Here is a 49582-nt window from a genome sequence, read left to right as displayed (position 1 = left end):
GGCGCCGAGCAGGCAGACGAACTCACCGGGGGCGACGGTCAGGTCGATGCCGTCGAGCACCGGGGCACCGCCCCGGAAGGTCTTGCCGACCCCGGCCAGGCGCACGGCGGAGGTGCCCGAGGCGGCGGTGTCGAGGGTGGCCGTGGCGGTCGTTTCGGCGATGGCGGCGGTCATGGCGGTCTCTCCCCTTGGGTTTTCCGGCGCTACTTCGTGGACAGCCCGGCGTCGGACACCGCGGCCAGGCCGTTCTTGGCCAGTTCGGTGTTCAGCAGCGTCAGGTCGAAAATGCCGTGCAGGTCGGTCGTCTTGAGCAGGCCCGTGGACACGGCGTGGTCCATCGAGGTCTGGAGCGAGGCGGCCAGCGGGTCGTCGGTCGCCGTCTGCTCACTGAAGGCGCGCTGGATCTCGGTGGCGGACAGGGCCTTGCCGGTGAGCGCCTTCAGCTGGTCGTTGACCAGCTTCTGGGCGTCGGCGGGATCGGCGGTGATCCACTGGTTGGCCGCGATCTGCCCGTCGATCAGGGCCTTGACGGTGTCCGGGTGCGCGTTCAGGAAGGTCGTGGACACCACCAGGTTGGTGGTGGCGAACTGCCCGTTCGGCCACAGGCTGCGCTCGTCGACGAGCACCTTCGCCCCGGCCTCCAACACCATCCGCGAGGCCCACGGCTCCGGCAGCCAGGCACCGTCGATGTGCCCGGCCTTGAACTGGTCCAGCGTCGCGGCGTTGTCCTGCGGATTCACCGACACATCACCGGTGCCGTCCGTGTTGGCGGTCAGGCCGTTCTGCTTGAGCCAGGCGCGCAGGGCGACGTCTTGCGTGTTGCCCTTCTGCGGCGTGGCCAGGGTCTTGCCCTTGAGGTCGGCCACGGTGTTGATCCCCGGCCGCACCACCAGCTCCGCACCGCCGCTGGTGGCGCCGGCGACGATCTTCAGCGCCTGGCCGTGCGACGTCACGAAGGCTGAGAGCGCCGAGGACGGTCCGACATAAGCCGCATCCAGCTGGCCGCCGAGCAGCGCGGTCATCTCCGCGGGGCCGGCGTTGTAGAGCTGTGTGGTGAGTTTGGTGGCGCCCAGGGCCTTGGCGAAGTCGCCGTGGGCGACCCCGACCACCGCGGAGGCGTGCGTGACGTTCGCGAAGTAGCCGAGCCGCAGTTCACCGGCCGCCGTGGACGTGGAGCCCGCGGCGGTCGAGGACGTGGCGGTCGAGGACGAGGCCGATCCGGACGAGTCGCCGGAGGCGGAGACGTACGCTGCGAGAACGATCACCAGCGAGACGACCATCCAGCCGGCCGCGACTGTGGCGGCGACGGCGGACAAAGCCCTTCGTATCACGCTGGCTCCAAGGACGGGGGACTGTCAGGGTCTTCGATGTCGGAACAGGGAGCAGCAGTGCCGCCCCGCGACCCGACATCGGATGTCACCTGTGAAGTTGTGGGTGAACAATGCGTACTCGATCACGAGAAGACTCCCAGCGGATCCCCTGACATTCCCGCGGTGAGCGTGTCGCCGCTGGCGGGGTCGATGAGCAGGAAGGATCCGGTCTCGCGGTCGGCGGCGTAGGGCTCCAGCAGGATCGGCGAGGCGGTGCGCAGGACCACGCGGCCGATGTCGTTGGCGTTCAGGGTGTGCGTGGCCGGGGCGTCGTCCCAGTCGAACTCGTCACCGCTGTCCGCCCCCGAGGCGGTCAGCGGGTCGGAGATGTCGAGCTTGGCGGAGATCTCCTTGACGATCGCCTTGACCGTGCGGGTCGTGTGCTTCAACAGCACCCGGTCGCCGACGGCCAGCGGCTTCTCCGACAGGTGGCACACGGTCGCGACCACGTCCTGCACGGCCGTCGGCGCGGCCCCGGCCGGGGCGATCAGGTCGCCGCGGGAGACGTCCAACTCGTCGGCCAACAGCAGGGTCGCGGCCTGGCCGGCGGTGGCCCGGTCGGCCGAGCGGCCCAGCAGGTCGATGCCGGCGATGGTCGAGCGCTGGCCCGAGGGCAGCACCACGATCGGGTCGCCCACTTCCAGGTGGCCGGAGGCGATGGTGCCGGCGTAGCCGCGGTAGTCGGCGGACTGGTGCCGGATCACGTACTGCACCGGGAACCGGCCGGCCGGACGCCGCTCGGCCTCCACCGGCACGTTCTCCAGGTACTCCAGCAGCGTCGGGCCCTCGAACCAGGCCAGATCCGCCGAGGGCTCCACCACGTTGTCGCCGCGCAGTGCCGACACCGGCAGTGCCGCGTAGTGCTCGATACCCAGGGCGGTGGCGTAGGCGGCGAAGTCGGACTCGATCTCGGCGAACCGGTCCTTGTCGAAGTCGACCAGGTCCATCTTGTTCACGGCCAGCAGCACCCGCGGCACCCGCAGCAGCGCCGAAACAGCAGTGTGCCGGCGGGTCTGCTCAGCCAGACCCTTGCGGGCATCCACCAGGATCACGGCGAGTTCAGCGGTCGAGGCGCCGGTGACCATGTTGCGGGTGTACTGCACATGCCCCGGCGTGTCGGCCAGGATGAACCGGCGACGCGGGGTGGCGAAATAGCGGTAGGCCACATCGATGGTGATGCCCTGCTCCCGCTCCGAGCGCAGGCCATCGGTGAGCAGCGCCAGGTCCGCCTGTTCCAGGCCACGGTCGCGCGACGTGCGCTCCACAGCCTCGAACTGGTCGGCCAGCACCGACTTGGTGTCGTAGAGGAGTCGCCCCACCAGGGTCGACTTGCCATCGTCCACTGATCCGGCAGTGGCCAGTCGCAGAAGTCCTGCGACCTGGGTGTCCTTCGCGGTCGGCGCGTCCAGCAGCACAGTCATGTCTAGAAGTACCCCTCTCGCTTACGGTCCTCCATGGCAGCCTCGGAAAGGCGGTCGTCCGCGCGGGAGGCCCCACGCTCGGTGATCCGGGAAGCGGTGATCTCCTCGATGACAGCGGCGACATCGGAGGCGTCGGAATCGACCGCCCCCGTGCACGACATGTCCCCGACGGTGCGGTAGCGCACCACCCGGGTCTGCAACGCCTCACCCTCGCGCGGGCCGCCCCAATCACCGGGGGACAGCCACATACCGCCGCGGGCGAACACCTGCCGCTCATGCGCGTAGTAGATCTCCGGCAGCTCGATCTCCTGCTCGTCGATGTACTGCCACACATCCAACTCGGTCCAGTTCGACAGCGGAAACACCCGCACATGCTCACCCGGGCGGTGCCGGCCGTTGTACAACCGCCACAACTCCGGACGCTGCCGCTTCGGATCCCACTGCCCGAAATCATCACGCAGCGAGAAGACCCGCTCTTTCGCGCGGGCCTTCTCCTCATCACGCCGACCGCCACCAAAGACGGCATCGAACTTGTGCGATTGGATCGCATCCACCAACGGCACCGTCTGCAACGGATTCCGCGTCCCATCCGGACGCTCCACCAAACGGCCGTCATCGATGTAGTCCTGCACATGCGCCACATACAGCCGCAACCCGTGCTCGGCCACCGTCCGATCCCGGGTAGCCAGAACCTCCGGGAAGTTGTGCCCGGTGTCCACATGCAACAGACCGAACGGCACTGGCGCCGGCGCGAACGCCTTCAACGCCAGATGCAACATGACGATCGAGTCCTTGCCGCCGGAGAACAACAACACCGGCCGCTCGAACTCCGCCGCCACCTCGCGAATGATGTGGACCGCCTCAGCCTCCAGCGTCCGCAGATGATCGTGCGCCGGGGCTGTCTCGTCGTGGGTCAAGGTACTCATATCAGGTGTGCAGTCCGCATTCGGTCTTGGTGTTGCCGGCCCAGCGCCCGGCCCGCGGGTCCTCGCCCGGCAGGGGCTTGCGCGTGCAGGGCTCGCAGCCGATGGAGGTGTAGCCCTCCATGAACAGGGGGTTGGTCAGCACGCCGTACTCGGCGATGTAGGCGTCCAGGTCGTCCTGGGTCCAGGCGGCCAGCGGCGAGAGCTTGACCATGTCGCGCTTGGCGTCGTAGCCGACCACCGGGATGTCCGCGCGGGTCGGGGACTCCTCGCGGCGCATGCCGTTGATCCAGGCCACGTAGGGCTTCAGCGCGCGCTCCAGCGGTTCGACCTTGCGCAGCGCGCAACACTTGTCGGGGTCGCGCTCGTACAGCCGGGGGCCGTACTCGGCGTCCTGCTCGGCGACCGTCCGCAGCGGCGTGATGTTCAGCAGCCGGACCGGGTAGACCTCGGCGACCGCGTCGCGGGTGCCGACGGTCTCGGCGAAGTGGTAGCCGGTGTCCAGGAACGCCACGTCGATGCCCGGTGCCGCGGCGGAGGCCAGGTGCACCAGGTGGGTGTCGGCCATCGACGAGGCGACGACCAGGCCCGCGCCGAAGGTGGCGTGGGCCCACTCGACGACCCGCGCGGCCGGGGCGTTCTCCAGTTCTGCGTTGGCCTGCTCGGCCAGCGCCCGCAGATCGGTCCCGGCGAAGGCGGTGGCCGCCTGGTCGACCGACGCGAGCTCGGTGTCCGCTGACATTTCGGGGCTTCCCCTTACAGTGGCGGGCAGCACGGGCGTGCCGGGAGTCCGACGCGCCGCGGGCCGCATCGTCGCGGCGTCACACGGACGGCGTGGGAGAAGCGCCGGCGGACCGTGGCCCTGGAAGATCTAGAACAACAGATCGGGGCGAGGTCTACTGGGCCGGCATACAGACCATGCTGGACAGCCGTCCGAAGTCGACGTGACGCCGACCGACGAGCGCGATTCCAGCACGAGACATGACTAGAGAGTCGCACGCGGTCCGCGGGTCGTCCACTGTCGTCCATGATGCGGACTGTGTGTCTCACGCCACTTCGCGGTGCTGAAATCGGCTTGTTCCGGCGGAGGATCGCGTTTTACGCTGCCGATACTCCGACAGGGAGCTCCTCAGCACGAACGCCGCAGAATGGGAGCCCTTCGCCTCGCGACGTCGAGGTCCTGGAGAGGGCGGCATCGATGCATCGTGCCCTCACGGAGGTTTTCCCATGGAAGTCGGAATCGGTCTGCCCATCAGCGCCCCCGAGCTGCTGCCCGATTGGGCCCGCGCCGCGGACACCGGACCGTTCACCACCCTCGGTCTGCTCGACCGTCTCGTCTATGACAACCCCGAGCCCCTGGTCGCCTTGAGCGTCCTGGCCGGGGTGACCAGTCGCGTCCGGCTTCAGACCGAGGTCCTGCTGGCGCCGCTGCGCGAACCGGTCCTGCTGGCCAAGCAGGCGGCCACGCTCGACCGGATCAGCGGCGGCCGGTTCGTCCTGGGCCTGGGCGTCGGCGGCCGGGAGGACGACCACGAGGCCGCGGGCACCGACCTGCGCACCCGGGGGCGTCTCCTGGACCGGCAGATGTCCGTCATGCGGCGCGTCTGGTCCGGAGCCGCCTACAGCCAGACCGTCGGTCCGATCGGTCCGCGGCCGTACCGGGCCGGCGGTCCCGAGGTGCTGTTCGGCGGTTTCCAGCCGGCCGCGCTGGCCCGCGTCGCCCGGTTCGGCGACGGGTTCCTCGCCGCCGCGCCGCCTTCCTGGATCGGACCGCTGATCGACACCGTCCGCCGATCCTGGGCCGAGGCCGGACGGTCGGGCGCACCGCGGATCGTCGCTCAAGCGAACGCGGCCCTCGGCCCGCAGGTTGTCGTCGACGACGCGCGCGCCGCCATGGCCGCGTACTACCGGTTCGCCGGGGAAAGAGCGGACCACATGGTTGCCGGGATGCTCACCACTGAGGCGGCGATCCGGCAAACCATCGCGCAATACGCCGATCTCGGCGTCGACGAGGTCATGCTCTACTGCTACGGCGCCGATCCGGCACAGGTCGAACGGCTCGCGGAAGCGTTCTGAGGTCAGAGCAGCCGCACGTTGTGCGTCGCTTCCTTCACGACATCCCCGAGGTGTCCGGTCAGGGCCTGCTTAGCGACGCTGAGCGTGAAGCCCTTAACGGTGGCCGCCGGAGTGTGCGCCGGTAGCGCCAACGCATAGGGATCGACCACCACGTCGACCACCACGGGGCCGCCACGGTGGTTCAACGCCTCCTTCAAGCCCTGCTCCAGGTCGGCGGGGTGCTCGATCCGGATCCCCTTGGCCCCGAGCGCCTCGCCGACCTTGGCGAAGTCGGGGTTCTGGAAGTCGACGCCCCACGGCTTCAGCCCGGCCTCCTGCATCTCGATCCAGACGAAGTCGAGCTTGCCGTTGTTCAGGATCACGTGGACGATCTCGGTCTTGCGCTGCACCTCCGTGAGGAGGTCGCCGAGGCCGAGCATCGTGAAGCCGCCGTCACCGCACAGCGCGATCGCCGCACGGTCCGGGAAGGCCATCTTGGCTCCGAACGCGTTCGGCGAGGCGCTGGCCATGGAGGCCCACGTGAGACTGCCGAACAGGTGGCGCTTCGGGCCGAAGTGCAGATAGTGCGCGGCCCATATGCACGCCGTACCGGTGTCGACGGTGAAGACCGCCTCCTCGGGGGCGAGCCGGTCCAGGGTGGCGGCCAGGTACTCCGGGCGGATCTGCTTGAGCGCCGGGCCCTGATCGACGTAGTGCTGCAACTGCTTGTCGAAGTCCTCGGTCTTCTTCTGGCACTTGTGCAGGAAGGCGGCATCAGACTTCTCCGACACCTTCGGCAGCAGCAGGTCCAGGGTGGCGCCGACGTCGCCGATCAGTCCGTGGGCCAGCGGTACGCGGCGGCCCAAGCGGCGGCCGTCGCGGTCCACCTGGACCACCTTCACATCCTTGTGCGGGAGGAACTGCGGAAAGGGGAAGTCCGTGCCCAGCATCAGGAGGACGTCGGCGTGGTTCACCGCCTCCCAACAGCCGCCGTAGCCGAGCAGCCCGGTCATGCCGACCGCGTGCGGGTTGTCGTACTCCAGCCACTGCTTGCCCTTGAAGCTGTAGCCGACGGGCGCCTTCAGCTTGTCCGCGAGAGCGAGGACCTGCTCTCGGGCGTTCTGGCAGCCTTCGCCACCGAAGATGGTGACCGTCTTGGCGGCGTTGATGATGTCCGCCAACTGCGCGACGTCCTCATCGGGCGCCGGACCGGCGGCAGTATTGGGCAACGCTATATGTCTCGGCACCTCCGGTGCGTCCGCCGCCGCTACGTCTCCCGGCAGGGAAATGACGGTCGGGCCCTGTTCGGCGAGCGCGGTGGTGATCGCGGAGGTGACGATCGGGCGCAATTGTTTGGGATCTATAAGGCGCCCCGTATATAGGGACGCCACGTTGAAGAACGTATAAGGGTTCAGTTCTTCCAGACCGTCTGTGTCCATGATGGAGGTCTCGACGTCGCCGGCGATCGCGATCACCGGGGCGCCCTCCTTGCGGGCGTCGAGCAGCCCGTTGATCAGGTGGCTCACTCCGGGGCCGGCGGTGCCGCACACCGCCACCGGCCGCCCCGACATCTTCGCCTCCGCGACCGCCGCGAACACGCCCCATTCCTCGTGCCGGACATGGACGAAGTCGATGTCGCCGGCGCGCCGCAGCGCGTCGATCGCCGGGTTCAGGGCGTCGCCCACGATCCCGTAGCAGCGGCGCACACCGGCGTCGGCGAGCATCTTCCACAGCACGTCCGCGACAGTAGGCATGCCGCCAGTCTCGGGGAGGGGGCCCGCACCCGGATCGCTAGAGTAAGCCGCGTGGGGGACCAGAAGACAGCGATGATCCCGATGCCGGACGTGCCCGCGACCACGGTGTGGGAGATCTCCCTCGCCGCCTATCTGCGGCGGCGTACGGATCTGCCGTCGATGGCGCTGAAGCCGCTGGGACTGCTCGACCGCTACGGCGAGGTGGCCGTCGGACCGGATCACGTGGCCTTCGACGGTGAGGACGTGCCCTGGGGCAAGGCCGTCCGGGTCGTCGTGCGCGACGTGGTCGAGGTGGTCTCCGACGCGGCCATGGCGCGCGAGGCGGAGAAGATCCGGCACATGCTGCCGCCGGTGCCGGGCCGCAAGTGGGTGGTGGACCACGCGATGGCGATGCTGGGGGAGTTCGCGGGGCCGCGTCTGACAAGGGCCCGCGGCGGCGACGTGGTCAGCGAGGTCGTGTACCGCGGCGCGCTCGGGCGGGAGAAGACGCTCCAGGCCGGGGTGTTCGCGGCGCTGGTGATGGCGACCTGGCCGGAGGTTCGGCACAGTCTGGTCGCCACCGCGCGGGTGCACGGGGTCGAGGTGTACGGCGAGGCGGCGCCGCAGCCGCTGCCGCAGCTGCTGCCGGCGTCGGCCGACGCGCCCACGCTCATCATCCCGGCGCAGGCGGAGCCGTCACGGGACGAGCAGCTGGCCGCCGAGGCCGTGCTGCCACCGGGGCCCGGCCTGTGGACTCCCGCCGAGCCCCAGCCCGAGGGCTGAGACCCGGCGGAAGCCGCACTGGGTCAGAACCGCGTCAGAACCACGTCAGAACCGGGTCAGAACCGCGTCACTTCACCGCCGCGTGCGTCAGCGCGCACACATTGGTGTCGTTGGACCAGCTGCCCTGGAACGTGTAGGTGCCGTTGGCGAACTTGATGTTGCCCGCGCCGCCGGTCACGCCCTTGAGCCAGGCGCACTCGTCGGCGTTCTCCTGCCCGTTGTAGGACGAGCCGGTGTTGTTGGTCCAGCCGCCGGCCGGGTTCTGGTCGGTGATGGTCTCGCTGTACTCGTGGCCCAGGGTCATGGTCCAGCCGTCCAGCGTGCCCTTGCTGCCGGAGTTCAGGAAGTTGACACCGCAGCCGGCGCCGGAGTCCATGTTGTAGGGCTGGTTGGAGAAGGCGAAGTCGCCGACGGTCGAGGCCACGGCGCCGCCGGTCAGCGTGGTGTCGCCGTTGTAGTCGTGCCACGCGCAGTACTGGCCCTGGTAGTGGTCAGGGTTGGTGCCGTGCGGAGACAGGATGACGTAGTAGGCGCCCCGGTTCGAGGCGGCGGTGGTGTTGCCGAAGTGCTTCGCCGCCTTCAACGCCTCCTCGCCGAGCTGGTGGCCGCTGGCGGCGGACGGGGACTTGGCCGAGTTGTCGTACCAGGCGCCGGCGAACACGCCGCCGGTCGGGTAGGGCACGTGCGCGGCGCCGGAGGGGCAGCTGGTCGCGCCGGTCTTGACCAGCGAGCCGTCGCAGTACTGGGTCATGGTCCCGGACCACGACTCACCGCCGGTGCCCACGCCCTTGAACAGCATCTGGGCGGTGGCAGCACCCTTCTGCGGGTCGTTGGAGAAGGTCAGGTTGCCGTTGGCGTCCTTGCTCTGCGTTCCCCACTGGCTGCCGTAGAAGATGACGTAGACCTTGGGGTGCTGGTCCATCACGCCGATGCCGTCGATGCCGCCGCCGTAGGACAGCGTCTCCGGGCCGGTGGCGGCCGCCGCGGTGGCCGTGTCGTGGGCGGCCTGCGCGCGGAACTGCGCGGCCCCGGCGACCGTGGGCATCACGCCGTGGCGCACGGGGGCCGGAGCGGCCTGCGCGGAGCCGGACGTGCCGAGCGCGGCGATCAACGCGGCACTGGCGCCGACAGCGGCGGCGGCCAGGCGCGCCTTGCCACGGGCGGAGGTGGGGGTGCGGAGCATGGGGTGGCTTCCTCTCGCTGGGACCTCGCCGGCCGGCCGGGTCGGCCGAGGCGGCGTGTGTGGTGCGCGGGCGCACGGGATCGGCACGCGGAGGTACCGCGCGCTGCACATGTCGTCCGTGGTGCGATGGGGCTTGTCAGCGCCCGATGAAACCCGGGGGCCAGGCCCCTGAGATCGTCTGCGAGGGGGAAACTAGCAACGAGGCCAACCCGGGTCAACGGGTCGGCCTCAATCGATTAAGCGCGAGTTCTCCGGCTGCTCACCGTGCGGTGAGCAGCCCGGACCCTTGCCCGGCCCTTGCCGGAACGCTCAGCGGTGCACGGCCTCGACCAGGTAGGCCAGCGGCACGTCCGGGTTCGACCGGCGCGCCACGCTGATCTTCTGCACGCCGGTCGGCAGCGGCCCGCCGAAGGGGTTGACGCGGTCGGCCGCGGCGTCGACGACCACGTCCTCGTAGATGTGCGACCAGCCCTGGCCGTGGGTGAAGATCGCGACCCGCACGGTCGCCGTGCCGAAGTCGGCGCCCAGGCTGAACCAGACGTCGCCCCAGCCGGCGCCGCCGTAGTTCGCCGGCGGCGGCAGCACCACCGTGACGGCTCCGTCGCCGGGCTCGATCACACCAGTGGCGAATGCGGGCATGTCGTCGTCCTCCGTACCGTTCGTCGAGGTCAGTTCCGCGACCAGGTCCGCGCTCGTGCCGCGGTAGGCGTTGTAGTCCAACGTCTGTCCGCCGTCGGAGGCCTGGTTCGTGAACTGGTAGATCAGGGGCGTCAGCCCGCCGTAGGGCTGCCAGCCGGCGGCCCCGTCCCCGGGATAGATGCTCCCCGGGCCTCCGGACCCGCCCGGGTATTGCGAAGAGACCAGGGAAACGCCCCGGTCGGTGAGCGCGGACAGGTCCGGCGAGCCGATCTGGGTCCACACCCAGCGGGGCAGGTAGACCAGACGCAGGTTGAGGCCGACTGCGTGGGCGGCGTCGACGTAGTCGAGGATCTGCGCCAGCGTCGGTGTGTACGAGCCGGCGGGCTCGGCGTCCAGCATGCCGGGAAGGAACTTGTCGCCCACGTTGGCCGCGGTGTGCGCGGCCTGCGCCGTGGTGCTCTCGCCGGACAGGAAGTGGTACCAGATGAACGGTCTGCCGAGCTGCGCGGCCTGGCCGCGCCAGGTCTGGTAGTCAGCGTCGGTGTAGTAGGTGCCCTCGGTCGTCTTGGCGATGACGAAGGCGGCGTCCGCGAGCCGGGACAAGCTCAGCCCGCTTTGGTACGACGATATGTCGGGCCCGAAAATGGTCACAGGCAGCTCCTTGTGGAGGCGTCACAGACCATTGTGATCTCTCGAAGAGGCTTTTGGGAGTCTTCTTGGAGGTATCTTTAGTGTTTATTTGTCAGGACCCGGATGCCGAATCCCGGGTCTGATCGGCCCGGGATGCCAGCAATCCCACGAACGCGATTTCGAACACGCGGCGGCACGAGCGGCACGACCACCGCCGGTGGCCGCCCTCCTCCGGGCGCAGATCCTCGTCCCCGCAGTAGGGGCAGTACGCCGGTGCCGCGCGCTCGCTCATGCCAGATCCGCTTCCGAGGCGCGGACCGTCCACTGCGCGAACGTCTCGTCCTCGTGCCGCTGCTCCTGGAAGCGGCGCGCCACGCGCTCGACGTAGTCCGGGAGCCCCGCGGCCGTCACCTTCAGACCGCGCACCTTGCGGCCGAACGCGCCGTCCCCGACGTCCTCCGGGTCCTTGGTCTGCGCACCGAGGTGCCCGCCGAGGTGTACCTGGTAGCCCTCGACCTGCTCGCCGTTCTCGTCCAGGACCAGCTGGCCCTTCAGGCCGATGTCGGCGACCTGGATGCGCGCGCAGGAGTTCGGGCAGCCGTTCAGGTTGATGGTCAGTGGCTGGTCGAAGTCCGGCAGCCGGCGCTCCAGCTCGTCGATCAGGTTCGAGGCGCTCTTCTTGGTCTCCACGATCGCCAGCTTGCAGAACTCGATGCCGGTGCAGGCCATCGTCGAGCGGCGGAAGACCGAGGGCCGGACCTGCAGGTCCAGCGCCTCCAGGTTGGTGACGAGCTCCTCGACGCGCTCTTCGGGCACGTCCAGGATCAGCAGCTTCTGCTCGGCGGTGGTGCGCACCCGGTCCGAGCCGGCCGCCTCGGCCAGGTCCGCGATCTTGGCCAGGGTGGCGCCGTCGACCCGGCCGACGCGCGGGGCGAAGCCGATGTAGCGCTTGCCGTCCTTCTGGACGTGCACGCCGATGTTGTCGCGGTCGTAGGCCGGGGCCGGCTCCGGCGCGGGCCCGTCGGGCAGCGTGCGCTTGAGGTACTCGGTCTCCAGCACCTCGCGGAACTTCGCCGCGCCCCAGTCCGCGACCAGGAACTTCAGGCGCGCGCGGCTGCGCAGCCGGCGGTAGCCGTAGTCCCGGAAGATGCCGCAGACGCCGGCCCAGACGTCGGGGACCTCCTCCAGGCGCACGAAGGCGTTGAGCCGCTTGGCGAAGTGCGGGTTCGTCGACAGGCCGCCGCCGACCCACAGGTCGAAGCCCGGGCCGAGCTCGGGGTGCACCACGCCGACGAAGGAGATGTCGTTGATCTCGTGCACCACGTCCTGCAGGCCGCTGATCGCGGTCTTGAACTTGCGCGGCAGGTTGGAGAACTCCGGGTTGCCGATGTAGCGCTGCGAGATCTCCTCGATCGCGGGCGTGGCGTCGATGACCTCGGCGGCCGAGATGCCGGCCACCGGCGAGCCGAGGATCACGCGCGGGACGTCGCCGCACGCCTCGGCGGTGCTCAGCCCGACGCCCTCCAGCGTCCGCCAGATCGCCGGGACGTCCTCGACGCGCACCCAGTGCAGCTGGATGTTCTGCCGGTCGGTGACGTCGGCGGTGCCGCGCGCGTACTTCTCGGAGACCTCGGCGACGGCCCGCAGCTGCGCCAGGCTCAGCCGGCCGCCGTCGATGCGCACCCGCAGCATGAAGTACTTGTCGTCCAGGTCCTCCGGCTCCAGGATGCCGGTCTTGCCGCCGTCGATGCCGGGGCGCCGCTGCGTGTACAGGCCCCACCAGCGGAACCGGCCGCGCAGGTCGCCGCCGTCGATCGAGTCGAACCCGCGGTAGGCGTAGATGTTCTCGATGCGGGCCCGGACGTTCAGGCCGTCGTCGTCCTTCTTGGTCTGCTCGTTGCCGTTGAGCGGCGTGAAGTAGCCCTTGGCCCACTGGCCTTCCCCACGCTGTTGGCGGGGACGGCTGACGCGGGCAGGCGTGGGCTCGGTGACGGTCATGTCGGGAGGTCCTTAAGGAAGGTTCGTACGGCCGGGAGGGAGGAGGCGCGGGAGTCGAACCGCCGAAGCGCGGGTCAGAGCGCGGTACAGGCCGTACAGACCATGCTGGACAGACGTCCGTAGTCGACGTGGCGTCGACTGACGAGGGCGATTCCGGCACGGGACATGTTCATCAGCCTGGCAGCGCATCCCGGACGCGTCCACTGTCGTCCGGGATGCGGACCCGCCGTCTCGCCATCGCCCGTGGCTAGACGTGCTTGCCCTTCTTGCGGGTGGTGAACGCCACAAAACCGGCCCCGACGGACAGCGCCGCGGCGGCCAGCCCGAGGAACGGCGCGAACCGGGCCCCGGTCGCCGCCAGGCCGTGCTCGCGCCGGGAGGCGGAGGGCGGGACGGAGGGACGCCCCGACGGCCGGCTCTCGCCGGGCGTCGTCGGCAGGGGCGCGGACGACGGCGGGGAGCTGCTTGGGGAGCTGCTGCTCGAGCTCGACGAGGAGGGGCTGCTGCTCGACGACGACGGCGAGGATGGTGAGGACGGCTCTGAGGTCGAGGTCGTGGTGGTCGGCTCGGTGGTGGTGGGAGCCGTGGTCGTCGGCTCGGTGCTGGTCGGCGCCGTCGTGGTGGGCTCTGTGCTCGGCGTCGTGCTGGTCGACGAGCTCGAGTTCGGCGACGACCCGCACTCCGGCAGCACCCCGTCGAACGGATACGCGTGGATCTCGGCCCCGGCGCTCGAGTTGGTCAGAACCAGGTTCCCGGCCACGTAGACCCGGCCGTTCTGTCCCGGTGCCGAGATGGTGACCGTCCCGCTCGGGTTCCCGCCGAGGATCGAGCCCTGGAACTGGGCCCCGCCCTTGATCTCGGCCGTGGTCGCGTTCGGGATGTTCCACATCAGCCGCGGGCGCAGGTCGGTGGTCGGGTCCCCGGCCAGGCCGCTGCCGGTGTTGGTGTTCACGGTCGGGGTGGTCCCGGTCATGTTGACGAGCACGGTGGCGCCGGCTGGGATCCCGGTGAAGACAATGTCGGCGGCCCGGTCCCCGCCGATGTCGCCGGGCACGTCGAAGACCTGCAGCAGGCTGGTGCCGTCGCCGGTGAAGGTCACCTGCGGCCCGTCCACCGTGACGCTGCCGGTCGCCGTCGCGGTGGCGGCGCACTCGGAGCGGTCCTCGATGTAGCCCCGCAGCGACGAGTACTGGCCGGTGGCGTCGGCGTCGTGGATCGACTCACCCGCCGGGACCACCTCCACCTGGCCGCTCAGCGTCCCGGCATAGCGCAGGTTGCCGTAGGCCGTGGTCTTGGAGTCGTTGCCGCCGACCTGCAGCCGGTTGCCGTCCACGATGTCCACGTTCCGGCCGACGGTCAGGAAGTCGGCCCCGTCCGGCGGCGGCACCCGCGAGCCGACCCCGACCTCGCCGGCGTTGAAGATCCCGCCGCCGTTCTTGTCCTCGCGGAAGTCCCTGAGCACCACGATCTTGCCCTCGGCCTCGGCGGCCCGACCGGTCACCGAGAAGTCGGCGCCGGCGAAGATGTTGATCGCGGCGTCGCGGCCGGCGAAGTCGCCGTTGTAGGGCGGCGGCCATGTCCCCGGGCACTGCGATCCCAGGCACGCGCCCAGCGGTGGCGCCAGCGGCGAGGTTCCGGTGACCGGTCCACGGCGCCCTGCGCCACGCTCATCGCCGCCAGCGCGGCGGCGGCCAGCCCGGCCCCGCCCGCTCCGAGGACCGCGGCCTTGCGCCGGTTCTTCGTGTCGGTTCCCTGATCCGTCGCCACCGCTGACTCCCGAGTGTGATCGGTCCATCACTTTCGGTGCCGATGGTAGGAGGTCCGCTCACTGAGATAGGGGACGCCGGGGGTGGGGGCGCGCCGACCCTCACGTGCATTGGTCGGATAAAGCGATCACTCAACATCGCCGGGCGGGCGCTGGTGCCGTACCACGACCGCCACGCCTGCGACGGTCGCGGCGCAGCCGGGTCTCAGTCCCCGAAAACGCGCCGGGTGTACTCGTTGGCGAACATCCGCTTCGGGTCCACCCGGTCGCGCACCCCGAGGAAGTCCTCGAAGCGCGGGTAGGTCTTGCCCAGGTACTCGGCGTCGCGGGTGTGCATCTTGCCCCAGTGCGGCCGGCCCTCGTGCGCGACGAGCACCTGCTCGACCGCCTTGAAGTACTCGTCGAACCGCGTGCCCTGGTACATGTGGCAGGCGATGTACGCGGTGTCGCGGCCGTGCGCCGTGGACAGCCACAGGTCGTCGCCCGGGACCACGCGCACCTCGATCGGGAAGTTCACGTTCCAGCTGGAGGCGTTGATCAGCTGGGTGACCTCGCGGAAGGCCGACACGAACGCGGTGCGGGGGACCGCGTACTCCATCTCCACGAACTTCACGCGCCGCGGCGAGGTGAACACCTTGTCCGAGCGGTCGGTGTAGCTGCGTGCCGACAGTGCCGAGCCGGAGACCTTCGAGACCGTCTTGGTCAGCCGCGGCGCGGTCCGTGCCAGCCGCTGCGCCGCGCCGAACACCGAGTTCGACAGCAACTCGTCGTCCACCCAGTGCCGGAAGCCGGACAGCGGTGCGGCCGGGCCCGCCGAGCGGTTGTTGCGCTTGATGTTGGTGCTGGTCGTGTAGGGGAACCAGTAGAACTCGAAGTGCTCGTTGTTGTCGGCCAGGTCGTCGAAGCCGTCGAGCACCGCGTCCAGCTTCATCGGCTCCTCGCGGGCCGTGAGCAGGAACGAGGGCTCCGTGCGGAACGTCACGGCGGTCACGTAGCCGATCGCCCCGACGCCCAGGCGCGCGGCCTGGAACAGCTCGGCGTTCTCGGTGGGGGAGCAGATCACGATCTCGCCGTTGGCCAGGACCAGCTCCAGGGCCGCCACCTGCGCGGCGATCGAGCCCGAGGCGCGGCCGGTGCCGTGCGTGCCGGTGCCGATCGCGCCGGCGACGGTCTGGACCTGGATGTCACCCATATTGGTGAGCGCCTGGCCGTTCTCCGCGAGCAGCGCGTTGAGCTGGTGCAGCGGCATGCCGGACTCGACCGTGACCAGGCCGGCCTCGCGGTCGATCTGCTTGAGCCGGGTCAGGCCGTCCGGCTTGACCAGGATCCCGTCGGTGACCGCGGCCGGGGTGAAGGAGTGGCCGGAGCCGACCGCCTTGACCGTCATCCCGTCGTCGTCGGCGGTGCGCAGGATCTCGACGACCTCGGAGGCGGTCCGCGGGGTGACCACCTTGGCCGCCTTCGCCGTCTGGTTGCCCGCCCAGTTGGACCACTCGTTCGCGCCCGCCACGCCTCACCCGATTCTTCCGCCGGCACGCCAGCCGTGAGCCGCGCCGTTCACTCGATCGCCGGATCCCCCGGACGTAGCCAACGCGAGCCGAGCACCGCAGTCAAGAGGGCGAGGGCGCTTCCTGCCACTGGGACCAGATATGCGGTGTGCGCCCCGGAACGGTCGATGAGCCAGCCCGACACCGCCGAACCCGCGGTGATCCCGACCGCGGCGCCGGTGGTCTCGATCACCATCCCCTCGGTCAGCCGCGCCGCCGGGACCAGGTACTCCACCAGGGCGACCAGGGTGATCAGGGTCGGGGAGATGGCGAACCCGGCCAGCAGCAGCACCAGCGCCAGCACGCCGATGTTCGGCGCCAGCGTCATCGGCGTCGCGGTCACCAGGACCAGGGCCAGCAGGATCTGGATCCGCCGGGCCAGGGGTGCGGACCAGTGCGTCGCGCCGAAGATCAGCCCGGCGACGAACGAGCCGCCGGCGTAGACCGCCAGCAGCAGCCCGGACCAGTCGCCGTGGCCGTGCTCCTCGGCGAAGGCGACGGTGACCACCTCGATCGACCCGAACATCACGCCGATCGCGATCGCGCACACCAGCACCACGCGCATGCCGGGGATGGCGATCGCCGGCGGTCCGGTGTGGTGTGCGGCCGGATGCGGCTTGGGCTGGCTGCGGTGCTGGAGCAGGAACGCCGCGGTCCCGGCCGCCAGGAACCCGGTGGCCAGGCCCACCCCGGCCTCGTGGTGCACCTGCAGGGTCAGGAAGGTGACCAGGATCGGGCCGATCATGAAGACGACCTCGTCCATCACCGCCTCGAAGGAGTAGGCGGTGTGCAGCGAGGGCGTACCGGTGTACGCCTTGGTCCAGCGGGCCCGCACCAGCGCCCCGACGTTCGGCAGGAAGGCCCCGGCCAGCGCCGCCGAGGCGAACCAGGTCCAGGTGGGCTCCTTGAAGCGGACGCAGAGCATCAGCGAGATCAGCGCGGTGGTGGAGACCACCAGCGACGGGAACCCGATCTCGGCCTGGCCCCGCCGGTCGATCAGCCGCGCCAGGAACGGGCCGCAGAACGCCTGCACCAGCGCCATCGTCCCGGCCACCACGCCGGCCAGCGCGTACTTCCCGGTCGACTCCTTGATCATCAAGATGATGCCCAGCCCGAGCATCGACATCGGCAGCCGGCCCACGAACGCGGCGGAGGAGAAGCCCTTCGACCCCGGCGCCTTGAAGATCGCGGCATAGTGCTTGGCCACCATACGGCGATGGTCACACTTGTGGGACTCCTGCGCCTGCTGGGGCACCCGCGAGAGTGGGACGCCCGGTCGCCATGAATTAATCGAAACGTTGCTCACGTTCGTCCCACATGTCGCGACTATCAGATCTTTAGGTGAGACTCTTGCTGGGGACGTGTTCGCCGCGTTCGCGGTCGACGTCCCGCATCCACTGTTTTGGGAGTCATGGATGATCGCTTCGAAGTCCCTGGGCGACCGCCTCGCGGACCACTCCGGCACGCTGCACAGCATGTGGGGCGACGCCGGCGCGGTGACACTCGGGCTGGTGTTCGTCGCGCTCGGGCTGGTGCTGGCCCTGGACGTGCTCCGGGTGCTCGCCTACCGGCGCATGGACATGTCCGACCGGGGAGCGAAGTGGCTGCACGAGTCCACGGCCCGCTTCAGCAGCGGCCGGGCCGAGCACCACCGGCAGTGCAAGCGCGAGGGCCTGATGGAGGTCGTGGGCTGGGGCCTGGTCGGGCTCGGGGCGCCGGCGTTCCTCGCCGGGTTCGTCGGGCTGGTCGCCTGAGCTAATTCCGTGGCACCTGGATCGGTATGCCTGTGAGGATGCGCTGTATGGCTTACAGCGTGCGCCGCACCACAGCGGATGAGTGGCGGGACTACCGAGAACTGCGCCTGGCGGCGCTGATCGACTCGCCGACGAACTTCGGGCAGACCCACGAGCAGGCGCTCGCCATCCCCGACGAGACGTGGCAGGAGCGGGCGCGGACCAACGCCACCTCGGACTTGCAGGCCTTCTTCGTCGCGGTCGACGACACCACCGGCAAGCTGGTCGGTATGTGGGGCGTGATGCCGCACAACGCCCACCCCGGCGTGCACCACGTGCTCGGCGTCTATGTGCGGCCCGAAGCGCGGGGTACGGAGGTGGCTCGCCTCCTGAACCAGGCTTGTGTGGACTTTGCGCGGACCACGGACGCCAAGGACCTGACCCTTCTGGTCCGTGACGACAACGACAGAGGGCGCCGCTTCTACGAACGGGAGGGGTTCGAGTTGACCGGCGCGAAACAGCCGCACAACCTGGACCCCTCCCACGACCTTTTAGAGATGCGCTACCAGTTCTTCCGGTAGATCAGATCCCTATAACGTTCAGCTCCGCACAGGAGGTCCACGGGTTCCCGTTTACCTCCGTCAACGCCCGGAACCGCACATAGCGGCCCGTCGCCGCGGTGAAGTTGACCGTCTTCAGGGTGTTGTCGTTGGCGAACGTACCGGTCGCCACCGCGGTGCCCCAGTTGGTGCCGTCGGCGCTCACATAGAACTCGTACTGGCCGACCCAGCCGTGGTTGCTCCCGTCCTGTCGCGGCAGGTACGTGAAGCCGGACACGGAGTGCGACGCGGTCATGTCGAGCTGGACCTCGTGCGGGCACGGCGGGTTCGGCGAGACGTTGTACCACTGGGTGTGCCAGTACGTGGAGGTGCTGCCGTCTATAGCGTTCGTCGCCGCGCCGTTCTCGCCGGCCGTCTCCTGGCTGTCGACGTACTTCACCGTCCAGCCGGTCCGGCTCAGGACGGCCGGCGTGCCGCCGCCCCCGCTGCTGGTGGGGGCCGCGGGCTGGCCGGTCTCGATCTTCCCGGCGAAGCGGCGCAGGAAGTTGTCGCCGACGTTCGCGGTGGCGGTCAGGTCGTACCAGCCGCCCGAGGTGGACCAGGAGTGGGTGACGGTCGCGCCGCCGCCGACCGTGAAGGTCCAGGGTCCGCCGCTGATGAAGTTGTTCGCCTTGACGGTGATCACCGCCGAGGCCGTGCCGGTGTTGGTCATCGTCAGCACCAGCGCGTTGTTCGCCGTGTCGTAGCTCGGCTTGACCTCCAGGTGCGGCAGCGAGGCGTTGCTGATGGTGGTCAGGTCGCCGACGAACGAGCGCAGGAAGCCGTTGGGGCCGTGCACGTCGAGCGAGTACTTGCCGGCGCTGACGCTCTGCGCGCTCCAGTAGTCCGAGGACGTCGAGTTCGGCGCGACGAGGTACTGCCAGTTCGCGAAGGTCCGGTAGGCCATGGTGTAGGCCTGCAGCGGGACGGCCTGTGCGCCGGCGTTGGAGAAGTCCGTCCAGAACCGGCCGGCGGCCAGGTCGTACCGGCCGGTGACGTTCGGCTGGTAGAGCGTGGCGCGCTGGCTCTTCGTCCCCGACTCCTGCGTCGGCATGCTCTGCGTCGCCGGAGGCGTCGGCGCGGGCAGCGTCGAGCACTGGTTGTTCGCCGCGGTCACCAGCGGGCCGGTGGCCGGCAGGGTCGGGAACGTGGTCGTCGTGCCGGCGAAGTTCAGCGCGGTGGTCAGGTCGCCGCAGACCGCGCGCCGCCAGGCGGAGATGTTCGGCTCCTGCACACCGGTCCAGGCCTCGATCAGCCTGATCGTGGAGGTGTGGTCGTAGATCGTGGAGTCCACCCAGCCGCCCTGCGACCACGGCGAGATGACGATCTGCGGCACGCGCACGCCCAGCCCGATCGGCAGGCCGCTGACGAACTCGTCGGGGGTGCCGGCCGGCGGGGTCGGCGGGATGACGTGGTCGAAGAAGCCGTCGTTCTCGTCGTAGTTGAGGATGAAGACGGTCTTGGACCACACGTCCAAGTTCGACGCCAGTGCGGTGAGCATCTTCGAGACGTAGTCCGCGCCCAGGGCCGGGGCGTAGTTCGGGTGCTCGGACTTGCCGGCCGGGGCGACGATCCAGGAGACCTGCGGCAGTGTCCCGGCGGTGACGTCGGCCTGGAACTCCGCGACCGAGTCCGTGGACTTCACCATGCCGCGCTGGTGGAGCGGGCTGCTGGTGGCGGCGTTCTTGTACTGGTTGAACCAGGCCAGCGCGTTGTCGTCGTAGTTGTCGGTCTCCTGGTACACCTTCCACGTCACGCCGGCGGCCTGCAGCCGCTCGGGGTAGGTGGTCCAGGTGTAGCCGGCCTCGGAGTTGTCGGTGACCGGGCCGCCGCCGGTGCCGTTCGGGTCGATCATCCCGGTCCACAGGTACAGCCGGTTCGGGTTGGTCGGGCCCATGACCGAGCAGTGGTAGCCGTCGCAGATGGTGAACGCGTCGGCGAGGGCGTACTGGAACGGGACGTCCGCCCGCGTGTAGTAGCCCATGGTGTCCACGCCCTTGGCCGCGACCCAGCCGTTGTACGAGCCGTTGGCCCAGGCGTTGTGCATGCCGGACCAGCTGTGATCGAGGTCCGGGACGCACTGCGCGCTGGTGGTCTGGGTGTTGAGATGCCACGGCAGGATGGTCTTGCTGCCGTTGGGCTGGGCGGACACCGTGGTGCCGTTCTGGAACAGGTACGGCGTCGTGTCGTTGAACCCGCGCACCCCGGGCAGGGTGCCGAAGTAGTGGTCGAAGCTGCGGTTCTCCTGCATGAGGATCACGATGTGGCCGATGTCGCCGAGCGAGCCGCTCATGCCCGCGGTGGCGGCCATGGCGGTGCGCAGCGTCTCCGGCAGCAAGGCGGCACCGGCGGCCGCCGCCGCGGAGGCGGACAGGAACTTGCGTCTGGAAAGGGGAGACATCTCACTCCAGGCGTGGTGGTGGGAGATCGGGTGAGGGTGGCTGCTCGCGCGAGATGCCCTGTGAATGTAGGTGCGCATCGCAGTGCTTGTAAATGCGCGATCTGAGGCGTAACGGTAAAATCCAAGCGTCGGTGGAGGAGACTCCAAGGGAACGCCCGCCGGCCTCGCGGTCCATCGTCGCTACGGCTGTGGCCAGCGCGTCAACAACCTGTAGGGGCCTGATTCGGCTATGAGTGCCATGGCCAAATCGGGGGATGCCCGCGATGCCCCTTTCCGGCCCGGGACGGGGTTTTTGGTGATCGGCGGCCGCGCAGGCGATCATGGGCGCGTGAACCACCCGCAGCCGCCCTCCGACCCGGGGCCGCACCACGGCGGGCCGAGCCACGGGCCGAGCCACGGACCGAGCGACGGGACGAACCACGGGCCGCACCACCTCGCGCCGCACCACGAATGGCACCACGAGATCCCGCCGGAGGGCGAGGGCAGCAGCGTCGAGGCTCCGGTCGCCCCCACAGCCGCCGAGGCGACCTCCGCTCCGAGCACCGCGCGGGTGATCGCGGTCATCGCGGCCGGGGGGTTCCTCGGCGGGCCCGCGCGCTACCTGCTCGGCCAGGCGTTCCCGACCGCCGCGCACACGTTCCCGACGACGACGTTCGTGATCAACGTGACCGGGTCGTTCGTCCTGGCGGTCCTGCTGGTGTGCGTCATCGAGGTGTGGCCGCCGACCCGCTATGTGCGTCCCTTCGGGGCGGTCGGCTTCCTGGGCGCCTATACGACGTTCTCCACATGGATGATCGACACAGATCGGCTCTTGGCCGCGGGCCGTTATGGTCTGGCCGCCTTGGACGTGTTCGGCAGCCTGTTCGCCGGACTGACGGCCACGGCACTCGGCATCTTCCTGGCGCGCGCCGTTCTCGTCAGGCGTTCCCCTGGATGGTCCCGCGCATGACGCTTCTCCTTGTGGCCTTCGCTTCCGCTGTGGGAGCGCCTGCGCGGTACCTCGTAGACCGCTTGGTCGCGTCCCGGAACCGGGGCTCCTTCCCATGGGGCACGCTTGTGATCAACGTCTCCGGCGCGTTCATCCTGGGGTTGCTGGTGGGTATGGGAGCGCATGACGGGTTGTCCAAGCAGGCGGTGGCGATTCTCGGTACCGGCTTCTGCGGGTCCTATACGACCTTCTCGACGTTCAGTGTCGAGACCGTGCGGCTCGTGGAGGAACGGGCGTTCGCCAAGGCCGCCTCGAACGTCGGCGTGAGTCTTGCCGCGGGCCTGCTCGCGGGGGCGGCCGGATTGGGGTTGGCGCAGTGACGACACGGCAGAACGAGACCGCGATCCAGCGGGTCGTGAGCGAGGCCTGCGTCCTGGGTGGTGCCGGACGCGCGATCCTGCTCCAGGTGGCGCACCCGAAGGTGGCGCAGGGAGTGTCCGAACACAGTCGCTTCACGGAGAATCCCCTTAAGCGACTGCGCGGGACGTTGGACTTCATCTACGGCACTACGCTCGGCACTTCTGAGGAGTCCGCGCGGGTCGCCAGTGTCGTGAACCGGATCCACACGTACGTCACCGGGGCGGGGTACTCCGCGAATGATCCGGACCTCCAACTGTGGGTCGCCGCGACGCTCTACAAGTCGGCGGTCCAGATGTACGAGCTGACGCTCGGGCCGATGCCTGCCGCGATGCAGGAGGAGTTCTGCCGGGAGAGCGCGCTATACGGAACTCTCCTCGGCTGTCCCGAGGACATGTGGCCGTCTTCTGTAGCGGAGTTCGAGAAGTACTGGGACGGTGCGCTGGCGGCACTGGTGGTCTCCGACGATGCCAAGCGCATCTGCCACGACCTGCTCTACAGCCGGGCGGTCCCGTTCTATCTGCGTCCGCTGTTGCCGGTGAACCGGCTCATCACGACCGGGCTGCTGCCGGAGCACTTGCGGGACGAGTTCGGGCTCGTCTGGGACGCGCGGCGCGAGCGGCTGTTCCGGTTCGGGGTGCGTGCGGCGCGGCTGGCGTACCCGCGGGTTCCCCGGCGGGTACGTCGCCTGCCCATGACGTTCTACATGCAGTACTTCCGTAGGCGTTTCCGCGCCTATGCGTGAAGCTCCTCCTCGCCGTTCCCTTCCGTCTCCACGTACATCTGGCCGATGACGTCGGCGTAGCGCTCGGTGATGACGCGGCGGCGCAGGCTCAGCTTCGGCGTGACCTCGCCGGTATCCGGGGTCCAGGGACCGGGGATGATCGTGTACTTCTTCACCTGCTCGACCCGGGAGAGCTTGGCGTTGGCCTTCTCCACTGCCTGGTCCACGGCGGCGCGCGCCTCGGGGGAGTTCGCGGCGTCGCCGGCGTACACGTCCGCGTCCAGGACGATCAGCGCCGTGACGTAGGGGCGGCGGTCGCCGATCGCCACCGCGAACCCGACCGCCGGGTGCGCGGTCAGGTGGCTCTCGATCAGCGTCGGGGCGATGTTCTTGCCGCCCGAGGTGATGATGAGTTCCTTCTTGCGGTCGGTGATGGTCAGGAAGCCGTCGGCGTCCAGGGTGCCGACGTCGCCGGTGGCCAGCCAGCCGTCGGCGTCCAGCGGGGACAGCACGCTGCCGTCCGGCTGCAGGTAGCCGGCCAGCAGGATCGGGCCGCGGACGAACACCTCGCCGTCCTCGCCGATCCTCAGCTCCACCCCCGGCACCGCCTTGCCGACGGTGCCCACGCGGTTCGCCTCCGGCGTGCACACCGTCGCCGCGCCGCTGGTCTCGGACATGCCCCAGACCTCCATCAGCGGGACGCCCAGGCCGTGCAGGTAGCGCAGGGTCTCCACCGAGATCGGGGCCGCGCCGCTGGTCGCGCGGGTGACCCGGTCCAGGCCGAGCAGGGAGCGGGCCGGGGCCAGCACGGTGCGGTCGGCCTCCTCGACGGCCCGCGCCAGCTCCTCGGGCACCTGCTTGCCGGCCGTGAGCAGCTCGGAGGCCTCCAGGGTGAGCGCGTGCGCCTTCTCGAACGCCTCGCGCTGCGCCGGATCGGCCCCCTTGACCAGGCCCTGGACCCCCGCGGCGAGTTTCTCCCAGATGCGCGGCACGCCGAACAGCCCGCCGGGGTGGACCCGGCCGAGCGCGCCGACGACCTGGCGCGGGTCGGGGCACAGATGGACGTGCGCGACCTTCATGACGGAGCCGTACAGGCTCAGCTCGCGCTCGGCGATGTGCGCCAGCGGCAGGTAGGCGATGGTGTCCGGGAAGTCCTCGATCGTGGTGATGGCGTCGACGACCGCCGCCTCGTACAGCACGTTGAGATGCGTCAGCACGACACCCTTGGGATCACCGGTGGTCCCGGAGGTGTACATCATCCCGACCGGATCCTCCGGCCGGATCTGCTTCCACCGCTGCTCGAACAGGCTCGGACTGCCCGCCAGCCGCTCCCGGCCGATCGCCATCACCGCGCTGTAGGGCAGGAACTGCTTGCCGTGCGCGTCCTCGCCGGTGACGACGCAGTCGGCCTCCTCGACCACGATGAGATGCCGCAACGCGGGCAGGTCCGCCAGTATCGGCTGCCAGCGCTCGATCTCCTGCCGGCCCTCCAGCACGACGATCGGCGCGGCACTGTGCGCGGCGACGAAGCCGATCTGCTCGGTGGACAGGGTGGCGTAGGCGGTGCAGGGGATGGCGCGGGCATGTTGGGCGCCGTAGTCGGTGATCCAGTGCTCGGGCCGACTGGACATCATGGTCAACAGCCGGTCCCCGGGCTCCAGGCCCAGCGCCACCAGCCCCTCGGAGAACTCCGCGGCGCGCTCCCGCAACTCGGCCCACGTCAGGGTACTGGTCTGCCCGTCGGCATCCGGAGCACTCGTGATCGCCGCCCGCTCCCCGAACTCGACCGCATTGCGCTCCAGCAGCGATGGCACGGTCTGCCCCGCGATCACGGCGAAGAAGTCCTCGGCGGCGTTGTCCACGGTTCCGGTCACGACGAACCTCCTGCGTCGGCGGCGTTTCGGCAAACACTAAAACCGCCCACCGCCCCACGGAAGAGCCCTGACTGGGCCGAAAGAGTGCACCGTCCTCGAACCCTTGTGCCCGATTGGCGAAGAATGCGAGCATAGTCCCACGGCAAATCCGGGGCAGGCGATCACCCCGCGAACAACCCAGAAACCCAGCATCAGCACATCAGCACATCCAGGGGGATGCACCGATGAACGAAACCACCGTCACCGTGGTCGGCACCGTCTGCAGCGACATCCGCTACGGCCAGTCCACCGACAACAACCCGATCGCCCGCTTCCAGATCCGCAACACCCCCCGCCGCTACGACAAACGTACCGGCACCTGGACCGACGGCGACCCCAACTACTTCAGCGCGGTCTGCTGGCGCTCCCTGGCCGACCACGTCGCGAGCAGCATGGGCGTCGGCGACCCCGTGGTGGCCACCGGCCGCCTGCGCATCAGCCGCTGGCGCCGCGGCGAGGAGAACATGACCACCGCCGAACTCGACATCCAAGCCATCGGCCACGACCTCCGCTGGGGCACCACCGTCTACCGCCAGTCCACCCCGCCCGGCGGCACCCGCATCCCGGGCCCCGGCCGCCGCCGCGAGGAGGCGGCGGCCACGACCGAGACCGAAACGACGGCCCTGCCGACGGCCGGCCCGGAACCCGCGAGCGTTGAGAAAGCGCCCGCACCCGCGGAGGTGATGAGCCTGCCGGCGGCGGCATGACACGACGCTGACTTCAAGCGCTGAGCCAGGCGACCGGTCGCGGGGACCGGTCGCCCCGGCGAATCCGGCAGCGGCAGCACCGGCTGCCCACCACGATCCCGGCCGAGCCATCGCGCCGCTGATCGGCCACGCGGCCACGCGGCCGCACGGCCGCACGGCCGAGCCGCGCACGCACCCCGCCCACATGAGCCATGCGGCGCTGGCTGCCCACCACGATTCCGGCCGAGCCATCGTGCCGCTGATCGGCCACGCGGCCGCACGGCCGAGCCGAGCACGCACCCCACCCACATCAGCCATTCGGCGCCGTCTGCCCATCACCCGCGCCGGGCACATAATCGCAGTGGGTGACATGAAGCGCGGTCGCGCGCGATGGATTCCAGCACTGGCGGTCAGCGCCGCCGTGGCCGCAGCGGTCACCGGCGTGGTCTGCGCGCGCACCGTGTCGGGCCCGGCCGCCGCGCCCGCGCAGGGGCTCGCCGTCGGCAGCACGTTGCCCGCGGCGAAGCCCGCCGCCGTTCGCGGGAACCAGCCGCACGCCTACCCCCTGCAGGCCCCGCTCGTCGCGGCGGCGGCGCGGGCGTTCGCCGACGAGGGGCAGTGGCGGGTGCTCGCCGCCGACTCGCGCGGGGTGCCGGTCGTGCAGGGCACGATGCTGCGCGCCGCCGGGACGTCCTCGCCGGTGGCGATCGCGTGGATCAAGGAGTCCGCCGCGCGGTTCGAGCTGCATCCCGGGTATTCGCAGCCCGGCGGTAGTTGGTCGCAGCCCGACATGGTGCCGCGGGATCGGCGGGACGGGCTTGTCGCCACGTGGAATGGCGGCTTCCTGATGGGTGATTCCGGTGGTGGCTTCTATCTCGGCGGCAAGCAGTACGGTCCGCTCGTGCCCGGGGTCGCCGCCGAGGTGTTCCGGAGTGATGGCTCGTTCACCGTCGGGGTGTGGGGCCGTGATGTGACACTCGGTCCCGACATCGTCGGGGTGCGGCAGCAGCGGCGGTTGATGATCGACGGCGGGCGGATCGCCGGGGACATCGACTCGCTGTTCACCTGGGGTGTCACCGATGGCGGCGCCACCTACGTGCGGCGCTCCGGGGTCGGTGTCACCGCGGACGGCGACGTGGTCTTCGCGCTCGGTCCGACGATGTCGCCGCGGTCGCTGGCGACCGCGCTGCAGCAGGCCGGCGCCGTGCGGGCCATGGAGCTGGACATCAACATCAGCTGGCCGTCCTTCATGGCGTACGACTCCTCCGCGGACCCCGGTGATCCGCGTCCCTTCAAGTGGGGCGACTACCCGCGGGCCGCCGAGCGCTACTTCAGTCACTCCGCGCGCGACTTCGTCGCCGTCTATGCGCGCGCCACTGGTTCGCAAGGGGAGTGTGTGGACGCCGGTGGTGTGGCGCGTTGGCGTCCCGGCGGCGATGCTCCCGGTCAGGCTATGGCCTGCTGAAGGGGCGGGAAGCGGCGGGATCCGGGGCGTGACCGGCGGCGCGGTGGTGAACGGCGAGTGAATCAGGGTCCTGAAGAAGGGGTGGTGTCGGAGCGTCGGAGCAGGTGAGCCCCGTCACATCCCCGCCTTCCGAGTGACGGCGTCATAACCATTAACCCGCGGCAACTAAGCTCTAGGTTATGGCGGAGTACATTTACACCCTGCGCAAGGCGCGTAAGGCCCACGGCGACAAGGTCATCCTCGACGACGTGACCCTGTCGTTCCTTCCTGGGGCGAAGATCGGCGTCGTCGGCCCGAACGGTGCGGGTAAGTCCACCGTGCTGAAGATCATGGCCGGGCTGGAGACGGCGTCGAACGGCGACGCCAACCTCGCACCCGGCGCCTCCGTCGGCATCCTGCTGCAGGAGCCTCCGCTGGACGAGTCCAAGAACGTCCTGGAGAACGTCCAGGAGGCCGTCAAGGAGACCCTGGACCTGCTCAAGCGGTTCAACGAGATCGCCGAGCAGATGGCCACCGACTACTCCGACGAGCTGCTCGCCGAGATGGGCAAGCTGCAGGACGAGCTGGACCACCGCAACGCCTGGGAGCTGGACTCGCAGATCGAGCAGGCCATGGACGCCCTGCGCTGCCCGCCCGGCGACGCCGACGTCAAGGTGCTCTCCGGCGGTGAGAAGCGGCGGGTGGCGCTGTGCAAGCTGCTGCTGGAGGCGCCGGACCTGCTGCTGCTCGACGAGCCCACCAACCACCTGGACGCCGAGTCGGTCAACTGGCTCGAGCAGCACCTGGAGAAGTACGCCGGGACCGTGGTCGCCGTCACCCACGACCGGTACTTCCTGGACAACGTCGCGCAGTGGATCCTGGAGCTGGACCGCGGCCGGGCCTACCCCTACGAGGGCAACTACTCGACGTACCTGGAGACCAAGGCCTCGCGTATGCGGGTCGAGGGGCAGAAGGACGCCAAGCGGCAGAAGCGCCTGAAGGAAGAACTGGAGTGGGTCCGCTCCAACGCCAAGGCGCGCCAGGTCAAGAGCAAGGCGCGGCTGGCCCGCTACGAGGAGATGGCCGCTGAGGCGGACAAGATCCGCAAGCTGGACTTCGAGGAGATCCAGATCCCGCCGGGCCCGCGTCTGGGCAGCGTCGTGATCGAGGTGTCCGACCTGGTCAAGGGCTTCGACGACCGGGTGCTGATCGACGACCTGTCGTTCACGCTGCCGCGCAACGGCATCGTCGGCGTCGTGGGTCCGAACGGCGCGGGCAAGACCACGCTGTTCAAGACCATGGTGGGCCTGGAGCAGGCGGACGGCGGCTCGGTGAAGGTCGGCGAGACCGTCTCGATCTCCTACGTCGACCAGAACCGCGCCGGCATCGACCCGAAGAAGAGCCTGTGGGAGGTCGTCTCCGACGGCCTGGACTACATCAAGGTCGGTCAGGTCGAGATGCCCTCGCGGGCCTACGTCTCGGCGTTCGGCTTCAAGGGCCCGGACCAGCAGAAGCCGGCCGGGGTGCTCTCCGGCGGCGAGCGCAACCGGCTGAACCTGGCGCTGACCCTGAAGCAGGGCGGCAACCTGCTGCTGCTCGACGAGCCCACCAACGACTTGGACGTGGAGACCCTCACGTCGCTGGAGAACGCGCTGCTGGAATTCCCCGGCTGCGCCGTGGTCATCTCCCACGACCGCTGGTTCCTGGACCGGGTCGCCACGCACATCCTGGCGTGGGAGGGCGACTCGAAGTGGTTCTGGTACGAGGGCAACTTCGAGGGCTATGAGAAGAACAAGGCCGAGCGCCTTGGCCCGGAGTCGCTGCGCCCGCACCGTGCCACCTACCGGAAGCTGACGCGCGACTGATGACCGGCACCGCCCAGACCAGCACGGACCGCACGAGGACCGCCTCCCCGGCCGGACCGGGGAGACGGCACGTGTACCTGTGCCCGCTGCGGTGGTCCGACATGGACGCCTACCAGCACGTCAACAACGTGGTCTACCTCCGCTACCTGGAAGAGGCGCGGGTGGACTGGATGTTCCGCCGCGCCGCCGAGGCCGGGGTGGAGGGGTTCGCCACGTTCGGCACGGTGGTGGCCAAGCACGAGATCGAGTACCGGCGCCCGCTGGTCTACCGGCCCGAGCCGGTGCGCGTCGAGGTCTGGGTGACCGCCATCGCCACGGCGAAGTTCACCGTGGCCTACGAGGTCAGCGACGACGAGGCCGTCTACGCGACCGCTTCCTCGGTTCTGGTGCCGTTCAACATCGAGGGAAACCACCTGCGGCGGCTGTCGCAGGTGGAGAAGGACTACCTCGCCGAGTACTACACCCCGGCGGGAGCGTGAGCGCGGTGTCGGCGCTGCGGCTGGCCGGTGCGGACGAGGCGGCCGACCTCGGCGGATACCTCACGCGGCTGCTGCGGTTCGACAAGGCCGCGGCGGTACGGGTGGTGGCGTCGGGCTCGGCGGTCGGGGTCTACGGGCAGCCGCCGTTCGACGTGCTGACCCTGCGCACCCTCGCACTGGATCCCGCCGGATCGGCGGCCGGGGCCGAAGCCGATTCCGGCGGTGGCGCCGAGGTCCGGACCGCCGTGCAGGTCGAGGCCGACGTCACCGTCTCGGCCGGCGACCTGCTGCACGCGATCGCCGACGACGGCGAACTGCCGCTGCCCCGCCCGCTGGCCGGGGCGACCGCCTGGACCGGGTTCCTGCCGCCGCGCTCCGGCTGGCGCACGGTCGGCGAGTTGCCGGTGGCGGAGGTGGAGACCGCAGCGCTCGGCGGCATCGCCGAGTTCAAGGCGCGCGCCGAGGCGATCCCGGACCGGGAGCGGACGCGCGCGGAGGTGGACCGGATCGCCGCGGAGATCTGGGACCGTCCCCTGTCGTTCGGGCTGCCGGTGCGGGCTGCGCACGCCGCGCGCGCCATGGCGTTCCTCGGGCAGGCGCAGTCCGCGTCGGCCGCGGTGCGCTCGGCGGGCCGGTGGCTGCGGCTGGACGCGCCGTTCGGGACGATAGTGCTGCGGACCGGGTCCGGTCTGCTCAGCTGAGAGCCCCGGCTCAGCCCTGCCGCGTGAACCGCAGCTTCACGCTGATCTCGCCCTTGGCGGCCATCATGCCGAGCTGGTTCCAGGTCATCCCGAAGTCCGCGCGGGTGTAGGGGATCGTCGCGCTCAGCGTGACGGTGTCGGCGCGCCGGTCGGCGTGCGCGATGAACGTCAGGGGCTTGACGATGTCGCGCACCTTCAGCGTGCCCTGGACCTGCGCCTCGTTGCTGTCCGCGCTGACCGGGCCTATCCGGTCCACCACGAACTGGAACGTCGGGTGCCGCTCGACGTCGAAGAAGTCGCCCGAGCGCAGGTGGGTGTCGCGCTTGGCCAGGCGGGTGTCGAGCGAGGCGGACTCGACGGTGACGACGCCCTCGCCGGTGCCGTCCTCGGCCAGCACCCCCTCGCCGTGCACGGTCTTGAAGACGCCGCGGACCGTGGCCAGGCCCCAGAAGGTCTTGTTCCTGACGGCCACCTCGTGGCCGGAGGGATCGAGGGTCCACTTCTCGCTCATGACGGGCTCCCTGAAAGGTCGTGATGGCCGAGCTGATAGGTAGCACGCTATCTTCTCGCCAGTAATTATCTAACTGGCGAGATAGTAGCTCGGTGACCTATCCTGGTCAACGTGAACGGGACGGATGGGTGCAGCGGGGGAGAAGGGACCTGCCCCTCGATTGCGGACCTGGCGCTGTTGCAGCAGTGGAACCAGCTCCAGGGGGCGTTCCGGCGGCTGAACGGGCGCCTGCTCGACGACGTCGAGGCCAGGACCGGCGTGGCGCCCTCGGCCTTCCAGGCGCTGTGGTACCTGGCGAGCAGCCCGGAGTACACCGCGAAGATGAGCCAGCTCTCGGCGGTCCTCGGCTTCTCCACGGCCGGCACCACCAAGGTCGCCGACCGCCTCGCCGAGGCCGCCATGATCGACCGCGGCCCCTCGGCTGCCGACCGCCGGGTGATCCTGGTGACGCTGACCGAGTACGGGCTGCGGGTCGCGAGCGAGGCGATCCAGACCTTCCTCGGGGCACTGCGTGAGCGCGCGCTGGAGCCGATGGGGGAGGAAGGGTTCGCGGCCCTGGTGAAGTCGGTGGTCGGGCTGGATCCCGGCGGCGGCGGGGAGTGCTGAGCGCGGGGTGCGCGGTCGGTCAGACCGTGACGCCCTGGTCGTGCAGCCAGTGCAACGGGTCCACCAGCGTGCCGTCGGCGGACGTCACCTCGAAGTGAAGGTGCGGACCGGTGGAGTTGCCGGTGGAGCCGAGCCGCCCGACGGTCTGCCCGACCGCGATGTGGCCGCGCGAGACCTCGATCCGCGACATGTGGTTGTACGCGGTGGAGGTGCCGTCGGCGTGCTTCACGACGACGCGCAGTCCGTAGGGCCCGGACCAGCCGGCGGAGACGACCGTTCCGTCGGCGGCCGCCTTGATCGGGGTGCCGTAGGGCGCGGCGAGGTCGAGGCCGGTGTGCTTGCCGCTGCTCCAGTTCGTCCCGCTCGCACCGAAGGTGGCCGTCACGCGCGCGCCGGGGAGCGGTGAGACGTGGGTGGGCTGCGGTGCCGGGGCCGGTGCCGGGGCCGCGGCGGGGGTCGGAGCCGGGGCCGAGGCCGGAGCGGGGGCCGGAGCAGGCGCAGGGACGGGAGCAGGCGCAGCCTCAGGAGCCACAGCCTCAGGAGCCACAGCCGGTATGGCGGCGGCCACAGCTTCCTGCGCCTTGGCGATCGGGATACCGGGATGTGCCCCGGCGGCCGGGGTCGCGACGGCGACCAGCATCAGGGAAAGGCCGGCGCCGACCGCGATGAACAGCGAACGGCGATGGTCGGGCTTGCGGAGGCGTGCGGAAGGCATCCGTCAAACGTAGACAAATAGGGCACTCTGGAGAGTGACATGTATGTCACGTGCTGCTATTCGCACTGGCCAAGCGTTACCTCGAGCGAGCCGCGTGTGAGCGAGCTCGCCCTTACCCCGCGGCCCGAGCCTTCCGCTGTCGCTTCGCCAGCGGCATCAGCGCCATGTCCTCCGCGCTGACCTTCAGCCCCTTGTACCCGTAGCCGTGCTCCGTGAGCCACTGCTCCGCCTTGGCCTGCGCGATCTCGCCGGCGGCGACGATGTCCTCCTCGCGCTCGCCGTGCTCCAGGTACCGGAACGTGAAGAACGGCCGCATCTTCAGGTCGTACGTGAGCTGCCCCTCCGGCGTGAACGCCGCGTTCAGCACATCGTGCTCCGCCGCCTCGGCGAGCAGCGCGGCACGCTGGTCGTCGGTCAGGGCGTCGAAAGAGCCGCGGACCATGACCCGGAAGGTGCGTTCGTCCATGGCGCCGACCCTAAACCGCCGCGGCCGGCGCCACGAGTGGATTTCTGCTCTGCTGGATTTCTACTCTGCGTTGACCATGCTGTGTGCGGCGCGCACAAGGTAGTCCCACAGTTCCGCGGCGTACAGCGGCGGCAGTTCGAGCTCGTCCACCGCCACCCGCATGTGGATCAGCCAGGCGTCACGCGCCGCCGGGTCGACCTTGAACGGGAAGTGGCGCATGCGCAGGCGTGGATGGCCGCGTTGCTCCGAGTATGTGGTGGGCCCGCCCCAATACTGTTCCAGGAACATAAGCAGGCGTTGCTCAGCGGGGCCGAGGTCTTCCTCGGGGTACATCGGCCGCAGTAGTGGGTCGGTCGCCACGCCTTCATAGAAGCGCGCGACCAGCTTCCGGAAGGTCGGCGCGCCGCCGACCGCCTCGTAGAACGTGACGGGTTCCTCGCGATCACTCACACCCCCATTGTCCCACCGCTCGAGGGGCGGGTTCTATGCTGCATGCATGTCGGGGGAGTCAAAAGCGCTGGATACGGGGTTCACGAAAGCCATGGGAACAGTCGATCCCGCAGATCTCGCTATAGAGCACCCCCCTATAGACGACCCACAAGACACCTTCCCGGAGTCCATAGCGGAGCCGCCGAACAAGCTTGCCCGCTATGCGCCGTGGCTTATAGCCGCCGTCTCATTTGTCCTCTATGCGCTGATCTCCATCCTCCGCTACGAACGCCGTGATTCCATGTCCTGGGACCTCGGCATCTTCACCGAAGCAGTCCGCGGCTACGCGCACTTGCAGGCCCCCATGGTGGGTATCCGGGGCCAGAACATGGACCTCCTGGGCGACCACTGGCATCCGATCCTGATGCTCCTGGCACCGTTCTTCCGTGTCTTCCCGACGCCGGTCACGCTTCTGGTGGCGCAGTCCGTGCTCCTCGCCCTGGCCGCCGTCCCGATCACCAGAACCGCGATCGATCTGGTGGGCCGCCATCAGGGATACGCCATAGGCGCCGCCTTCGGCCTGTCCTGGGGCGTCGTCCAGGCCGCGAACTTCGACTTCCATGAGGTGGCTTTCGCGGTCCCCGCCTTAGCGTTCAGCCTCTGTGCCTACATCCGTGCCGAGAACCGCAAGACCATCCTGTGGGCGTTACCGCTGCTGTTCGTCAAGGAAGACCTCGCGCTGCTCGTCCCGATCATCATCGCGATGGTCGTGGCCCGGACGCGCTGCCAGGGCCGCCGCTTCTCCCAAGGGGCGGTCCTCGCCTGCGGCATCGCGATCGGGGCGCTGACGACCTCCCTCCTGGTGAAGATCGTCATACCGCACTTCAACCCGAACGGCGTCTACGAGTACTGGAACGAGGGCGGCTGCCTGGACCCCAAGCTCCACAGCGGCGTTGGCAAGCTGCTCACCTGTGTTCCCCGGCAGTTCGTGAACGGCATCGGCGACAAGGAGCGCACGATGCTGATGACGCTTCTGCCGGTCGCATTCGTCGCGCTGCGCTCCCCGCTGGTCCTGCTCGTCGTGCCCGCGCTGGTGGCCCGCTTCATCAACGTCATGCCGTCCTACTGGGGCACGGACTTCCACTACAGCGTGGTCCCGATGGTCGTGGTCTTCGCCGCCGCGATCCACGGACTGATCCTGATGCGGGAATCCCGGGAACGCGACGCGGCCGACCCCGACGGCTCTCCGGAGCGCGGCACCTGGCTGCGCACCATCGGCGACGCCCAGCTCAAGCACGGGGCCGTCGCCATGCTCGCGATCGCCGCCGCGCTGACGCCGTCCTTCCCGCTGCAGGACCTGCTGCACCACCAGACCTGGTTCCCCGACGCGCGCGCCGAATCCATCAAGCGCGCCGAAGCCACGATCCCGCCCGGCATCACCGTGGAGACCACCGTCGAGATGCTGCCCTCGCTGGCCGCGCGCGACCAGACGCTGTGGATCGGCAACCCGAACATCGTCGTGCCGCCGGACTACGTGGCCTTCGACATCGACCGCACGGGGTGGGAGGGGCAGACCTCGGCGCTGGACTTCGTCCTCTCCCGGCACCCGGGCTACAGCTACCAGGAAGTGTTCGCCGATCGCCAGAACAACGTGTTCGTGTTCAAACGGACTGGCTGAGCGGAGCGGTCGACCGCGTGAGAGGATCGCGTCAGGAGCTTTCGACTGTTGCAAGGAAGAAGGTAGGGACACCCATGGCGACTACGCGCAAGGCCGACACGCACTGGGAGGGCAGCCTCCTCGACGGCAAGGGCAACGTCACGCTGGCCTCGTCGCACAGCGGCACCTTCGATGTGACCTGGGCGTCGCGCGCCACCGAGGCGGCGGAGCAGACCAGCCCCGAAGAGCTGATCGCCGCCGCCCACGCCACCTGCTACTCGATGGCGCTGTCGCACGGCCTGGCCGGCGCCGGCACGCCGCCGCGCAGCGTCGACACCCACGCCGAGGTCGACTTCCAGCCCGGCGAGGGCATCACCGGCATCCGGCTCGTGGTCCGCGCCGACGTGCCGGGCCTGAGCGCCGAGGACTTCCAGACCGCCGCCGAGACCGCCAAGGCGAACTGCCCGGTGTCCAAGGCGCTGGCCGGCGTCCCGTCGATCACGCTGGACGCCGCGCTCGTCTGAGCTGATCAGCCCGCGAATGACTGAGGTCCCTGTCTCGCGACAGGGACCTCAGTCATCTCAGGAGACGGATCCCGGCGAACCGGAGCCCGTACATCGTCCGGGGCTGGAAGGACCGGGGCTAGCGCCGGGCCAGCTCGTCCAGCCCCAGCAGCACCGCCCCGTGGATCGGCCGCTCGGTCGCCACGGTGAGCACCGCCCGCGGCGCCCGAGCGGCGAAGCGCCGCTCGATCCCGGCCGTCAGCAGCGGCTGCCGCGCCCGCAGCACCCCGCCGCCGAGCACCACCTCCACCTCGGAGTCCATCAGCTCCAGCCGGCCCATCGCGGCGAACGCGAACGCGCACACCTCGTCGGCCAGCCGCTCCACGATCGACAGCGCCACCTCGTCGCCGAGCCCGGCGACCTCGAAGATCAGCGGCGCCAGCTCTCCGAACCGGTCGTCGGAGATCCGCCCGAAGTGGATCGACTCCACGAGCTCGGCCATCGACGCGCATCCGAAGTACTCGGCCACGGCCTTGCGCAGCACGGTCGGCGCGCCGCGTCCGTCTTCGGCGCGCACCGCGTACCAGTGCGCGGTCTCGCCGATGCCCGGCCCGCCGCCCCAGTCCCCGGAGACGATGCCTATCGCCGGGAAGCGCGCGTGCGTGCCGTCCGGCGCGATGCCGACGCAGTTCATGCCCGCCCCGCAGACCACGGCCACACCCCAGGGCCGCGACGTCCCCGAGCGCATCAGCGCGAACGAGTCGTTGTCGACGATCGTGCGCTCGGCCCAGCCGCGCGCGGCGAACTCCGCGGTCAGAGCCTCGACCTCGACCGGGAAGTCCGCCCCGGCGACGTAGGCGGCCAGCAGCTCGGCCAGCGGCTCGTCCGCCGCCAGGCCGAGCTCGGCGCGGATCAGCGCCACGCCCTGCCCGGCCGCCGAGACCGCCCCGGCCATGCCGTCCAGGTGCGGCGTGAAACCGCCCACCTGCACGCAGGCCAGGATGGTGCCGTCCGCCGCCGCCAGTGCCACCTCGGTCTTGCTGTTCCCGCCGTCGATCGCCAGGACGGCCGCCCGGGTCACGCCCACGGCAGGAAGTCGCGGTTCTTGGCGACCAGCGAGTCGGCCAGCTTGTCCGCCAGGTCCGCCTGACCGACCAGCGGGTGCGCGAGCAGCGCCGTGCGGACCCGCTCCACGCCGCCCTTGATCGCGGCCTCCACGGCCAGCTCCTCGTAGGCGGAAACGTGTCCGATCAGACCCCGGTACAAGGGCTCGATCGGCGCGCGCAGCGGCGCCGGGCGCACCCCGGAGGCGTCGACGATGGCGGGGACCTCGATCACCGCGTCGTCGGCCAGGAAGGGGAAGGTGCCGGCGTTGCGGACGTTGACCACCAGCTCTTCGCCGAGGTCGCCGTGCAGGGACGCCAGCAGCTCGACCGCGGCCTCGGAGTAGAACGCGCCGCCGCGCTTGGTCAGCGCCTCCGGCTTGGTGTCCAGCGTCGGGTCCGCGTACTGCGCGAGCAGTTCGGCCTCCACCGCCGCGACCGCCTTGGCCCGGTTCTCGCCCTTGGCGACCAGGTCGATCTGCTCCTTGACCACGATGTCGTGGGCGTAGAAGTAGCGCAGGTAGTAGGACGGGATCGCGTTCAGCCTGCCGATCAGCTCGGCCGGCAGCTCGATGTCGTGCGCGATCTCCTCCAGCGACTCGCCGAGGTACTTCGGCAGGAAGTCCTCGCCGTCCAGGTAGAAGCCGCGCTCCCAGGTCAGGTGGTTCAGGCCGACGTGGTCGAGCTTGATCCGCGAGGGCTCCACCCCCAGGTGCGCGGCCGCGCGGCGCTGGAAGCCGATGGCCACGTTGCACAGCCCGACCGCGCGGTGCCCGGCGTCCAGCAGGGCGCGGGTGACGATGCCGACCGGGTTGGTGAAGTCGATGATCCAGGCCTGCGGTGCTATTCGCCGGACCCGCTCGGCGATGTCCAGCACCACCGGGACGGTCCGCAGCGCCTTGGCGAAGCCGCCGGCGCCGGTGGTCTCCTGGCCGACGCAGCAGAACTCCAGCGGGAAGCTCTCGTCCACGTTCCGGATCGCCTGCCCGCCGACCCGCAGCTGGATCAGTACCGCGTCCGCGCCCTCGACACCGGATTCCAGCTCGGTGTGCGTGGTGACGACACCCGGGTGCCCCTGTTTGGCGAAGATGCGGCGGGCCAGGCCGCCGATCAGCTCCACCCTGTCCGCGGCCGGATCGATCAGCGCGAGCTCGGTGAGCGGCAGCGTGTCGCGCAGCCGCGCGAAACCGTCCACCAGCTCCGGGGTGTACGTCGACCCGCCGCCCACAACGGCAAGTTTCATGTCAGGCTCCTGTCCCGGTCCAATAATCCATACGCGAGCTACACCCCGCGGTTGAAGAGGTCTTCGCGCACCGTCCGCAGCGCCGCGTGGATGGCCCCGGCCAGGACCGGGTTGCCTTCCACGGTGGACACCGCGAGCGTCGGGCGGGGTACCGCCACCGCGTGCAGCTCGTGCGTGATCAGGTCTTTGAGGAGGTCGCCGCCGGCGCGCAGGGTGCCGCCGGACAGGACGACGAGCGAGGGGTCCAGGACGGCCAGGACCGGGGCCAGCCCGCGCGCGGCGCGCTGGGCCAGGGTGGTCAGCATCGCCGTGTTGCCGGTCTCCACCGCGCGCCGGACGGCGTCGGAGTGGTCGTCGACGCGGATGCCGTGCTCGCGGGCCAGGTGCAGGACCGCCGGGCGGCCGGCGATGTTCTGGAAGGTGTTCTTCACCGGTTTGGCTGAGCGCATCAGCGGGTCCTGCGGATCCAGGGCGACCGGCATGTAGCCGATCTCGCCGGCCCCGCCGGTCGCGCCGCGCACGAACCGGCCGTCCTGCACGATCGCCAGTCCGATGCCGTTGCCCATCCAGAACACCACGAAGTCGTCGGCGCCGCGGGCCTGGCCCAGGTGCTGCTCGGCGATGGCGGCGAGGTTGACGTCGTTCTCGACTTCGACCCGCACGCCCAGCAGCTCGCGCAGCCGGCCCAGGTTGCCGCCGTGCCAGCCGGGCAGGTCGCGGGCGAAGCCGAGCTGGCCGGTCTGCGGGTGCGGGGCGCCGGGGACGCCGATGACCACGTGCCGGACCGCCTCCGGGGCGACCCCGGCGGCCTCGGCGGCGCCGTGCAGGGCATCGCGCACGCGCTCCACGCTCCCGGCCGCGCTGCGGCCGACCACCGGCACCTCGAACTCGCCGGCCACCTCGCCGGTCAGGTCGGCGACGGCGGCGGTGACCCGGGTGTGGGTGACGTCGACCCCGCCGGCGTGCCCGGCGGAAGGGTTCACGGCGTACAGCTGGGCGCTGGGTCCGGGGCCGCCGGCCGCGGTGCCGGCCGCGACGATCAGGTCGGCGGTCAGCAGCCGGTCGACCAGCTGGCTGGCGGTGGGCTTGGACAGCCCGGTCAGCGCGCCGATGCGGGTGCGGGTCAGCGGACCGTGCTCCAGGAGCAGCTCCAGGGCCGACCGGTCGTTGATCGACCGCAGAAGACGGGGGGTACCGGGGGTGGTGTCAGGATTGGCCACGGCGGCATTCTCCTCCCCGCTTCCCGGTGCCGGTGGGCAACTATTAGGAAAGTTTACTAACGAAAAGGGAGGTTAGCGGTCCCATCCCCGCTCGTCAAGAGTCTTCGCCCCGGGCGGCCTCCCAGCCCGACCACTTCGCGACCGTCACCGTCACCGCCGGGCCCTGCGGCGGGGTCGTGCGGTACTGCGGGTACTTCCGCTGGAACGCGGCCAGTACCTCCGGCGCCAGGGGATCGACGCGGGCGGTGCCGTCGGCTCGGGCCCACCACAGGGCGTTCCAGTCGGCGTCGTAGTGCTCCGCCAATAAGGAGACGTGCGGATTCGCCGCGATGTTCCGCAACCGCTTCAGATCGGTGCTGCGCTTGGGCTTGTGGTCCACCACCAGGGCCAGGCCGGCACCGGCCTCGGCGAAGACTACCGGTACCAGATGAGGGACGCCTGAGGCGTCCGCCGTGGCCAGGATCGCGTGCGGCTGCGCCAGGAAGGCGGCTCTGGCTTGCTCGGGGGTCATGCCTCCGAGGGTAGGCAGGGCCGCCGCTCTTGGACCGGATCCAGAGCGATCGGATCCAGAGCGGAGCTAGAGCGCCGAGATCGACGCCGGTGCGCGTTCGCTGCGGCTCAGCGCGCGCAGGACGCCGGTCGCGCCGTGCCGGCGCAAGGCGATGCGGGACAGCAGGTCCACCACCGTCTCCACGGCGCGGGCCGGGAACTCCGGTGTCGGCAGGCCGACGCTGTACGCGAGGTCGTCGGAGTGGACGATCAGCTCCAGCATCCGGCTGGTGACGAAGTCGTCGAGGGTGATCGACCACGGACCCCAGGTGGGGCGGCGCACCAGGCGGTCCGGCGCGGCCGGCAGGACGGTGCCCAACTCCTCGACGCACGCGGCGACTCGAGCGGCCAGCGCGGCCGGTCCGTCGGCCGCCTCCTGCTCGCCGCCGGACCGGATGGCCTGGTTGAACGGCGTGTCGAGGTCCGAGCCGATCCAGCTGACCCGTTCGTAGTACTCGTGGATCGAGATGGCGGGCTCGGCGGGCAGCGGCTCGGCCAGCACCGCGGGGATGAAGAAGACCTGCCCGGCCAGGTGGCCCGCCAGCCCCTGGACACTGAGCTTCGCCAAGGCCGAGGGCTGGTCCCAGCCCTCTGCGACCTCTGGCGCGGCCAACAGCTTCGCCGCTGTGTCCGCCACGCTCAGGTAGAGATCCCTCGCCTGTGTCACCGTGCTGTCCCCAATCGCCGCCGCCGGGTGTCTGTGTGTCTGTGTGTCTGTGTGTCTGTGCGGTGAACCTCGCGGCGACGGAGATGCATTCCCGTTCAGGGCAGATCAGGGCGGTTCAGAGCAGTTCAGAGCAGTTCAGAGCAGCCCCTGGGCCATCGCCTTCGTCACCGCGGCGGTGCGGTCGTCCACGCCGAGCTTGCCGAACACCCGGACCAGGTGGGTCTTCACGGTGGCCTCGCTGATGAACAGCTCGCGGCCGATCTCGGCGTTCGCCAGGCCGCGGGCGACCAGGGCCAGGACCTCGCGTTCGCGCGGGGTCAGCGGCTGCGCGGCGGGCGTGCGCATGCGGTTGACCAGTTTGGCGGCCACCGCCGGGGCCAGGACCGTCTCGCCGCGGGCGGCCAGCCGCACCGCCTCGGCCAGGTCCGCGCGCGGGGTGTCCTTCAGCAGGTAGCCGGTCGCCCCGGCCTCGACCGCCCGGACGATGTCGGCGTCGGTGTCGTAGGTGGTCAGGATCAGCACCTTGACGGCCGGGGCCGCGGCGGCCAGCCGGGCGGTGGCCTCGACGCCGTCCACCCCGGCCATGCGCAGGTCCATCAGCACCACGTCCGGCGCCAGCTCCAGGGCCAGCCGCACGGCCTCGGCCCCGTCGGCGGCCTCGGCCACCACGTCCAGGTCCGGTTCGGCGGCCAGCATGCCGGTCAGGCCGGCGCGGACCACCGGGTGGTCGTCCACGATCAGGACCCGGAGATTCCCGTCCCGCTCACTCATAGGGCACCTCCGCCTCGACGCGCGTCCCGGCTCCGGGCGCGCTGGTGATCGTCAGCTCGCCGCCGACCTGCTCGACACGCTCGCGCATGGAGCGCATCCCGAAGCCGCCGCACGGCGCCTCCGGCATCCCGACGCCGTCGTCCTCGACGGCCAGCGTCAGCCGGTCGGCGCCGTAGGTCAGCCACACCGTGGCCGACGCCGCCCGCGCGTGCTTGCGGACGTTGGCCAGCGCCTCCTGCGCCACCCGCAGCGTCACGACCTGCACGGTGGCGGTCAGCGTCCGCGGGGTCCCGCCGATGTCGACGGCGGTGGCCATTCCCAGTTCCTCGCCGATCCGGGCCGCCGCACGCCGCAGCGCGGCGTCCAGCGGGAGCCCGGCGGTCGGGTCGCCGCCGATGAGGGCCCTGGCCTCGGCCAGGTTCTCCCGCGCGGTGCGGGCCGCCAGGTCCAGGCGCTCCCGGGTGGTGCCTGGGTCGGTGTCCAGCGTCGCCTCGGCGGCCTGGATCAGCATCAGCAGGCTGGTGAAGCCCTGCGCCAGGGTGTCGTGGATCTCCCGGGCCAGCCGCTCGCGCTCCTCGCGCACCCCGGCCTCGTGGTGGGCCCGTTCCAGCTCCGCCCGGGTGGCCTCCAGCTCCCGGATCAGCGCGCCGCGGCGGTCGTGGTCGTTCAGCATCTCGCCGAAGAAGACCCCGATGAACAGGTTGAAGAACAGCGCGCCCCCGGCCGTCAGCCCCCAGGCGACCACGCTGCCGCCGCTCAGGCCGTCCTGCAGGGCGATCGGCAGGGTCAGCACCGCCGAGGCCCCGGCCAGGGCCAGGAGGCCCCGCATCCGGAAGCCGGTCAGCGGCGAGAACTGCGACAGGACGACGCTGGCCATGAAGACCAGACTGGGGTCCCCCCACACGACGGCGAAGCACAGCGAGCACACGATCGCCAGGTGGTAGTACACGGCGCGCGGGCTGCCGCGGTCGAGCAGCCAGCGGTGCTGGAGCAGCAGGTAGGACGCCGACATCCCGGCCAGCGCGAAGTACAGCCAGACCGGCTTGTGCTCGATGGCGACCAGCAGGACCCCGATGGCCAGGCCGAAGTGCCATCCGATGGCCCACCACCGCGCGATGCGCTTCCAGGACGCGAAGGAGTCGCGGGCGTCCTGGGCGATGGTGTCGCTGACGACGGGCGCGCCGACAGCTGCGCCGACAGTTGCGCCGGCGGCCGGGCCGCCGGACTCCGGGACATCGGATGCGGAGCTGTCGGCTGCCGGGCTCCCGGACGCCGGGACAGCTGACGCAGGGCCGCCGGCCGGGCCCGCGGACCCGGCCGGCGCGTCGGGCTCGATCACCCGTCGTCCCTTCCCCGCCACGTGAACGTCTTCAGGCACAGGAGCAAGCCGATCACACACCAGGCCGCCAGCACCAGGGCAAGCCGTCCGTGTTCCCAGGACCCGGCCGGTTCGGCGTACTTGAACGAGTCCGGCAGGAACACCGAGCGCATCCCCTGGCACAGCCACTTGATGGGGAACGCCGCCCCGACCTCCTGGACCGCCTTGGGCAGCTGCGAGAACAAGATGAACACCCCCGAGATGAACTGCAACACCATGATCGGCAGCCAGACGATCGCGCCGCCGTTCTCCGAGCGGATGAGCCCGCTCATCCCGATCCCGAGCAGGCTGCAGGCGGTACAGCCGAGGAGCAGCACCCAGGCGAAGGTGAACCAGCGCTCCGGCGACGTCGGCAGACTCAGCCCCATCACCGTCACCCCGACCAGCAGCATCACCGCGACCTGGGCGAGCGTCGCGGCCAGCACCGAGGCCACCTTGCCCAGGAAGTACGACGCGGCCGGCATCGGCGTGGTCCGCAGCCGCTTGAGCGCCTTCGTGTGGCGTTCCCCGGCCACCTGGTACGCCAGGTTCTGCAGCGCGCCGTTGATGACGCACATGCCGATCATCCCGGTCGCGTAGACCTGCTGGTACGTCGCGTCCGTCCCCTCGATCCGCCCCCGGAAGATCGACCCGAACAGCAGCAGCATCACCACCGGCACCGCGAAGGTGTAGATCAGCAGCCCGGTGTTGCGGGTCAGCTGCACCACCTCCACGACCATCCGCACCCGGCCGATCCGCCACACCTCGCGCAGCGTGGCGCGCTGTCGTTCCCAGGCCTCAGCCGTCCCCTCCGCGGCCCCCGCCGTCTCGACTGGCTGCCCTGTTGTCTGCCCTGTCGCCATCGCGCTCATCGCGAACTCCCCTCCTGCGCCCCGATCAGCCGTGCCCCGATCAGATCCAGATAGATGTCCTCCAGCGACGGCCGCACCACCGACAGCCCCGGGATCTCGCCCCGGAACAGCGTCGACAGCTCCGCGACGAAGCGTGTCGGCTCCGAGGTGCGCTGCTCGCGGCGGCGGCCGTCCTCCTCCTCCCAGGTCACGATCGCCTCGGCCCGGTCCCGGCCGCCGAGCCGGTCCGGCGCGTCCACCTCGACCAGCCGGCCCTCGGCCAGCACGCCGACCCGGTCGGCCAGGGCCTCGGCCTCCTCCAGGTAGTGCGTGGTGAGCAGGATGGTGGTCCCGGCGGTGCGCAGCGAGCCGATCAGCTCCCAGAACTGGCGGCGCGCGGCCGGGTCGAACCCGGTCGTCGGCTCGTCCAGGAACAGCAGCTCCGGGTCCCCGACGATGCCGAGCGCCACGTCCAGCCGCCGACGCTGCCCGCCGGACAGCCGTGAGGTGAGGGTCCGGGTCTGCTCGGTGAGCCCGACCGCCGCGATCACCTCGTCCGGGTCGCGGGGGGCCGGGTAGTAGGCGCCGAACTGCCGCACGGCCTCCCCGACCCGCAGCATCGTGAAGTCCTTGGCCTCCTGCAGCACGACCCCGATCCGGGCCCGCCACCGGTGGTCCGCCCGGGCCGGGTCCACGCCCAGCACCGACACCTCGCCCCCGTCGCGCCCCCGCAGCCCTTCCAGGATCTCCACGGCGGTGCTCTTGCCCGCGCCGTTCGGTCCCAGCAGCGCGAAGATCTCGCCGGCGGCGACCTCCAGATCGACGCCGGCGAGCGCCGCGGCGTCCCCGTAGTTCTTGCGCAGTCCCCTGACGCGCAGTGCTGTGGTCATGCCTCCACAGTGCCCGCCGGAGCGGTGCGGGCATGAGGTGCTACCGGTTGAATCCGGGGGTCAACCGGTCGATGGACCCTTCAGGAGTTGGGCCCTGTTTGAGCAGGAAGGGCGTCCTCGAGGCTGCTCCCGGCGCCGGTCGCGCTCGCGGCGGGCAGGCCGACCTTCACCCCGGCCTCGTCGAAGGCCGTGAGCAGCCGCGAGCGCAGCTCCCGCGCGACCTCGGAGCTGGTGCGCGGGGCGGTGCGCATGCTGACGCGCATCATCATGTGGTCGCCCTCGATGGACTCGATGCCGGCGATGGTCGGCGCCTCGGACAGGAAGCTGGCCTTCCACATCGGGTCCTCGAACAGCTGGTGCGCGGTCTCGACCATGATGTCGCTGACCCGCGAGGGGTTCTCGGTGTAGGAGACCGGGACGTCCACGATGGCGCGCGCGTGCCCCTGCGACTGGTTGCCGATCCGCTTGATCGTGCCGTTGCGCACGTACCAGACCACCCCGTCGGGGTCGCGCAGCTGCGTGATCCGCAGGCCCACGTCCTCCACGGTGCCCTTGGCGACGCCGGCGTCGATGAAGTCGCCGACCCCGTACTGGTCCTCCATGATCATGAAGATCCCGGCCAGCAGGTCGGTCACCACGTCGCGGGCGCCGAAGCCGACCGCCACCGACAGCCCGCCCACCGAGGCCAGCAGCGGCCCGGTGGGGATGTGCAGCTGCTGGATGACCATCAGCGCCGCGATGATCATGATGGTCACGCTGGCGATGCTGCCCAGCACGCCGCCGAGGGCGCGGGTGCGCTGCATCCGCCGCTCGGCGCCCATCAGGAGCCCGGACTCCAGGAAGCGCCCCGGCTTGGACTCGGCGCGCATCGCGGCCTTCTCGATGGTCCGGCGGATGAAGGTGCGCGTGACCTTCCGCAGGATCATCGCCACGACGATGATCGACACGATCGTGACGGCGTCGGAGACGATCACGCTGGTGTGGTCGCTGAACCAGTTGCCCACGTGTTCCGCCTTAGTGCTCAGCGATCCCGTGGGATCGGTCGACGGAGCGCTGGAAGAGCCGGCGCCAGGCGCGGACGACGGCTTGTGCGCTGCGGTGATCACGACTGCTGCGGACACTTGGTTCAGGGCCTCACGGACTCATTCGAATGGCGTACGAAAACATCGCCACATTAGAGGATCCCAGCGTGCGGAAAAACCTCGCTCGCGACGAGTTCCAGCTGGTCCAGGTCGTCGAGGTCGAAAGTGCGCAGGTAGACGCGCCGGGTTCCGACCGCGTGATATTCGCCAAGTTTTTCGAGAAGTTGACCCGGCGTCAGCCGCAGCACCATCTGGTTCGCGGCGGTCTTGCGGGCTATCGCCTCGGCGCGCCGCTCGATCTCCGCCCCGGTCCGTCCGCAGGCCACGACCATGGTCACGGACAGGGTCAGGGTGTCAGGATCGCGCCCGACCGCCTCGCAGGCTTCCCGCACTCGGACATAGCTGTCCGCGACTTGGTCCGAGGGCCGGAAGTTCGAGTTGAACTCGGAGGCGTAGGTCGCGGCCAGGCGCGGGGTGCGCTGCGGGCCCCGGCCGCCGACGATGATCGGCGGATGCGGGCGCTGCGCGGGCTTGGGGAGCGCGGGGGAGTCGGTGAGCTCGTAGTGCTCGCCCTTGAACGAGTACGTCTGTCCGGCCGGCGTGCTCCAGAGCCCCTTGACGATCTGGAGCTGCTCCTCGAGCCGGCCGAACCTGCGCTCTGGGAACGGGATCCCGTACGCAGCGTGTTCGGCCGCGTCCCAACCGGTGCCCAGGCCCAGCTCGACCCGGCCGCCCGACATCTGGTCCACCTGCGCGACCTGGATCGCCAGCGGCCCGGGGAGCCGGAACGTCGCCGGCGTCACCAGCGAGCCCAGGCGTATCCGCCGCGTCTCCCGCGCGAGTCCGGCCAGCGTCGTCCAGCAGTCGGTGGGACCCGGCAGCCCGTCGGCGGCCCCGCCGGCCCGGTAGTGGTCGGAGCGGAAGAAACCGTCGTAGCCGAGGTCTTCGGCGGCGCGGGCGACCCGCAGCAGGGTGTCGTAGGAGGCACCCTGCTGCGGCTCCGTGAGTACTCGAAGATCCATAGGGGTCAGACTGGCACGCCCGCCGACGTCACTTCCAGTCCCAGCTCCGCGGCCATGAAGCCCCACATGTCCGCGTACACGCCCACCGTCTTGGAGACGCTGCGGGCGGCGTGGCCGGCCTCGCGCTCCGCGCGGAACAGCACCGGCCGCCGCGTGATCGGCGCCGAGGTGGCGTGCTGGAGGGCGGCCGCGAGCTTGCGGGCGTGCAGCGGGTCGACGCGGCTGTCGCTATCGAAGACGGCGAACAGGGTGGCCGGGTAGGCGGTGCCTTCGTGCACATTGTGATACGGCGAGTAAGCGATCAGCCAACCGAACTGCTCGGGGTCCTCGGCGGTGCCGAATTCCTCGTTCCACGTGACGCCGAGGCCGTGCTGCTCGTAGCGGATCATGTCCAGCAGCGGCGCCCAGCACACCACCGCCGCGTACTTCTCAGGATGCTGGGTCAGTGCCGCGCCGACCAGCAGCCCGCCGTTGGAGCCGCCGAAGATCCCGAGCTGCGCACGGGTGGTCACGCCATGGTCGACCAGCCAGTCGCCGGCGGCGTGGAAGTCGTCGAAGACGTTCTGCTTGTTCGCCATCATCCCGGCGCGGTGCCACTCCTCGCCTTCCTCGGAGCCGCCGCGCAGGTTCGCGATCGCGTAGGTGCCGCCGGCGTTGACCCAGGCCAGGATCCGCGGGCTGTAGACCGGGGTCATGGGGATGTTGAAGCCGCCGTAGCCGTAGAGGATGGTCGGCTTCGGGCCCTCCTCGCCCTCCTCGCCCTCCTTGCCATCCTCGCCGCCCTCGATGACGAACATCCGGACCGCGGTGCCGTCCTTGGAGGTGTACGTGACCTGCCGCGTGCGGACCTGCGGGAGCTCCACCTCGGCCGGCGGCCGCTCCCACACGGTGCTCAGGCCGGTGCGCGCGTCGAAGTGGTGGATCTCCAGCGGAGTCGTGTAGTCGGTGTAGCCGAACCAGAGCTCGTGGCCGCCCTCGGGGCGGGTGCTCAGCCCGGCCAGCGTGCCCAGACCCGGCAGCGGGATCTCGCCGACCTTCTCGCCGGTGCGGGCGTCGTGCAGCGCCAGCTCGCCGACCGCGTGCCGGGTGCGGGCCACGACCAGCAGCGGGCGCTCCAGCTCCGGACCGTCCAGCAGCGCGTAGGAGTCCAGGACCGCGTCCGGGTCCTCGGGAACCAGATCGCGCCAGTTCTCATAGGCGAGCTCGCCCGCCGGGGCCACGCAGATCCGGCCGCGCGGGGCGTCCCGGTCGGTCCACAGCAGGACGCTGCCGGCCAGCGGGGAGCCGGCGTCGCAGATCTCGACCGAGGTCTGGTTGTCCAGGCCGGCCTGGACCGGGACCAGCGCCGGGCTCTCGTGCGAGCTCGCGGTCAGGTCGGCGACGTAGACGTCGTTGCGCGGCGCGGTCCCGGCGTGGGTGTCGATCTCCAGCCAGCGGCCGTCGCGGGTCACCGAGACCCCGAAGTAGCTGGTCTTCGGCGTGCCGGCGCCGAAGATCTCGACGTCCTCGACGTCCGGGTCGGTCCCCACCTTGTGGAGGTGTACGCGCCGGTGGAACTGCCGTTCCCCCTCGGGGACGGTGTCGGGGTGCGGCTTGCGGACGTAGTAGTAGGCCTCGCCGCCGGGCAGCCAGCCCACCGGCGAGTACCGGGTGCGGGCGATCGGGCCCTCGAGGCGTTCCAGGGTGTCGACGTCGAGCACGTAGAGGACCGACTCCTCGGTCCCGGCCTCCGAGATCAGGTAGGCGAGGCGGTCGCCCTCCTTCGACGGCTGCCAGCCGTCCAGCGTCGTGGTGCCGGACGGATCCAGCGCCACCGGGTCGACCAGCACCCGCTCGGTGCCGTCGGCCTCGATCACGAGCAGCGCCGCGTGCTCCTGGCCCGGCAGCCGCCGCGTCAGGAAGCGGCGTCCGCCGCGCCAGGCCGGCGCCGAGACGTCGCCGGTGCCCATCAACGCGGCCAGCCGCGCGGCGAATCCGGAGGTGGCCGGCCAGCCCGCGCGGGCCTCGGCGAACAGCGAGTCCTGGGCCGCGACCCAGGCTTCGGTCCGCGGGTCCTTCGGGTCCTCCAGCCAGCGGTAAGGGTCGCGGACGTCGCGGCCATGCAGGTGATCGGCCACAGTCAGACGTTCAGCCTGCGGGTATGCAAAGGACGACATGCCTCAGAAGACTATGTGTTGTAGTCGATCTGCGTTAACCCTCTCGTGACACATGATTTTGAAGATGTGCGTGAAATCTGGTAGCGCGGGAACCACAACAGCGGACAGACTGGATCTACCCGTGAACCGATCCGCGGATACGCACTCCGACGTGCGCTGATGTGTCAGCTGAGGCATCAGCCGTACGCCGGGTGCGCTGCAAGCGGGCCGGGAACGTTAGCTCCGGCGCGAGCCACGCGTCGGACTCGGTCAGGAGGCCACCAGTGCCGCACGCACTTCTTTTGAACGCTTCATATGAGCCGTTATGCGTCGTGAGCCAACGCCGCGCAGTGGTTCTGATCCTCAGCGACAAGGCCGTCACCCTTGAGGGATCCGGCGACCTGCTCCACGCGGCCACCTGGTCGATGCCCGCGCCCTCGGTGATCCGGCTCACCCGCTACATCAAGGTGCCGAACCGCCGGGCGGTGCCCCTGACACGCCGTGCCATCTTCGCTCGCGACGGCGGCCGGTGTGTCTACTGCGACGCGCCCGCGACCAGCATCGACCATGTGATCCCGCGTTCGCGCGGCGGACAGCACGCCTGGGACAACGTCGTCTCGGCCTGCCGCCGCTGCAACCACGTGAAGGCGGACCGTCCGCTGCCGGACCTGGGGTGGCGCATGCGCCGGGCCCCGGCACAGCCGGCCGGTTCGGCTTGGCGGATCTTGTCCTCAGGAAGACAGGACCCGCGCTGGTCGCCTTATCTGGAGGCGTATGGCGGGGAGCCCAAAGGGCACGGGGTGGACGGAGCCTTCGCGGCCGCCTGACCTGATTCTCTTCAGCCCCAACCGCACAGGGCCGCCCTCGGTTCGCCGGGGGCGGCCCCTGCTTTTCCAGCGTGAGACCACGTCAGATACCGTGGAGACGTGAAACCACCGACCACCCCCGAAGCGCGGACGCGCCGGGCGTTGCGTACGGCGACCCTCGGCTCGCTGGCGGCGGTGCCCCTGCTGCTGGCGTCCCCGGCGTTCGCCCTGCACAGGGACGCGGGCGACGACCCGGGCCCCGGCATGTCCGCCGTCGCCACCATCCTCGTGTACATCGGCATCCCGGCCTCGATCTTCTGCATCATCGCGCTGCTGGTGCTCGCCCCCTCGATCGCCCGCGGCAACCGCTACCGGCCGCACCAGCTCAGCTGGTGGGCCGCGCCGGTCTGGTTCGGCGGCCCGCGCGACGAGCACGGCGAGTCCGGCCGGCGCGCGCTGACCGGCACCTCGCTCAAGGAGCTCACGGCCTTCTCCGAGGCCCAGACCGAGGGAGGCGCCAGTGCCCGCTGGTGACGCTTTCAGCGCCCGTCAGGAGCAGGACATCGCCAAGGCGATCGCCACCGCCGAGCAGCAGACCGGCCTGAAGTTCTCGGTCTACATCGGCTCCGTCGAGGGCGACCTGCACGCCCAGTCGGTGCGGCTGCACCGGCAGCTGGCCGAGGCCGACAACGCTGTGCTGGTCGTCGTCGACCCGCGCCGCAACCAGCTGCAGATCGTGACCGGCGTGGACGCCAAGCGCCGCGTCGACGACCGCGCCGCCGGTCTGGCCGCGGCCGCCATGGCCTCCACGTTCGCGCTCGGCGACCTCGCCGGCGGGATCGTCAACGGCCTGGGGTCGCTGATGGAGCACGCGATGAAGGCGCCGGTGCTTCACGGTTCGCAGCCGTAACCGCACAAAACTCCGCACAGCAAAGCGGCCCGGGCGATGTCCGCCCGGGCCGCTTCAGTTTGTGCGCCCAGCATGGGCGGTTGTTTGGGGGTGGAAGTCCCCTGGAGGAGGAGGCGGTCCTAACTCCGAGCCGGAGGCAAGGGCGTCATCGT

Annotated in this window: 48 protein-coding genes and 1 pseudogene; 18 read left to right on the top strand and 31 right to left on the bottom strand. The window is 70.2% G+C overall.

The annotated features are described in order from the left end of the window. The 5 genes and pseudogenes from ABIA35_RS46420 to ABIA35_RS46400 all read right to left on the bottom strand — a co-directional run. Positions 1 to 174: pseudogene (locus ABIA35_RS46420) on the bottom strand (ABC transporter ATP-binding protein); the annotation flags it as partial. A gap of 29 nt (positions 175 to 203) precedes the next feature. Then, a complete protein-coding gene (locus ABIA35_RS46415; RefSeq protein WP_370362269.1) occupies positions 204 to 1280 on the bottom strand; it encodes an ABC transporter substrate-binding protein in 1077 nt (358 codons plus the stop codon). A 173-nt stretch (positions 1281 to 1453) separates the two neighbouring features. Then, on the bottom strand, positions 1454 to 2791 hold the full coding sequence (locus tag ABIA35_RS46410) for a sulfate adenylyltransferase subunit 1 (RefSeq protein WP_370362268.1): 1338 nt from the start codon (positions 2789 to 2791) through the stop codon (positions 1454 to 1456). Positions 2792 to 2793: 2 nt separating this feature from the next. Then, entirely contained in the window at positions 2794 to 3717 is a 924-nt protein-coding gene (gene cysD, locus ABIA35_RS46405) for a sulfate adenylyltransferase subunit CysD (protein ID WP_370362267.1), read from the bottom strand. 1 nt (position 3718) lies between these two features. After that, positions 3719 to 4456, bottom strand: a complete 738-nt coding sequence (locus ABIA35_RS46400; protein ID WP_370346991.1) for a phosphoadenylyl-sulfate reductase — start codon at positions 4454 to 4456, stop codon at positions 3719 to 3721. A gap of 485 nt (positions 4457 to 4941) precedes the next feature. Between ABIA35_RS46400 and ABIA35_RS46395 the strand changes: the two genes are divergently transcribed. Then, the gene (locus ABIA35_RS46395) at positions 4942 to 5790 is read left to right on the top strand and encodes an LLM class flavin-dependent oxidoreductase (protein ID WP_370346993.1); all 849 of its coding nucleotides are present in this window, start codon (positions 4942 to 4944) and stop codon (positions 5788 to 5790) included. A 2-nt stretch (positions 5791 to 5792) separates the two neighbouring features. On the opposite strand, the gene ABIA35_RS46390 is transcribed toward ABIA35_RS46395, so the two are convergent. Continuing rightward, complete coding sequence (locus tag ABIA35_RS46390; protein WP_370362266.1) at positions 5793 to 7523, bottom strand: thiamine pyrophosphate-dependent enzyme; 1731 nt, start codon at positions 7521 to 7523, stop codon at positions 5793 to 5795. Between the two features lie 51 nt (positions 7524 to 7574). Here ABIA35_RS46390 and ABIA35_RS46385 point away from each other — a divergent pair, with 51 nt between their 5' ends. Further along, positions 7575 to 8285: a hypothetical protein gene (locus ABIA35_RS46385; protein ID WP_370362265.1), complete on the top strand. Its 711-nt coding sequence runs from the start codon at positions 7575 to 7577 to the stop codon at positions 8283 to 8285. 67 nt (positions 8286 to 8352) lie between these two features. On the opposite strand, the gene ABIA35_RS46380 is transcribed toward ABIA35_RS46385, so the two are convergent. From ABIA35_RS46380 to ABIA35_RS46350, 7 genes are all read right to left on the bottom strand, one after another. After that, positions 8353 to 9468 (bottom strand): hypothetical protein, encoded by a 1116-nt coding sequence (locus tag ABIA35_RS46380; protein ID WP_370362264.1) that lies wholly within the window; start codon positions 9466 to 9468, stop codon positions 8353 to 8355. 309 nt (positions 9469 to 9777) lie between these two features. Beyond that, positions 9778 to 10758 carry a GH25 family lysozyme gene (locus ABIA35_RS46375; protein WP_370362263.1) on the bottom strand — a complete coding sequence of 327 codons (981 nt, stop codon included), beginning with the start codon at positions 10756 to 10758 and terminating at the stop codon, positions 9778 to 9780. Positions 10759 to 10849: 91 nt separating this feature from the next. Then, positions 10850 to 11029, bottom strand: a complete 180-nt coding sequence (locus tag ABIA35_RS46370) for a hypothetical protein (protein WP_370347003.1) — start codon at positions 11027 to 11029, stop codon at positions 10850 to 10852. Continuing rightward, positions 11026 to 12735 carry a nitrite/sulfite reductase gene (locus tag ABIA35_RS46365; RefSeq protein ID WP_370362262.1) on the bottom strand — a complete coding sequence of 570 codons (1710 nt, stop codon included), beginning with the start codon at positions 12733 to 12735 and terminating at the stop codon, positions 11026 to 11028. Before ABIA35_RS46365 ends, ABIA35_RS46370 begins: the two co-directional genes overlap by 4 nt. Positions 12736 to 12982: 247 nt before the next feature. Then, positions 12983 to 14530 carry a choice-of-anchor A family protein gene (locus ABIA35_RS46360; protein WP_370362261.1) on the bottom strand — a complete coding sequence of 516 codons (1548 nt, stop codon included), beginning with the start codon at positions 14528 to 14530 and terminating at the stop codon, positions 12983 to 12985. 175 nt (positions 14531 to 14705) lie between these two features. Further along, complete coding sequence (locus ABIA35_RS46355; protein WP_370347009.1) at positions 14706 to 16010, bottom strand: D-arabinono-1,4-lactone oxidase; 1305 nt, start codon at positions 16008 to 16010, stop codon at positions 14706 to 14708. A 47-nt stretch (positions 16011 to 16057) separates the two neighbouring features. Then, positions 16058 to 17257, bottom strand: coding sequence for an MFS transporter (locus ABIA35_RS46350; RefSeq protein ID WP_370362260.1), 1200 nt, complete (start codon positions 17255 to 17257; stop codon positions 16058 to 16060). 205 nt (positions 17258 to 17462) lie between these two features. Between ABIA35_RS46350 and ABIA35_RS46345 the strand changes: the two genes are divergently transcribed. Continuing rightward, positions 17463 to 17801, top strand: a complete 339-nt coding sequence (locus ABIA35_RS46345; RefSeq protein WP_370347013.1) for a hypothetical protein — start codon at positions 17463 to 17465, stop codon at positions 17799 to 17801. Positions 17802 to 17848: 47 nt separating this feature from the next. Next, entirely contained in the window at positions 17849 to 18361 is a 513-nt protein-coding gene (locus tag ABIA35_RS46340; protein WP_370362259.1) for a GNAT family N-acetyltransferase, read from the top strand. 1 nt (position 18362) lies between these two features. On the opposite strand, the gene ABIA35_RS46335 is transcribed toward ABIA35_RS46340, so the two are convergent. Further along, the gene (locus tag ABIA35_RS46335) at positions 18363 to 20780 is read right to left on the bottom strand and encodes a phosphocholine-specific phospholipase C (RefSeq protein WP_370362258.1); all 2418 of its coding nucleotides are present in this window, start codon (positions 20778 to 20780) and stop codon (positions 18363 to 18365) included. A gap of 328 nt (positions 20781 to 21108) precedes the next feature. On the opposite strand from ABIA35_RS46335, the gene ABIA35_RS46330 reads away from it, so the two are divergent. The 3 genes from ABIA35_RS46330 to ABIA35_RS46320 are packed head-to-tail and all read left to right on the top strand — an operon-like array spanning position 21109 to position 22870. Then, positions 21109 to 21729: a CrcB family protein gene (locus tag ABIA35_RS46330; RefSeq protein WP_370362257.1), complete on the top strand. Its 621-nt coding sequence runs from the start codon at positions 21109 to 21111 to the stop codon at positions 21727 to 21729. Then, positions 21714 to 22088 (top strand): fluoride efflux transporter CrcB, encoded by a 375-nt coding sequence (gene crcB / locus ABIA35_RS46325; RefSeq protein WP_370362256.1) that lies wholly within the window; start codon positions 21714 to 21716, stop codon positions 22086 to 22088. The genes ABIA35_RS46330 and crcB overlap by 16 nt, the downstream gene beginning before the upstream one ends. After that, positions 22085 to 22870: an oxygenase MpaB family protein gene (locus ABIA35_RS46320; RefSeq protein WP_370362255.1), complete on the top strand. Its 786-nt coding sequence runs from the start codon at positions 22085 to 22087 to the stop codon at positions 22868 to 22870. The genes crcB and ABIA35_RS46320 overlap by 4 nt, the downstream gene beginning before the upstream one ends. Here the strand turns inward: ABIA35_RS46320 and ABIA35_RS46315 are convergent. Further along, positions 22861 to 24723, bottom strand: coding sequence for a long-chain fatty acid--CoA ligase (locus ABIA35_RS46315; RefSeq protein WP_370362254.1), 1863 nt, complete (start codon positions 24721 to 24723; stop codon positions 22861 to 22863). The genes ABIA35_RS46320 and ABIA35_RS46315 overlap by 10 nt on opposite strands. A gap of 224 nt (positions 24724 to 24947) precedes the next feature. Between ABIA35_RS46315 and ABIA35_RS46310 the strand changes: the two genes are divergently transcribed. The 5 genes from ABIA35_RS46310 (at position 24948) to ABIA35_RS46290 (ending at position 29937) form a co-directional block, all read left to right on the top strand. Further along, positions 24948 to 25469: a single-stranded DNA-binding protein gene (locus tag ABIA35_RS46310; RefSeq protein ID WP_370362253.1), complete on the top strand. Its 522-nt coding sequence runs from the start codon at positions 24948 to 24950 to the stop codon at positions 25467 to 25469. 349 nt (positions 25470 to 25818) lie between these two features. Further along, positions 25819 to 26913 carry a phosphodiester glycosidase family protein gene (locus ABIA35_RS46305; protein WP_370362252.1) on the top strand — a complete coding sequence of 365 codons (1095 nt, stop codon included), beginning with the start codon at positions 25819 to 25821 and terminating at the stop codon, positions 26911 to 26913. A 179-nt stretch (positions 26914 to 27092) separates the two neighbouring features. Next, positions 27093 to 28757 (top strand): energy-dependent translational throttle protein EttA, encoded by a 1665-nt coding sequence (ettA, locus tag ABIA35_RS46300; protein ID WP_370347032.1) that lies wholly within the window; start codon positions 27093 to 27095, stop codon positions 28755 to 28757. Beyond that, on the top strand, positions 28757 to 29236 hold the full coding sequence (locus tag ABIA35_RS46295) for an acyl-CoA thioesterase (RefSeq protein ID WP_370362251.1): 480 nt from the start codon (positions 28757 to 28759) through the stop codon (positions 29234 to 29236). The genes ettA and ABIA35_RS46295 overlap by 1 nt, the downstream gene beginning before the upstream one ends. Further along, positions 29233 to 29937, top strand: a complete 705-nt coding sequence (locus ABIA35_RS46290; RefSeq protein ID WP_370347036.1) for a hypothetical protein — start codon at positions 29233 to 29235, stop codon at positions 29935 to 29937. Before ABIA35_RS46295 ends, ABIA35_RS46290 begins: the two co-directional genes overlap by 4 nt. Before the next feature lie 10 nt (positions 29938 to 29947). Here ABIA35_RS46290 and ABIA35_RS46285 read toward each other — a convergent pair whose 3' ends face one another. Continuing rightward, positions 29948 to 30448, bottom strand: a complete 501-nt coding sequence (locus ABIA35_RS46285; RefSeq protein ID WP_370347038.1) for a YceI family protein — start codon at positions 30446 to 30448, stop codon at positions 29948 to 29950. A 111-nt stretch (positions 30449 to 30559) separates the two neighbouring features. Here ABIA35_RS46285 and ABIA35_RS46280 point away from each other — a divergent pair, with 111 nt between their 5' ends. Continuing rightward, positions 30560 to 31054 (top strand): MarR family winged helix-turn-helix transcriptional regulator, encoded by a 495-nt coding sequence (locus ABIA35_RS46280; protein ID WP_370362250.1) that lies wholly within the window; start codon positions 30560 to 30562, stop codon positions 31052 to 31054. A 19-nt stretch (positions 31055 to 31073) separates the two neighbouring features. On the opposite strand, the gene ABIA35_RS46275 is transcribed toward ABIA35_RS46280, so the two are convergent. From ABIA35_RS46275 to ABIA35_RS46265, 3 genes are all read right to left on the bottom strand, one after another. After that, complete coding sequence (locus ABIA35_RS46275) at positions 31074 to 31769, bottom strand: M23 family metallopeptidase (protein ID WP_370362249.1); 696 nt, start codon at positions 31767 to 31769, stop codon at positions 31074 to 31076. Positions 31770 to 31881: 112 nt separating this feature from the next. Continuing rightward, positions 31882 to 32235: a DUF6204 family protein gene (locus tag ABIA35_RS46270; RefSeq protein ID WP_370347044.1), complete on the bottom strand. Its 354-nt coding sequence runs from the start codon at positions 32233 to 32235 to the stop codon at positions 31882 to 31884. Between the two features lie 60 nt (positions 32236 to 32295). Next, positions 32296 to 32685 (bottom strand): globin, encoded by a 390-nt coding sequence (locus ABIA35_RS46265; protein WP_370347046.1) that lies wholly within the window; start codon positions 32683 to 32685, stop codon positions 32296 to 32298. A gap of 91 nt (positions 32686 to 32776) precedes the next feature. On the opposite strand from ABIA35_RS46265, the gene ABIA35_RS46260 reads away from it, so the two are divergent. Both ABIA35_RS46260 and ABIA35_RS46255 read left to right on the top strand, forming a co-directional pair. Beyond that, positions 32777 to 34342: a DUF2079 domain-containing protein gene (locus ABIA35_RS46260; RefSeq protein ID WP_370347048.1), complete on the top strand. Its 1566-nt coding sequence runs from the start codon at positions 32777 to 32779 to the stop codon at positions 34340 to 34342. Positions 34343 to 34416: 74 nt separating this feature from the next. Beyond that, positions 34417 to 34845 (top strand): OsmC family peroxiredoxin, encoded by a 429-nt coding sequence (locus ABIA35_RS46255; RefSeq protein WP_370347051.1) that lies wholly within the window; start codon positions 34417 to 34419, stop codon positions 34843 to 34845. A 118-nt stretch (positions 34846 to 34963) separates the two neighbouring features. Here the strand turns inward: ABIA35_RS46255 and ABIA35_RS46250 are convergent, their stop codons facing one another. The 12 genes from ABIA35_RS46250 to ABIA35_RS46195 all read right to left on the bottom strand — a co-directional run bounded on the left by ABIA35_RS46250 (position 34964) and on the right by ABIA35_RS46195 (position 47735). Beyond that, a complete protein-coding gene (locus tag ABIA35_RS46250) occupies positions 34964 to 35911 on the bottom strand; it encodes an N-acetylglucosamine kinase (protein WP_370347053.1) in 948 nt (315 codons plus the stop codon). Beyond that, positions 35902 to 37170, bottom strand: coding sequence for a 6-phospho-beta-glucosidase (locus ABIA35_RS46245; RefSeq protein ID WP_370347055.1), 1269 nt, complete (start codon positions 37168 to 37170; stop codon positions 35902 to 35904). Before ABIA35_RS46245 ends, ABIA35_RS46250 begins: the two co-directional genes overlap by 10 nt. Positions 37171 to 37208: 38 nt before the next feature. Continuing rightward, positions 37209 to 38390, bottom strand: coding sequence for an ROK family protein (locus tag ABIA35_RS46240; RefSeq protein ID WP_370362248.1), 1182 nt, complete (start codon positions 38388 to 38390; stop codon positions 37209 to 37211). A gap of 94 nt (positions 38391 to 38484) precedes the next feature. Next, positions 38485 to 38901 carry a TIGR03668 family PPOX class F420-dependent oxidoreductase gene (locus tag ABIA35_RS46235; protein ID WP_370362247.1) on the bottom strand — a complete coding sequence of 139 codons (417 nt, stop codon included), beginning with the start codon at positions 38899 to 38901 and terminating at the stop codon, positions 38485 to 38487. A gap of 66 nt (positions 38902 to 38967) precedes the next feature. After that, positions 38968 to 39606 carry a maleylpyruvate isomerase N-terminal domain-containing protein gene (locus tag ABIA35_RS46230; protein WP_370362246.1) on the bottom strand — a complete coding sequence of 213 codons (639 nt, stop codon included), beginning with the start codon at positions 39604 to 39606 and terminating at the stop codon, positions 38968 to 38970. A gap of 135 nt (positions 39607 to 39741) precedes the next feature. After that, positions 39742 to 40377: a response regulator gene (locus tag ABIA35_RS46225; protein ID WP_370362245.1), complete on the bottom strand. Its 636-nt coding sequence runs from the start codon at positions 40375 to 40377 to the stop codon at positions 39742 to 39744. Further along, a complete protein-coding gene (locus tag ABIA35_RS46220) occupies positions 40370 to 41716 on the bottom strand; it encodes a sensor histidine kinase (protein ID WP_370362244.1) in 1347 nt (448 codons plus the stop codon). Before ABIA35_RS46220 ends, ABIA35_RS46225 begins: the two co-directional genes overlap by 8 nt. Next, positions 41713 to 42606: an ABC transporter permease gene (locus tag ABIA35_RS46215; RefSeq protein WP_370362243.1), complete on the bottom strand. Its 894-nt coding sequence runs from the start codon at positions 42604 to 42606 to the stop codon at positions 41713 to 41715. The genes ABIA35_RS46220 and ABIA35_RS46215 overlap by 4 nt, the downstream gene beginning before the upstream one ends. Then, positions 42603 to 43475, bottom strand: coding sequence for an ABC transporter ATP-binding protein (locus ABIA35_RS46210; RefSeq protein WP_370347069.1), 873 nt, complete (start codon positions 43473 to 43475; stop codon positions 42603 to 42605). Before ABIA35_RS46210 ends, ABIA35_RS46215 begins: the two co-directional genes overlap by 4 nt. A gap of 80 nt (positions 43476 to 43555) precedes the next feature. Beyond that, positions 43556 to 44479, bottom strand: a complete 924-nt coding sequence (locus ABIA35_RS46205; RefSeq protein WP_370347071.1) for a mechanosensitive ion channel family protein — start codon at positions 44477 to 44479, stop codon at positions 43556 to 43558. 170 nt (positions 44480 to 44649) lie between these two features. Then, on the bottom strand, positions 44650 to 45579 hold the full coding sequence (locus ABIA35_RS46200) for an LLM class F420-dependent oxidoreductase (RefSeq protein ID WP_370347073.1): 930 nt from the start codon (positions 45577 to 45579) through the stop codon (positions 44650 to 44652). Positions 45580 to 45584: 5 nt separating this feature from the next. Further along, complete coding sequence (locus ABIA35_RS46195) at positions 45585 to 47735, bottom strand: prolyl oligopeptidase family protein (protein ID WP_370347076.1); 2151 nt, start codon at positions 47733 to 47735, stop codon at positions 45585 to 45587. 263 nt (positions 47736 to 47998) lie between these two features. On the opposite strand from ABIA35_RS46195, the gene ABIA35_RS46190 reads away from it, so the two are divergent. From ABIA35_RS46190 to ABIA35_RS46180, 3 genes are all read left to right on the top strand, one after another. Further along, complete coding sequence (locus ABIA35_RS46190; RefSeq protein WP_370347078.1) at positions 47999 to 48541, top strand: HNH endonuclease; 543 nt, start codon at positions 47999 to 48001, stop codon at positions 48539 to 48541. 99 nt (positions 48542 to 48640) lie between these two features. Then, the gene (locus ABIA35_RS46185; RefSeq protein WP_370347080.1) at positions 48641 to 49054 is read left to right on the top strand and encodes a hypothetical protein; all 414 of its coding nucleotides are present in this window, start codon (positions 48641 to 48643) and stop codon (positions 49052 to 49054) included. After that, positions 49041 to 49430, top strand: a complete 390-nt coding sequence (locus ABIA35_RS46180; RefSeq protein WP_370347082.1) for a DUF5130 family protein — start codon at positions 49041 to 49043, stop codon at positions 49428 to 49430. The genes ABIA35_RS46185 and ABIA35_RS46180 overlap by 14 nt, the downstream gene beginning before the upstream one ends. The last annotated feature ends 152 nt before the right edge of the window (positions 49431 to 49582 follow it).

The organism is Catenulispora sp. MAP12-49 (genome assembly GCF_041262705.1).
GTDB lineage: Bacteria > Actinomycetota > Actinomycetes > Streptomycetales > Catenulisporaceae > Catenulispora.
This window is presented reverse-complemented; position numbering and strand designations above follow the sequence as displayed.

Bases quoted from the DNA above. Each gene is read 5' to 3' on its own strand.
- ABIA35_RS46415 (WP_370362269.1), bottom strand. From the start codon at position 1,280: ATGGTCGTCTCGCTGGTGATCGTTCTCGCAGCGTACGTCTCCGCCTCC.
- ABIA35_RS46410 (WP_370362268.1), bottom strand. From the start codon at position 2,791: ATGACTGTGCTGCTGGACGCGCCGACCGCGAAGGACACCCAGGTCGCA.
- cysD (WP_370362267.1), bottom strand. From the start codon at position 3,717: ATGAGTACCTTGACCCACGACGAGACAGCCCCGGCGCACGATCATCTG.
- ABIA35_RS46400 (WP_370346991.1), bottom strand. From the start codon at position 4,456: ATGTCAGCGGACACCGAGCTCGCGTCGGTCGACCAGGCGGCCACCGCC.
- ABIA35_RS46395 (WP_370346993.1), top strand. From the start codon at position 4,942: ATGGAAGTCGGAATCGGTCTGCCCATCAGCGCCCCCGAGCTGCTGCCC.
- ABIA35_RS46390 (WP_370362266.1), bottom strand. From the start codon at position 7,523: ATGCCTACTGTCGCGGACGTGCTGTGGAAGATGCTCGCCGACGCCGGT.
- ABIA35_RS46380 (WP_370362264.1), bottom strand. From the start codon at position 9,468: ATGCTCCGCACCCCCACCTCCGCCCGTGGCAAGGCGCGCCTGGCCGCC.
- ABIA35_RS46370 (WP_370347003.1), bottom strand. From the start codon at position 11,029: ATGAGCGAGCGCGCGGCACCGGCGTACTGCCCCTACTGCGGGGACGAG.
- ABIA35_RS46365 (WP_370362262.1), bottom strand. From the start codon at position 12,735: ATGACCGTCACCGAGCCCACGCCTGCCCGCGTCAGCCGTCCCCGCCAA.
- ABIA35_RS46360 (WP_370362261.1), bottom strand. From the start codon at position 14,530: ATGGACCGATCACACTCGGGAGTCAGCGGTGGCGACGGATCAGGGAAC.
- ABIA35_RS46350 (WP_370362260.1), bottom strand. From the start codon at position 17,257: ATGGTGGCCAAGCACTATGCCGCGATCTTCAAGGCGCCGGGGTCGAAG.
- ABIA35_RS46345 (WP_370347013.1), top strand. From the start codon at position 17,463: ATGATCGCTTCGAAGTCCCTGGGCGACCGCCTCGCGGACCACTCCGGC.
- ABIA35_RS46340 (WP_370362259.1), top strand. From the start codon at position 17,849: ATGGCTTACAGCGTGCGCCGCACCACAGCGGATGAGTGGCGGGACTAC.
- ABIA35_RS46335 (WP_370362258.1), bottom strand. From the start codon at position 20,780: ATGTCTCCCCTTTCCAGACGCAAGTTCCTGTCCGCCTCCGCGGCGGCG.
- crcB (WP_370362256.1), top strand. From the start codon at position 21,714: ATGGTCCCGCGCATGACGCTTCTCCTTGTGGCCTTCGCTTCCGCTGTG.
- ABIA35_RS46310 (WP_370362253.1), top strand. From the start codon at position 24,948: ATGAACGAAACCACCGTCACCGTGGTCGGCACCGTCTGCAGCGACATC.
- ABIA35_RS46305 (WP_370362252.1), top strand. From the start codon at position 25,819: ATGAAGCGCGGTCGCGCGCGATGGATTCCAGCACTGGCGGTCAGCGCC.
- ettA (WP_370347032.1), top strand. From the start codon at position 27,093: ATGGCGGAGTACATTTACACCCTGCGCAAGGCGCGTAAGGCCCACGGC.
- ABIA35_RS46295 (WP_370362251.1), top strand. From the start codon at position 28,757: ATGACCGGCACCGCCCAGACCAGCACGGACCGCACGAGGACCGCCTCC.
- ABIA35_RS46285 (WP_370347038.1), bottom strand. From the start codon at position 30,448: ATGAGCGAGAAGTGGACCCTCGATCCCTCCGGCCACGAGGTGGCCGTC.
- ABIA35_RS46275 (WP_370362249.1), bottom strand. From the start codon at position 31,769: ATGCCTTCCGCACGCCTCCGCAAGCCCGACCATCGCCGTTCGCTGTTC.
- ABIA35_RS46270 (WP_370347044.1), bottom strand. From the start codon at position 32,235: ATGGACGAACGCACCTTCCGGGTCATGGTCCGCGGCTCTTTCGACGCC.
- ABIA35_RS46260 (WP_370347048.1), top strand. From the start codon at position 32,777: ATGGGAACAGTCGATCCCGCAGATCTCGCTATAGAGCACCCCCCTATA.
- ABIA35_RS46255 (WP_370347051.1), top strand. From the start codon at position 34,417: ATGGCGACTACGCGCAAGGCCGACACGCACTGGGAGGGCAGCCTCCTC.
- ABIA35_RS46245 (WP_370347055.1), bottom strand. From the start codon at position 37,170: ATGAAACTTGCCGTTGTGGGCGGCGGGTCGACGTACACCCCGGAGCTG.
- ABIA35_RS46235 (WP_370362247.1), bottom strand. From the start codon at position 38,901: ATGACCCCCGAGCAAGCCAGAGCCGCCTTCCTGGCGCAGCCGCACGCG.
- ABIA35_RS46225 (WP_370362245.1), bottom strand. From the start codon at position 40,377: ATGAGTGAGCGGGACGGGAATCTCCGGGTCCTGATCGTGGACGACCAC.
- ABIA35_RS46215 (WP_370362243.1), bottom strand. From the start codon at position 42,606: ATGAGCGCGATGGCGACAGGGCAGACAACAGGGCAGCCAGTCGAGACG.
- ABIA35_RS46210 (WP_370347069.1), bottom strand. From the start codon at position 43,475: ATGACCACAGCACTGCGCGTCAGGGGACTGCGCAAGAACTACGGGGAC.
- ABIA35_RS46200 (WP_370347073.1), bottom strand. From the start codon at position 45,579: ATGGATCTTCGAGTACTCACGGAGCCGCAGCAGGGTGCCTCCTACGAC.
- ABIA35_RS46195 (WP_370347076.1), bottom strand. From the start codon at position 47,735: ATGTCGTCCTTTGCATACCCGCAGGCTGAACGTCTGACTGTGGCCGAT.